The following is a 42126-nucleotide window of genomic DNA, read 5'->3' on the forward strand; positions in this document are numbered from 1 at the left end:
CAAACATTTATATCTCACTCAAACTTCGCACACCTGAAACCCTTACCACAGTATTATTATATCACGGAACCCCAATGATCCCCGCGTAAGCGGGGCGATTTTGGAAAAGGCCACCAGCTGCCGCGCTTGGCGCGGTGGCTGGTGGCTTTCCTTATTGCTTCATCATGGCGTGAACTTCGTTCATAAGTTCCTGCCGTGTATTGTATATGTAATCTATGATTTTATGCACTTCGTCCAGCTTCAAGCCTCTTTCCTCGCCGTCATCCGTGAAGCCAGTAAAAAGGAGGTTGTTGCAAAGTATGGTTTTATATCCGTCCTCATTTAATAGCATGGTGGGAACGGCTCGCCCTTTTAATAAAAGGCTCTGTCACAACAAATGGTTGATTTTTGACGAGAAATAGCGTATAATAATAGTAAGAAACAGTACCACCGAAGGAGGTAATTGGATATGCCTACTATCAAAGACGCATTAGATATTATCGGTAAGTTGACTGTCGCAGAGCAGGAAAGCCTTAAAACAATGCTTTTAAGTCCTGCCTTTGTAAAGTCTTTGAATATTGAAGATTTCGTAGCAAAGGAACGCTTTGCAAATGGTCGTGTATGCCCTCTTTGTGGCTGTATCCATGTGGTTCGCAATGGTCATCGTAAAGATGGCACACAGCGATATGTATGTAAGGATTGTGGCAAGTCCTTCGTGATTGCTACGAACTCCATTGTGTCTGGTACAAGAAAAGACTTGTCCGTGTGGGAGCAGTACATTGATTGTATGATGAATGGCTTATCCATTCGTAAGACTGCTGTTGCTTGTGGGATTCACAGAAACACCGCATTCCTTTGGAGACACAAGATTTTGGATGCACTTCAGAATATGGCAGACGATGTTACCCTTGACGGCATTATTGAGGCTGACGAAACTTTTTTCGCCATCTCGTACAAGGGCAATCATAGCAAGAGTAAGACATTTGCTATGCCACGCAAGGCTCATAAGCGTGGTCATTCTACACATATCAGAGGCTTGTCCCAAGAAAAGGTATGTGTTCCTTGTGCGGTTAATAGGAATGGCTTGTCTATCTCCAAGATTACGAATACTGGTAGAGTTTCTACAAGAGATTTACATCATATTTATGATGGTAGGATTAAGACCAATTCCACTCTTGTTACGGACAAGATGAACTCCTATGTGAGATTTACAAATGCCAATGGCATTGACCTTGTGCAGTTAAAGACTGGCAAAGCCAAGAAAGGCATTTATAATATCCAACATATCAATAGCTACCATAGCCAGCTAAAGAGGTTTATGCGTGGCTTTAACGGTGTTTCTACCAAGTATCTGAACAACTATCTTGTGTGGAATAACCTTGTAAATTACGCCAAAGAAAGCGACATGGAGAAAAGGAACATCTTCTTAACTTTCGTTTTGGCAACATTGAAAACTGCTAAATGCAGAGATTTATCAAACAGACCAGCAGTTCCTCTGGTCGCCTAATTAGAATTTGTGGAGATGATAAGATGGTCAATATAACAGATGTAAAACAGATTCTTCAATTTGCAATAGATGCGGAGATTAAAGTCTTTCTTGATGGTGGCTGGGGTGTAGATGCTCTTCTTGGATATCAGTCAAGAGCCCATAATGATATTGACATTTTTGTAGAAAAGAACGATTATCAGAACTTTATAGAAATAATGAAAGCTAATGGCTTTTATGAGATTAAGATGGAATATACAACATTGAACCATACTGTATGGGAAGATTTGAAAAACAGAATTATTGATTTGCATTGTTTTGAATATACGGACGAAGGTGAAATTCTTTATGATGGGGATTGTTTTCCGGTAGAAACTTTTTCGGGTAAAGGAAGAATTGAGGAAATAGAGGTTTCCTGTATTGAACCATATAGTCAAGTAATGTTCCATCTGGGATACGAGTTTGATGAAAATGATGCACATGATGTGAAGTTATTGTGTGAGACACTTCATATCGAAATTCCAAATGAGTATAGATAACTGCAAATAACAGTTTGTAGGGGAGTTCTGATACTCCCCTATAAAAATGGCTATTTATCAACTGTTTGTTGTGACATAGCCTAATAAAAACTCATCGTCAAACCATACTGTAAAGGTTTTACCATCAATATCAAAGTCTTTGCAGTCTACCAAATCGCACCCGATATATTTATATTTTTCATGCAGGGAATTTTCTTTGTCGATGTTTCTGATTTGCGGGGAAATCTTAAAATTTTCGTGGTCAATTTCGAAAGTAAGTACAATCATTTTTTTCATGGTGTCAGTTCTCCTTTTCTTCCCCCGCCGTCCCTTGACGGCGGGGCTTTCCATTTTGTTTGTTTAGTTATTCATCAACCCTTTTTCCTTGAAGCTGAAAAAGTGGTATCTGCCTAAAATCACATGGTCTAAAACAGGTATATCCATAATTTTTCCACACTTGACCAGTCTTTCCGTCACCGCTTTATCTTCACGGCTCGGCGTTGGGTCGCCCGATGGGTGATTATGCACAAGAATCATACAAGCCGCAGAATATAAAATAGCTTCCTTGAATACCTCTCTAGGATGTACCACGGAAGCAGAAAGGCTTCCAATGGATACGACTGGCGTTGCTATAATGTGATTTTTCGTATTCAATAGCACCAATACAAAATGTTCTCGTGTTTCATCCCTGTATCTAGGCCAAAGGTGATGGGCTACATCTTCGGGGCCGTGAATGGTGTCAATGGGATTCTTTTCCTTGCTCCAACGGCGGGAAAGTTCATTAAGCATCATCAGTTTTTCCGTGCTTTTTTCGCCTACGCCCTTGATGGCCATTGGGGAGGTCATCACCTCCTGCAACGTGTGAGATTGCAGAGCCTTTTCAGGAAGGTTTAAGAGCCTAGCAAGCATTTCTGCATCCGTCTTTGTGGTCATGTCGTAATTTTTCATCGTGAGCACTCCTTTTTAGCTTGAGAGTTCTTTCCGAACCCCCTGCTGCGTTTTTCTTTTTTTTTGATGGCCGGAAGGTATCGCGCCCGGAGGGAACCCGCAAGGCTGCGCAGCACCGCGAAGCGGCTTGGCCTTGCGGGTGGAAGGAGGGTGTGATAGGCTTTGCCCCGGCAAAAAAAAAGAATAGATTAAATTGCTTTTTGCTTTCCTGCAAGGAAAGCTGAAAGCCTCCATGTTTACGCCTCCTGCTCTACGAGGCGTAAACAAAAGTAACTGAGCCTATTCAGCCCCTGGTCTACGGGCTGGATGGGCGATAACGTAACCTTCCCCCGGCTCCGTCCGGCTGCTAACGTAAAGCGCAGGGTCTGCCGCCTGCCCTGCGCTGCCACAGGCCACGAACCCCGAACCCCACGTTAGGGATTGAAGCCCGAAGGGTGGAGACAGCCCTGCTGGCTCCATTCACGAAAGCCCGACCCGAAGGGGAACGCCCAAAAAAGGCAAAAAAAAAGACAGACTCTCAATGAATCTATCTTTATCTTGATTTATGTAATACGTTTTTCAGTAATATCTTTAATCTTCATCAAATTCAGCAGTCAAAGAGTTGGTGTATTCTTTAGTAGCTGAATCATCAGGTTCACCAAAATAAAAACCAACAACACTTAAAGTACGCTTGCCTCCACCAGTCTTTTCCTCCATGATAAAAGTCATATCATCATGTTTAGCATATACAGTATATATCATAATGGCCTCCAGTCATAAATTATGCGCTGCTCCAATCTCAAATTCATCCTCATAAATGCCAGTTTCCAGCAAAGCCTCCAACGCAGTATCAGATTGCCGCCAAAGCGCCAAATAGCCATTACCATAGTAAACAGCATAATTGCCCTTTACTGGATGCCCATTAACCTTAAAATCATCACTACATATAAGAGAATGGAACCTGAACAGCAGAGGATTGAAGTCATCATCATCAACGATGGCCACATAATAGTCTTCTTCCCTATGCTCATTACAGGACTGCATTGAAAGCATAGCCGTGGGTATCATGCTCTTGGTGCCAGCGTTTTCCAAGATAATAAACTTCTGCTTACTGTCCAAACAAAATCTGCGCTTCTGCCTACCAAACCACTGAGAAAGAAAGCACTCCGCAGCCTCGCTATCATAATGGAGAAACCATCCGGCAGCCTTAGTATTGCAGATATTCGGGTCACTATACAAAAGCTCCTTAAACTCCTCCAAGGTATCACAATCATCCCAAAGGTACTTAAAAATTTCTTTATGCTCAATATCATTCAGCAGCCAATACTGGCGATAGCCAATGATTTCCTCACATTCTTCAATGGGTACATTCATAACATTCCTCCGGGCGTTGCCAAAGAACCTTACCATATTTGGCTGCATCCAAACCATGCTCACGAATCGCCGTCAGGTTCGATTCCACTATTTTCATGATGTCTTCACCGAACCATTGACCGCGCAGGTCAAGGTCATAATTCCGGCGCACATCTACTTTGTAGTCCTCATGGGCAATATAAATCGTTGCCTGACCTTCTGCATCCAGCTTGCTATCATCTACAACCACAATGCCTTTTTCTCCGTTGCGGTCAACGACAATATTACCAGTCTGCAGGAGATTATATAGATCCATTTCCACGATGAAACCTCCCACGAATCAAAATCTATACTCAGTATACCATGTTTTATGTCTTAATACAAATATTATACATAAAAATAAAAGAGCGCATTTGCGCTCTCTCCATAATATTGTATCAATAGTCTTAAATGAGTTCCATGCTCTCAATCTGCATTCTGTCTTTGATGCCAAGAACATAGCAGTTTGAAGCCATCAGGTATTCAAAGTCTTGAACGGCCATCCTCAGCTGTTCAAAACATTCCTCTTTTCCATGTTCGCGGCAAAGTTTCTCTATTTCGTTCATAATACGTTGCCACTCCACATATTCCTTGCACTGCATAGCCATCCGGTCAACAGTGTCTACACGCTGCATAACCATACCTTGAAGCGCTTCATGCACAGACATATCAATCATTGATACAATCCTCCAGTAATGTTTATTATATCAACATAGTTATTCGCTACTGCTGTTACATGATTTCTTGTCTCTGCATAGGGAGGAACATCACCGTAATCTTGGATGGAACGAGGCCCGGCATTGTAGGCTGCTATTGCAAAACTGTTTTGCAAATCGCCTGACTGCTGAAACCTTCTTAGCTGGTAGCTGAGATATTCAATGCCGCCTTTGATGTTTTCTTCCAAGATATACGGGTTATAACCCATCTGTTGTGCGGTTTGTGGCATAAGCTGCGCTATGCCAATAGCACCGGCTCCCGAAACTGCATCCATACGAAAATGGCTTTCCTGTTCAAACAGGCTGGCGGCCAGTATTGGATCAACACCATACAGGGAAGCATTTTCCTGTATTAGGCTGGCCACATAATTGCCATATTCACTACCCATACCGCTTTCACTGCCAATATACTGCCCTAATCTAAGGGTAAAGTCATCAGTAGATACGGCTGGGGCATTTCCCTCAATGGAATTAACCTCCCCAGTTTCGGCATCCGTCAAGTTCTGGGGGAAGTTCTGACCTTGCTCATCATCAACAGACAACGAATAATACATGTTGTCAAATTGAGTGTCATCAGGAAGCTCATTTGCATAGGCAATAGCTCCACCTAGCAAATTGACCATCAGACATACTATTATGATTCCTAGTCTCATCATAACGCTCCTTATCATACCATTTATTCATTAGAAAACCATTAAATACTACCATTACTTATATTTTTTATATGATTTTAAGCATATTTTTACCAAAATGTCATTTATATAGGGACTTTATACCCTATATAGGTGACTATCGCTCATATCCTCCATGACTTAAAGACCTATCCTTATACAGATGGTCAGACGAATTTCCAATACGAGCCGTGAGGCTGCCAAGGGAATGAGCCTCCTTCAGGCTGGCAATCTCTTTGATATTGTCCACCAAGGAGGATGCTGCCTGTTCCAGCCCGCTGCGCTGCTGCTCCAGTACGATGTCCTGTGCAGCGTGTTCACGCATCCCGGCCAGCTCATCCTTCATCAGGCGAATCTCATGCAGATTTTCTTCCATAACGGTCTTCCGGGCTTCCAGCACATAGTTTTTATCCATGCGGGCATCCACCATACGTTGGATGCTTGCTTGGGCATGAGGAGTGGAGAGGGTTTGTGTTAATTTTTCCTTCAACGCCTGATGTTGTTGTAGCTGCTCATCCAGCTTTGCCGTCAGACTGGCATTGCTGGGCGCAAGAAGAATTTCCTTACGCAATTTCTCGATTTCTTGCCCAAGTTTGACATACTTTTTATACTGGCCATGCGTGTAAACGCTCTTGGCTGCATTACGGGCAAATTCTTCTTTCATCATAAAGCGATTGAGCTTTTGACTACGATATTCCAAACCACGCTCCTGATAGTTAATTTCTACTATCTTGGAACGAATCAGCTTCATCCGCTCATTCGGATTCTTAACGGTCTTGATTTTTTCAATATCAAGGCCGTTTCGTTCCATACGGTTCCAAAGTTTATTTTTCTCATGCACAAATTTTTCCATTTCAATCAAATTCGTGCGTGAAGAATTTAGAATGAAACTCTGCGCTCTAAGATTGTTGATTCTTTCCTTTCTATCCTCAATACGCTGACGGGCAACTTCAACACGCTGACGGATAGAATCTGCAATCTCCTTGGTAGCCTTTTGGGCTTTTTCGGTAGCAAGGCTCTGTTTCATCTTTTCGATACGTTCCTTCAGGCCGACACTACGTTTTGTATAAGCATCCTGCAAGGATTTTGCTTGCTGCATATATTGTTTTTCTTCCTCCGGCGTAAGCGTTCCAGTCTTGGCCTTTTCGTTCCATTCCGCTTTCAATTCATTGAGGGCTGCCATATCTGCCTTACACTTTGCCACCTGCGTTCTGATACGCTTGCTTTCCTGCTTAGTGTAAATGTCATTGGCCAATTCCTTAATCTTCTGCTCGGAAAGAAGATAGTTCTCTTTCTGCTGGCGGAACTGCTGAAGTTCCTTCGTAGCAGCAGAAAGTTCTGCCTGTGACACCGTAAGCCGTGCAGACAGTTCTTTTTCAATATCCTTGGCGTTTTCTTCGTGCCGTTCAATGACAGGTTCGGACAGAACTTTTTCAGCTACTTCAGCACGAATAGAGCGTTCTTGTGCCTTGATTTCGAGATTTTCCTTCAAGGTCAAAATACGCTCTCTACGATGGATTATAATGTCTTCGGCCAGCTGTTTTTGCTGGCGAGCAAGGAAGTTGTGACGCACTTTCTTGGGTGCTTCTTCAAGATAATATTTCTTGGGATCAATATACTTCGCTGCTTCACGCAGAGAAGTATATGTGAGTTTCGGGCCAAGATGAACCTGTGGCATCCGATCCAGTACAAAAGCCTTATCCTTATCGCCATTTATCAAGGCTTCTGCATACTGAACAGCCAACGATTTTGAAGATACACGATGTTCTAAACCGTGCTCCTCATAGGCACGGTTTACCATCTGCTCCCAGCGAAGCCGGACATTGGAAATTTCCATTTTCCCAGTCAGCTTGCTAAAGCGTGTATCATTCTTTGCGCCCTGCCGTTCAGGTTCTTTTGCGTAGTATTGCTTGAAGAATTTTTCACGGCTACGCTCAATTCCATCTTGTACTTTAGGCGAATACATAATGTGGGCATGGATTTGACGTTGCTCTCGGTCATTGGCGGCTGGCTTGCTATGAATAGCAAACGTGTAGGCATGATTTTCGCCTACTTCCTCATCAATGAACGCCTTGACCAAATTCAAGTTATCTTCATCGGAAAGTTCCTGAGGCAAGGCAAGCTCAAATTCTTCGTAGGTGCGCCCATTGATGCGGGTGAACTCATCAGCTGCATCCCAGTAGTCAAGCTGGTCTTCACCTACAAAAGATGGCATATTGCCCGATTCTTTGTAGACCAGCTGCTCCTTCATTTTGGCGGTGCCATATTTCCCTTCTCGGCAGATATAATTTGCGTGGGGACGGGCAATGCCGACAGTGCCATGTTTGACAGAACAGTGATACGTTGCCATGAGTTCACCTCCTTCATCAGTAAATCATTTACCGTGCGAAGCACGGCCTTTAAGCACGAGTGTCTGAAACCATCTGTTTTAGACACTCATAAGTGCGCCCTCCTCAAAGAGGTGGGACACCACGTTTCTTTTTCCTCCCCCTGATATTATACCACGGCTCCCCCAATCTTGGAAGATACTCTCCGTACTTTCATCATGATCAAAAGCCATTGAGCAGTAGCAGCCTCCATGCCTGGGCATCACAATGTTATCCCGGCCATTACCACAAAAACGACAGATATACCTCATCGACCAGCATATATTAACCATCATTTCCCGCGAAATGCCTTTATAAGCCCCCAAATAAAACCAAGACAGGCAGCTATGGCAACTATCAAAAACAAACCTGTCATAAATAAACTGATTGCTAACCACATAGTACCACCTCAAAAATTGCATAACTCACCCTACTAATCACATTATAGCAGAATAAGATTTTGATATAAATAAACATCCCTAACAAAACTCAAAATTGTTAGGGATGTTTATCACACTTCATCGTCTATCAGAAAAGAACTCTTTCCAATAAGGATTTTCACGGTCAAAGATTTCTTTCTGTTCTTTTGTCAGCTTGTATGGATAATCTTGAAATAAATTGAATATGGTCTTTTTATCAAAGCTAAATTCTCTTACGCCCACTTCATCATCATTATCCACCCACCATATTTTATGATGTGGTTCTTCTTTGTAGAAAGTCTTCTCCTTCAAAATCATCACCTACATATCAGCACAAAATCATTTGAAGAAATTCGGAGGTATTTCCTTTCCTTCATCCAGTAATTTAATAGCCTCTCTAATTTTGGGAACAGTGCTATCTTTGTGCCGTAAATAAATTCTATGCGCTGCTGGCTCAGAACAATCACCTTTTCTTGAAATACTCTTATTCAAGAATGTAATTTCAATATCTGTAATTATTTGAGGTACATCATTAAACTTTTCTTTTTCTTCCTGTGCAAAGGCTTCTTCGTTCTTTTTTATCCACGCCTTTACTTCTTCAGCAGTTCTTGTCTTGCCGTTGATATTCAGTTTTGGCTGACGGGCTTTTTGTTCCTCAGCTTCACCAGCATAATTTCCCTTCAAAGCTGAGAACAGAATTGCACCATAGTTTTTGCCACCGTTAGCCATGCGCTGGAGGGCAATGTCATTGTTTTTCTTGACATATTCAAAGCCCTTGTTGTTCAGGAAGTTTTTCAAAACTATCGGATTGATTTTCTTGTAAAGAAGGTCTGCAATAAATCTTAGCTGGTCTTCGTCATATGACTGCTGCCAATTATCTTCATAGCCAAATCCATGAAGATATTCTCTCAACTTATCTAAAGGCAGGTTTTTGACATCAACCTCACTGGAAACATTTTCTGTACTATGGGATTCTATGCTATCCATACAAACACTTTTCTTTTTCGTATACAGGATAATACCTTTATACGCTCTGCCACTTTTTACAAGCTCGTAAGTCACTAAATATGGCATCTGATCATTCTCAGCAATGGCCTTTATTGATGGGTCTATAACTCTTGATTTCAAGTGTGCAAATAGTGCATATTTACCTTCATCAATTCCAAGTTTCTGCCTAAAATCTTCTATACTCATTTCAGGTCTTTTACCTATTTTTTTATACTGTACGGCCAGTTCATAAATTCTTTTTGTGTAATAGGTTACTGAAACAAGTTCGTTCACACTGAACTGCGTATAAGGCATTCTTCTATGCTTTAAGCCAAGCAAATATGGTGCTAATTCCTCACTTACTCTTAATCTAACAATCCCCTTGGATGGATAATAAACCGCTGAATCAAGCCATGTAGTTTGTACCAGCTTTTCTGTTCCATCAGGTTCACGGCCAGTGAACACAATATCCTTTTTTACCATTTCCAAAGTGAACTCTTTTAGTTCTCTTAAATTTACTTTTACAAAACTACATAGTTCCTTCGTATCAATCTCTATATAGTTCATCTTGTTCTCATTTTCATCCAGCATTGAAAGAACTGCTTCCATGATTTTTGATTCAGGAAGGCTCATGCTATAATTTCCCTCAATGAGTGAATTGGCCTTTGTGATTTGATTTGTTGGATTAAGCGGATGTACGTTCATAAGCGATTTATCGTTGTTATCTAACATAAAAAATCCCCATTTTAATAAATATACTCTGACTAATGTATTAAATATTTAATACATTAGTATTTAATACATAAATAATACACATTTTAATAATCTATGTATTATTACACTGATTTACTTCTAGGTTTTAATTTCATAATACCTGTTTTAATAATTTCTTATTGCACTTGAAAAAAGTTCTGTGTCTTGATATACTTTTCGTAAAGTCCCTACTGGGATAATAATCTTTACAGAAAAGGGTGCCCATCCCATGAGGGCACCTTTTTTATTTTTCGCGTTTCTCCCAAATGCCATCAACTGCCGTTGGATCAATCAAATAGCCGTGCCTTGTCTTCACACACTCCTTGATTTTCCCCTTCTTGCAGTAAAGATACACAGTAGCTCTTGAAGTCTTATAAGCTGCCGCTATATCAGAACATGACACCAGCTTGGAAAAGTCTTGCAAGCATCTAAACTCCATATTCCAATCCTTCCCGACCGATAAGCATTATGCAATCTGCCTTTATGATAATCACCTTTGATTGACATTTCAAAGCCCTCTGAAGCTCTCACAGGCTCACAGAGGGCTTTTTTAGTATTCGCCTATACTTGTCTATACCTTCTGAGCCTAAAATCGCCCTAAACGCTTCACACGCAGCATAAAGGCTATTTCAGGAGTGTAGGACACACCTCTGCTCATCATTTTCTATACTTAGTATACCATGTTTTATGTCTTAATGCAATGTATATGTATTAAAAAACGTATTAAAAAAGCTGGCAGTATTATTATCTGTCAGCGTGTAGTTAAATTTTGATTTATGTATATCACTTTTCAAGGTACATCTTGTTTGATTGTTGTATATCATAATTCAAAGGGGCTGTATTTTGAATTATGTATATCTTTTTTCAAACTTATATAAACTGCTCTCACCCTCAAACTGGTGGAGTTATATTCACCGGGATTCTATAAGCTGATGACCAGTAAATTACACAACTATCACAAATTGGCCTCGGTATGGTTTACCAAAGTGGTAAACCATAAATCAAATCCAAAATGTGATATATCACAAATTGGATTTTTCTGCTTGGCAGCAAGTCCAGTCTAGGCTCAGGTGCTTCAAGGTGTAAATAAAATAGTTCAACCTCTGATTAAAAAATTCATATTCTAGTATTTACTTGTGTATAAATCTGTGGATAAACCTGTGAATTGTTTGTGGATAAACGAAGCCAATTTGTGATAGTTAATTTTTCCTGTCACAAATTAACCGTTTCTCGAAGCCAATTTGTGATAGTTCATGGCCAATTTGTGATAGTTCGAAGCCAATTTGTGATAGTTAAAACTCGGAACCCGCGCCAGGCAAGGGCTGCGAGCCTCAGAAAGCATATTAAAGGTTTTTGCTTGTTATATAAAAGAGCATAAAATACATCAGGTGACAGTTCTTGTCAAGCATAAATTTTACTTTTCTTGAAAAAATTTACTTTTGCAGATTTCTTCTCAGAAAGAGCATAATACCATTTTGCTTTTTTGCTTGCTTGCTTTTATTATTTTTTTCTTCTCTTTTTATTAAATAACTTAGCATTTTCTTAATAAAATATAATACACAAAGCGCATATATAGTATATAATACACCTATTAAGCCGTAATGCTTTAATTAAAGTATTATATACTACACAATATATATAATACATAATTTAATAATCTTATATTACACAACTTAATATTTATATAATAAAAGAGAATGCAAGGTAAGCATCCTCTTTCTTAGTCAATATTCTTCACATTCATGAGTTTCAGGATTATATCTTTTCTCAGGATGATATTCCAGCAACTCATTCAAACTAACGCCCAAACCATCACATAAATTTATAAAGGTACCTAACGTCATCTTCTCCATGTCTTTTTCTTGGTAGACTCTGGCGCAAGTGTTGCGTCCAATATTGGTACATCTTAATACATCTGCTATCTTTATCTTTCTATCGCCCATTATTTCGGACAGGTGTGATTTGGGAATACCTTTTTTTGCTTCCATTGTACTCTCCTCCTGTGATACAGAGTATCTAGCTCCTCTGCAATACTTATTATAAGTTATTCTTGAATCCATGTCTATTTTTTTATGATGTCTTTCAATAAAATTTTAATACTTATAGAATATGTTTTTCAATAATCAAATCTTAATATAATAATACATGAAATCATTTTTATTATAGCTAGTATAAAAATTATACTTTCTCTATTGAAAATGATTCGACCTCGTATTATAATATAGCCTGTAATGATGATTCTAGTTACGAAAGGAGAAGATTATGAACATCATACAGCGCGTTGTAAAAAGAAAGAACAACTTAACCAATGTGTTAATTCCCAGCATGACTACTGGCTTTATGGCTGCGGCTTCCCGTTGCTATGCAGGTATGCCGTGGGAAGGGCCACTGGAAACTATTCAGGAATCTGTAACGGGGCCTGTGGCTACTGGCGTTTGTACCATCATCGTAGTTATCACTGGTATTGCGATTGCTTGCGGTGAGGGTGGCGGTGCAGGTAGACGGCTCTTGCAGGGTATTTGTGGTCTTGCGCTGGCGTTGGGTGTTGCTTCCTTCATAGCTTCTTTCAACGGCTAATAGTCCATCAGAACATAAGCAGCGGCAGTAAATCTGTCGCTGTTTGGCTATTCATGGGAGGTAAGTATGAAACATAAAACAGAATTTGATGATAGACCGTTACCTCATACGGCAGCAATGAAGGAGCCGGAAAATCGGTTCAATGATGCCCGTAGAAGATATGAGGGAACAATGGGGGCTGCTGTGGTAAGAGCAGCCAACTGGAGACTTATGGCATTTGCATCCATAACCCTGTCGGTATTCTTAGGTGGCGGTTTAATCTATGCCAGCTCTCGCCCGGCGGCAGTTCCCTATTATGTAGATGTAGATAAGACTGGTGCTGCTGGCAATGTTACAAAGGCCAGTCAGGATTATGTGGTGCAGGAATCCTCAATAGAGTATTTCCTTGGTCAGACCATCATGAAGTTGCGTATGGTACCCAAAGATGTTGTTCAGTATCGTCATAATGGTGATGATGTGAAGTTCTTCTTGACAAAGAGCGGAGAGAAAAAGCTGGGCGAACTCATGAAGGACGAGCATCCCTTGCAGGACATCAAGGACGGCAAGGCTACGGATGTGGAAATCATTGGGATCACAAAACAGACAGGAAAGAATCTTACCTATCAGGTGCGCTGGAAAGAAAAGGTGTTTGATAAGGTGGATTTAGAATCCGAATATACAATGACGGCCTTTGTTACGGTGAAACTGTCACGCCCGACAACGGAAGATGCTATCCAGCATAATCCCTTCGGAATCTATTTGGATGATATTTCGTGGAGCAAGGAGAGGTAATGATGAATAAGAATAAATACTTGGCTGTGGCTGCCTTGGTGGCAGGTTCGATGTTCTTAGCAGGAGGCGCACCAGCACAGGCAGCCTCCTTGGAATCACTGGGAACTCCTGTGGCTGGGGAGGATGGAACCTCTGATTATATCCAAAATCCTTATGATGCCGCTTCTTTTGGGCTGGAGGTTGAATTTAAGTATGAGCCACATGAAACCTATCAGGTCTATTGTCAGGATGGCTTTATCACAGACATAAAATTTCAGCCGGGAGAGAAAGTGACCTATGTCGGGGCTGGTGATACAACACGCTGGGTGATTGATAGAAGTTCGGCAGGTTCAGGAGCACTCAAAACGGAGCACGTTTATGTAAAGCCCGTAAAGCGTGGCCTTTCCACCAATATCATCATAAACACCAACATGAGAACATATCAGATTCATGCTATATCCGGGCAGAGGTACAATCCAATGGTTTCATGGGTGGTAGAGACAAGTAGGGAACAGCTGAACCGGCAGATTAGGGAGAGGGATATTGAAAATATGATGACGGTGAATGCTATGAACCTGCATTTTGGATATAGAATTTCGGAAAAATCACACTCTTGGTCGCCGGAAATGGCCTTTGATGATGGGCAGAAGACCTATCTGAAGATGAAGCCGGAGATTAAGAGTAGCGTTGCGCCTGTTTTTATGATTGAGGAGCATGGTAAGACCATCTTGGTTAATTATCGTGTAGTTGGTGGCTATTATGTGATTGACCGCATTTTCAAGACGGGCAAGCTCTTGGTAGGCACCAATAAGGTGATGATTAAGCGGGGGAGCGTGTAAGAGAATGTCAATTCTTGATAAATGGAAAGACTACATTCCAGCATCCAGCAAAGGGAAAGAGGAAAAAGAGGAAATCCCGCAGGAGGAACTGCGGGAGAATTTGGAACTGACGGCCAAGCCTGAGGGGACTACCTCTTTCAACCGTAAAAATGTGATGATTGGCTTGGGCGTTGTGGCTCTGATTTTCACAGTGGCCTTTGTTTATGGCATATCTACGGCATCTACGGCGCAAAAGAACAAGCAGCAGGAGAAGTCACAGGTGGAAACCGTAGATACAAGCCCGGAGCATTTGAAAAATGCGCCGGACAGCTACGGGGACAGCAAAACCAAGAAGTATGATCAAAAGCCGGACGGCGAAAAAAAATCCAAGCAAAAGAAACTGAAAAAGCCGGAGGATGATGTGGAATACATTGAGCCGGAACGGCGGCCAGCTCCAGCCTATACGAGGATTCCTGCCAGCAACTATACACCGCGCACAACACCTATGCCAAGAGTAGCTGCACCGAATGCAGGAACAGGGACACAAAGAGGTGGGCTAACGCCGGAACAGAAGATTGCAGCCGAGAAGCAGAAGGAGAAGATGGCAGCTAATCAAAGCCCCATTGGATTCAAACTCAACGAGGAGGATAAGAAATGACAGGTTTTTCCAGTAGGAAGCTGAAATGTGCCGTGATTGCTGGCATGGCTTCTATGGTGCTGATGGGGGGGACAGTATCGGCTAATGAGGCTTACGATGCCAAGATACTGGCTGACCAGCAGAATGTAGCGCAAATGGACACAGATCAAAATAAGCAGCTTTCCAAACAGGCCTTTGCAAGGCAGAAGGTGGACACGGAGACTTTTTCCGGGTACTTCATGCAGGATAAGTTGTCTGATTATCAGGTGTTTGCCGGGACAATCATTCCGGGCATCATGATAACAGGGCTTAACTCTGACCTGCCGGGAAACATCATCGGGCAGGTATCGGAAAATGTCTATGATACCACCACGGGGCAATATCTGCTTATTCCGCAAGGGACGAAAATCATTGGTAAATATGATTCACAGACCACTTTTGGACAGAACAGGGCGCTGGTGGTGTGGAATCGTCTGATTTTCCCTAATGGCAAGTCCATCCTCTTGGGAAACATGGTAGGCGGTGACAGGGAAGGTTATTCAGGCTTCAAGGATAAAGTACAGTCCCATTATGGCCGTGCTTTGTGGTCGGCTGTGATTGGCGGTATAGCTACTGGGGGCGTGGCTGCAGCTACTTCATCAGGGAGCAATGATAACAGCTGGGGAGCCGAAGCGGGGAAAGGTGCTGCCAATAACATTGCTCAGGCAACAAATTCCATCACCCAAAAGAATCTCAATATCCAGCCCACGATTATTATTCGCCCCGGCTACCAGTTCAATATCATAGTGGACAAGGATTTGGTGCTGGAGCCTTATGAGGGTTGACTGTGATGGAGAAAAAAAACATAAAGCGTCTCTTTTTGGCGGTGCTGCTTGGATTCCTGCTTGTCGGGAATTGGGCTGCTACTGAATATTTTGCGGCAAAGCTGGGCTACCAACCACTTCTTGGTAGCCCTATTTTTTCGCTGGGAGAAAGGCCGATATACCTTCCGTGGGATTTTTGGGTGTGGTTCATAAAGTTCTATGAGGATGCGCCTAAGGTCTTTGCTATGGGATTTTCCATCATTGGGATATGCTTCGGTGCTGGCATTGTGATTGTGGCCATGCTTAGGCGTGTATTGATAAAAAAGCCGCTTACCAGCTGCGGGACGGCTCATTGGGCAAGTCGGAAAGATATTGAGGAGGCCAAGCTATTAGATGGTAAGGGCGTTTTCCTTGGGAAAACGGAGGACGGTTATTATTTACGCGACAACGATAATCGTCATGCCTTAGTGGTAGCACCAACGCGAAGCGGTAAGGGCGTTGGCCTTGTGGTGCCCACAGGCTTGTCATGGACAGAATCCATAGTCTTTATAGACATAAAGGGGGAAATATATAGCATCACTTCCGGCTATCGGAAAAATACGCTTCATCAGACGGTTATTAAGTTTGACCCGACAAGTGACGAGGGGAGCGCCGGGTTTAATCCCTTGGATGAAATCCGGCTCTATACCAATGATGAAATCAAGGACACTATAAATATTGTTCATGCCATAGCTAGGCCGGATGGAAGCGACAAGCCCGATCACTGGCGGGATTTGGCTGCTTCTATGATTGAGGGCGTAGTTCTGCATCTAAAGTATATCCAAAATGGGGATGCTTCCTTTGGGGATGTGCTGGGATATGTATTTGGTGAGATACCGATTCGCCAGCGGTTGCAGGATATGGCCGTAACCGTTCACGGGAAAAATGATGAGCAGAGGAAATTCCTGCAGGAGGCGTATGGTGCTGAGGATGGGGTGCATCCGTTTGTTAAGCAGAAAGCCTATACCTTCTTACAGAAGGAGGACAAGGAATTTGCTGGCATCATGTCAACGGTGGAAGAACTGCTGAAGGATTTTTCTGATCCGATTCTTGCCAAAAACACCAGTTTTTCCTCTTTCCATATTCGCGACCTGATGTATGCTCAGCAGCCAATATCTTTGTATCTCATTGTCCCGCCGTCAGATTTGGAGCGTATGGCCAAGTTCTTCAGGCTCATAGTTGTGTTGATATACCAACGGCTCACGGAGCATATGGCATTTGAAGATGGCAGACCTGCCCCGGACTACAATCACAAGCTGCTTCTGCTCTTAGATGAGTTCCCCGCCTTGGGGCGTATTGTGGAATTTGAAAAGTCGCTGGGCTATATTGCAGGTTATGGTCTAAGGGCATTCATCATTATTCAGGGACTTAACCAGCTCTTTGCCCAGCATATGTATGGCCGTAATACCAGCATTATTGATAACTGTCACATTCGCGTATTCCATACGCCGAATGATGACCAAACGCCAGAGTATATGTCCAAGATGATGGGCAAGGAGACGATTGAGGTTAGGAATCGCACCTTCCATAATGACCTTCTCCAGTTTTTAGGTGAGAATAGCTACAATGTGCAGGAGAAGGGCAAGGATTTAATGACGGCAGCTCAGATTTCTGAGCTGGACGGCGAAGCGGAGATTATCTTTGTGGCCGGAAGGGCACCGATTAAGTGCCGGAAAATCCGCTACTTTCAAGATAGCAATTTTATGAAACGATTACAGGCAGAGGTTTCCACGGATTCCCTTTATGAGTTGGAGGAGCGCAAGGCGCGGAAAATGGAAATTTGCGCTGCCTTGGCCGAACTGGATGCGGACAAGACAGAAAAAGCAAGGTATCTGCGGCAGTTAAAGGAAAAGATGGAGGAAATTGCTGAAGCTGAATATATTGCCAAGAGTGAGGCAGCCATAGCAAAATTCAAGGACAAACAGCAGGAGGCTATGAATGCAGAAATTGATGCTGCCTTGGGAATGCAGTTGGCCGGGGATGGTACCAATGAGGAGGTGGCCAAGGATGCCTCTGAAAATGAAGATGATGAGGCAAAGGAGGAGCCAGTAGATGATTCTCCGTTGGATGAAACGGCGCAGCCGGACGGTTTCATGGATATAACATCAGAAACGTTCATGGAAGGTCAGGATGATTTTGAAGTAGATTTTTGAATTAGGTTGATAATTGTTGTGATAACTATTATAATACTTATAGAGATTATTTTGATTCGACCTAGTGTTATAATAATATTAGAAAGGTGGAAACTATGAGCGATACTGACAAGGAACTGAGCCATTTAGAAAAGCTGGAGGCTCGTATGGCCAAGCTGCGAATGCAGATTGCCAAGGAGAAAAAGAAGGAATCGGCCAAGGTTCGCAAAGAGCGAACCCACCGCCTGATCAAAAAGGGTGGTTTGGTCGAAATGGTTTGGGGCGATTCTGTGGATGCTGGCTTGCTGGTGGGGCTTTTGGATTCACGGAAGGAGCTTATACAAAATCCCGAAAGTGGACAGGCACGGGAATTAAAAGCCCGTGGCGATAAGTTGATAGCGGAGCGGGAGCGTGGAAAGGAGGCTCACAAGAAGGATGGAGGCGCAAGAGCAGAATCTGCTGGAAATCCGGCAACAACAAGCACAGCGGGACAAAACGCTGAAAATGCTGCGGACAGCTATGCGAGGATTCATTGATTATTTCGATGACCCGCGAGTGGTGGAAATCATGCTGAACGGCGATAAGTCTTTGTGGATTGAGCGTGTCGGAGAGGGCATGATTGACACCGGGCGAAGAATTGAGCCGGTGGATGCTGAACGCTTTATTTCCATAGTCTCCACGGTTACACAGGATAAAATCAACAAGCAAAAGCCGTACTTGTCCGGCGAACTTCCAATATGGGGGAGCCGTATTCAGGCGGTTATCCCGCCGGGGTCGGTGAATCCAGTTTTCTCCATTCGCCAAAAGGCGAAGGTCATTTTCCCCTTATCGGATTATGTGGCCAAGGGTATCATGACCGAGAAACAGCATAATGTCATTTTAGATACGGTTTGGCAGAGGAAAAATATCTTAGTGGTCGGAGGTACGGGCACAGGTAAGACTACTCTCACTAATGCGATTTTGCAGGAGATAGCCAAGACAAAATCCCGGCTTCTGATACTGGAAGACACGGCAGAGTTGCAGTGTGATTACTCAAATACGATATTCCTGCGCCAGCGTGAAGGGTTCTCCATGCGGCAAATGGTTCGTTCCTGTATGAGACTTCGCCCTGACCGTATCATTGTAGGTGAGGTTACGGATGGGGCAGCCTTAGATTTGCTGAAAGCGTGGAATACTGGTCATCCCGGCGGTATATCGACAATTCATGCCGATAGTGCGGGGGCTGGCCTTATCCGCTTGGAACAGCTTATTCAAGAGGTGCTGCCGAATCCTCCCCGTGCGCTCATCGGTGAGGCGGTGGATGTAATTGTTTATATTGAGAGAACGGCTAAAAGCCGTGTGATAAGGGATGTCTTGGCAGTGGACGGCTGCCGAGGCGGGGAATATGTGACGAGGAAACTTGCTTAATTTGCTTGCTTGCTTTTTTTAGGAGGTGCAATATGGCTGAACGCGCCAAGGGCTTTGTTGTCCCTATTCATCAGTCCCTCACGAAGCCAGTTTTGATGTGTGGTATTCCGAGAGACTTATTTTTGCTTAATGGCACATTTGCAGCATCCTTTGTGATGATGAAGTGCTATCCCTTGATTCTGATAAATGTGTTCCTTCATGTGGTTGCCCTGTCCTTTGCCAAGAAGGACGAGCAATTCTTCGAGGCGTTGAAGCGACATATCAATGACAGAAAGTATTATGAGGTTCGATAGATGATAAATTTACGAGAGTATAGAAAGGATGCCTCCGGCCTAGAAGATTACATTGGCTGGTGTGTCATGATTGAGGATGGTATTATCCTCAATCATGATGGATCACTCCAGCAGTCTTTCCGTTATCGGGGGGCAGATTTGGATTCCTCTACGGAGGATGAGCTGGTGGTATCGGTAGCCCGCCTGAATAACTGTTTACGGCGTATTGGTGGCAACTGGTGCCTCCAAGTAGAGGCAAGACGGGAGCAAAGCAAGCAATATGCAGCGCGGCAGTTCCCGGATGTATGCACAGCCTTGATTGATTCGGAGCGTATGGCAGCCTTTGCCGATTCCGGCAGGTACTATGAAAGCACCTATTATTTCACGCTGCTCTACTTGCCTCCCAAGGATAAGTATGACAAGTTCAATAAGATTTTTATTGATGAGAAGGAAGTAACGGATGCCGAGCATGACCGCATTGAAATGAATCTCAAAAACTTCAAGACGGAAGTGCAGCGGGTCTACCAGTTATTCTGTGAGGTCATGCCGGAGTGCCACGCCTTGGATGCCGAAGAAACCTTGACCTATTTGCATTCCTGCATATCGCCTAAGAAGCACAAGGTCAGAAAATCCAAGATGTTCTGTGAGTACCTGAATCAATATCTTACAGACACGCCATTACATGGCGGGCTTCATCCGAAATTGGGAGATTACCATTTAGGCATTGTATCGGTCAAGGGATTCCCGCAGGAATCCACGCCGGGAATATTAGATGCTTTGAACCGCTTGGATTTTGAATATCGTTGGGTTACACGGTATCTGCCGCTGGATAAGGTGGATGCCCAAAACGAGATAGAAAATTACAGGCGGCAGTGGTTCGCCAGCCGTAAATCCATTTGGACACAGCTGAAAGAGGCCATTACCAAGAGCGAAAGCGCGATGGTGGACACGGATGCGCTGGAAAAATATGATGATGCTCAAATGGCCTTGCAGGAGCTGGGCGCAGATGTGGTCAGCTTCGGCAAGTTCACACAGGTCATCATTGTAATGGATAAGAGCAAGGAAAAGGTTGATACGCGAGTGCGTATGATTGAAAAGACCATCAACGGCAGAGGTTTCACGACAGTACATGAAACAACGAACGCCGTTAATGCGTGGATGAGTTCGGTTCCCTGTATGCCCCGGAACAATATCCGCAAGTATCTTATGAGCAGCCTGAACCTTGCCCATATGTTTCCATTGTCTGCCGTATGGGCAGGGGAAGCATGGAACAAGCACCTGAATACACCACCTCTTATGCGGTGTAAGACCTCCGGGAGCACTCCTTTCCGTTTCAATCTTCATGTGAAGGATGTTGGCCATACAATGGTGGTCGGCCTGACGGGTGCAGGTAAATCGGTTCTTTTGAACACGATTGAAGCGCAGTTTCGCGGGGTGCCGGATGCCCAGGTCTATGTCTTTGATAAAGGTGGTTCATCAAGAGCCTTGACGGCTGGCGTAGGAGGCTCCTTCTATGACTTGGCCAATGAGGACGAAGATAGCCTTTCCTTCCAGCCATTGGCGCACATTGACAGTGAAAATGAGCGAAACTGGGCTATGGAATGGATTTTGCAGATTTTGGCGCAGGAAGGTATGGATAAGATTACCCCTACGGACAAGGCTGAGGTTTGGACGGCACTCAACAAGCTGGCCACCGCGCCGGAGGACGAGCGCACCATGACAGGACTCTGTTTGATGCTTCAGGATGAACGCTTGCGGGATGCCTTAAAGACCTTTACCACGGCTTCGGCATCAAATCCTGAAGGTGGTGCTTATGGCCGGCTGTTCGATAGTGAACATGATTCCCTGACCTATGGGAATTGGCAGGTCTTTGAAATGGAGGAGCTAATGGAAAAGAAGTCGGCCGTTATGCCGACACTACAATATATTTTCCATCGGCTGGAGCAGAATTGCACAGGCAAGCCCACCATTTTGGTGCTGGATGAATGTTGGGTGTTCCTAGACAATCCTATGTTTGAGCAGAAAATCAAAGAATGGCTGAAGGTCATGCGTAAAAATAATGTGTCGGTGGTATTCGCGACACAGAATCTTGAAGATATTGCCCATAGCAAGATTGCCCCGGCCATCATTGAAAGCTGCCGGACAAAGATTTTCCTGCCGAATCCCAGCGCAACAAATCCCAGTAATGACGAGATTTATAAGATGTTCAGCTTGAATACCAAGGAAAGATGGCTTATTGCTACGGCAACACAGCAACGCCAGTATTACTACAAGTCAGACCGCAATAGCCGCCTGTTTGAGCTTGGCTTGGAGCAAATGCCCTTCACACTGTCTTATGTGGCCAGCGCAAGCAAGGAAGATCAAAAGAAGGTGAAGGAACTTTTGGCCACCTATCCGCAGGATGAGTTCAATGAACACTGGATGGAATACAAGGGGATGCCGGAAGTCATTGCTTATATTGAGAATTTGAAAAATGTAAAACATGAATCAGCATGAGGAGGATGATTTTCATGAGTAAGTGGAAAAAAAGTGCAGGGGCAGTTGCCGCAGCTACGGCGTTCTTTTGGGGAAGTGCGGCCTATGTGCCAGCACCAGCTTCAGCAATGGTAGTCTATGACCCAACGAACCATTCAGAGAACTTGGCAAATAAGCTGCAACTCATAAAATCTTATGAAAAGCAGCTGCAGCAGTTCGATGCCCAGCTGAAGCAGCTGGCAAAACTTGATCCATCACAGCTTTCCTCCAGTGTTCGGCAGGTGCAGGAGATGGTTACGGAAATGAACAAGATTCGTACCAGCGTAAACGCTATTGGCACGGATTTCCGCACGGCTATGACGGAGTTTGATAATAACTTTACGGATTATACCAAGTGGAACGGGGCTTCTGCTCAGGCCTATGCTGACCAAGCAGACCGGGTAAATAAAACCGTAGAGAAGGGGATTAAGCAGAGTATTTTGAGCCAAGGACTGGCCTCCCCGGAAGAAATGCAGAAAACCACGGATTCCCTCAGTACCCTCTTGGAGGCTTCACAGAATGCGGAAGGTATTGTAGGCGTGACACAGGCAGCCTCACAGATTGCGGGGCTTCAGGTCAAGGAAATGCAACGGCTGGAGGCTATTGTGGCCGATTCCATGAAAGGGCAGAATCTGTACTTGGAAAAAATGATACAGTCGGATGAGGCCAGCGCACGGGTGGCAGAGGAGTTCTATCAGACGGACGATTTCCATCAGACGGCAAATGCCAGTGTTGAAAGCCATACGGCAGATTTTCAGGATTAAGGGGGAACTACAATGACGCGACTTTTGGAGTTGTTTATGAGATACAAGGCTATTATGGTGCTGATGTTTCTTTTGATTATTGGTGGCGTGGCGTTCTACTTGGGGCAGTCATCGGCTAGTCCAGTAGAGGATGAAGGTTCTCCGAAGGTGCAACAGGAAGAACATATCAGTAAGAATCAGGCAGATAATAAGGCTGATAAATCTTCGGATGAGGCAGCAGCAAAAGCAAATGCCAAAACGGAAGCTGATATTGAGAAGATGGCCAAGCAGCTGGATGAGCACAAAAAGGAGATAGAGGAAGACAATACTAATGGCACAGTGGAGAATGGCACTGTGAAGATGGCACCGCCTAAATTTAGTGCTCCGAAAGACCTGAAGACAAGACAGGCTGATTTCAAGGACTAAGGTGAGACTATGGATTTAGCGGTATTTGACCAAATATGTTATCAGTTTGAGACAATAGCAACAGGCGGGGTGCCGCAGATAAAAGCCTTGGTTATGGCAACTTTTTGGATGTTGGCCACGATTGATGCTTGTATGGCTTTTCTGACTAACTTGGATGATGGTGACCATTTCAAGATCCTAATTCAGAAGTGCTTGAAGATAGGTTTTTGGATGTTTCTGCTCAATAACTGGGGAATGTTCTGCAGCCTCATAAAAAACAGCTTCATTATGGCGGGGAGTGTCATTGGTTCCGGCGGTGGTATGGGGCTTATGCAGCATCCTTCTGTTATTGTGGCGCAGGGAATCACAACACTGGAGCCAATCTTAAAATTTGAGAAGAATTTTACTGGAATGTCGGATGTGCTCTCTAATTTGCCTATGCTATTGGCAGGGGTTATAGCTTATGTGTTTGGGTGCATATCTTATGTGATATTAGGGGTTCAGGTGGTGCTGACCTATGTAGAATTTTACTTAGTATGTGCTCTGTTGACGGTGTTTGTTCCCTTCGGTGTTACCAAGTGGACATCATTTCTTGCAGAAAAGGCCATTGGCGGTGTGATTGCCTACGGTGTAAAATTGATGGTCATGTCCTGCTTAGTGGCCATTATGCCGGATGTGCTAAATTCTTATGCACCACTTATGGCCATGAATCCTGATAATGCCTTGACTGTTATGGTGGCATTGGTGGCGGTATCTGTATTATTAGCGTTCCTAGCTTGGCAGGCTCCAGCCCTGGCCGCTTCAGTTATGACAGGTGGCCCGTCACTCACGGCAGGTAGTGCAGCTGGCTTTGGTGCTGGTGTAGCTTTAGTGGCTGCCGGTGCAACAATGGCAGCAGCTAAAGGCGTATCAGCGGTAGCAGGAATGGCTGGAGCTGGCGGTAGTTCGGCTGGTAAGTCCGGCGCGGCAACGGCAGCTAGTCAGGTGAATAGTAGCAGCACCAACACATCAACATCAAATAATACTTCTTCATCGTCTTCAACGACAGGAGGCGGTGGTCAGTCTTCACCAACATTTAGTAATGGTGGTACTTCAAGCTATGGAGGCGGTAGTTCATCTTCGGGTAGTTCCGCTGCTGGAGGTGGTGGCGCATCTAATGACGGTTCGTCTTCAGGTGGAGGAGCTGCAGCTAGTGGCGGTAATTCTGCTGGAGGTAGTGCGCCAAATGGCAACACAAGCAAGACTGCTCCAGCAGGTGCCGAAGGATATGCTGGAACTGCTGCGGGAGGTTCCGCAGCCAGCAATACCGCTAATTCTTCTGAAATGTCATCAGGTGGAAATACAGGTGATGCCAGTACAGCCGCAGGAGGTTCGTCCAGTGGCTCATCCGGCGGTTCATCGGGAAGTAGTCCGGCAGGTTCACAAAGTAGTTCTGCTTCCAGCGAACAAAGCAAATCGCCTACTTTTTCAGAGGCAATGGGCAAGATGGCTATGGCGAGAAATGCGATTCCGCAGGAAGCAAGCCCGCAAGGTGGTATGTCTGCCCCGATAAGAGATTAAGGGGGTGGATGATATGACACTAAAATGTAATCTGCGAAAGCTCATGTATGAGCATGAGATAGAGACATTTGCTGAAGTGATCCGATTGACGGGAGTCAATCGAAACACCATCAGTAAACTGTATCATGGCCGGAGACTGGACAAGGTTCAGCTGGGGACATATATAAAGGTTTGTGACGGGCTGGCTTGTAATTTGAATGAATTGCTGGTATATGAATAGCAAGATAGCAGGGGAATAAATCTCCTGCTATTTTTATACATTTTTTAATACATATTTTAATAAAAAATCTTGAAATGGTTAATAAATTTTGCTATAATGCTTTTTGTAAAGATTATTATCATATTATTTGGAGGGATTTGTTTATGAATCTTAAAATTGCCAACGACAACGGAAACAGCGAGCATGACCTCATCATTGATGGGAAGCTGGTGCAGCAGCCGAATGTATTTGCAAAAATCATGCGGGTGCCGAACTTGGATGATGTCAACAAAGAGTATGTCCTGAAGAATCTTCATGACAATCTGCTGGTTTCCATTGAAGGTGGTTTGTATTACATCGGCCAGCGGGCTTTGGAATCCGGCCAGCCCTGCCGCGCTATTGAGGTCGGTGTGGACAATAACAAGGTAACGAGTGATATTGTTTACATCAACACGCTGGCACATTCGGCAGCTGCCGCCATTGAGGAGGCTGCTGGCAAGGATTATGACTTGAGCGCACTGGATGAGACGATTACTGCCCATGTGGACATGGCCACGGCTCTCCCGGTGTCCTACTTCAACAAGAAGAACTGTCAGACGTTCAGCGAGAAGTTCACTGGCAAAAAGCACCATGTATGTGTATACATTGGCGATAAGGAAGTAATGGTTGAACTGATTTATGACTTTGTGAAGGTCATTCCTGAAGGTGTAACGGCTTCCTTTGCGCTGAAAGAGAACAATGAACTGTTTGAGGAATATAACAAGCAACATAAGGATGCCCCGCTGGACAAGGCTGATTTTGCAGAGAACAAGGTTCTGCATATCGCTGTGGGCGAAGGTACCACGGAGTTCCCTGTAACTACGGATGTTCATTTCAAGCCGGACTTCATCAGTGGTACCAATAACGGCAATGGCCATGCCATTGATGCCGTGATTGATGATTTCAAAGAGCAGTTCGGCCTGATGAAGCTCACCCGTCAGGAATACTCTGATATTCTTCAGGATGAAGGCCACAAGTACCATGCTACGGCTGTGGAGTTCATTATGCCCGCCTTGGAGAATCAGGCCGAAGAAATCCTGCATAAGGCCAAGCAGGTGATCCAGCAAGCAAACAACGAGATTGATGTGGTTTGCGTGTATGGTGGTGGCTCCATTATGATGCGCGAAGCACTGGAGAAGAAACTGAAGGACTTCTGTGACCGTGCCATGATTAAGCTCCTGTATATGCCGAAGAAGTACGCAGTTACATTGGAAGTAAGCGGCCTGAACGTGTTCCTTAATAGCAAGGTCTTTGCCGCTCTCAAAGAAGCATCGGCAGCAAATAACTAAAGGAGGGACGGCGTGGAGCTGCCTCCACGCCCTAAAATATGGCATTTATAACAAAGTCGTTTCGCTTTGACGATTCGCACCCTGTACTGAAGGATTTCGTGGCCAAGCAGTCCAACTTCAGCAAGGCTATGAAGTATTTGGTATTTGACTATTGTAGCAAGCATCCTGAGATTGAGGACTTGGCGGTTAAATATCAGGTGGTATCGGATGCAGCGGTTCTTGACCGTATGCGTGCGATGACACAGACAGATTCCGCACAGGAAGCCCAGCCGGAGGCAAAAGCAGAGGAAAAGACCGAAGCTGCTCCAGCACCACAAAAGAAGAAAACATCCAAGAAGGATAAAAAGAAGTCTTCGGATGTTAATCTTGATGATTATAGCGAGTATATGTAATTAGCTTTTAGAAATCTTAGTGGAGAAACTGTATAGTTTCTTCTCTAAGATTTGTGTTTTGTTATTGAGGATGGTATTTAATGAAAATATTTGTAGGATTTGTAGAAGCAATTTTTATGTTTTTGGTAGCTGAAAAAATGTTTGACATATTTCGTTTTACATATTTTCCGTTTAGTCCTGAACCGTTCTTTTTACCAAATCTAATGGAAAATTTATTTATTGGCTTGATGTTTGTTTCTCTTATTCCAGCAGTAATTGCCCATAAAAAAGGTAGGAATTTTAACATATGGTGGATTTATGGATGGGCGTTTTTCCTTATAGCTATTATTCATGCTATATTGTTAAAACCGAACGATGATGCAAAATTGAAATCAGGTAAATATAAGACTTGCCCTCAATGTGCAGAAGTAATAAAAGAAGAAGCTATTGTATGTAAGCATTGTGGTTATCGTTATGATACCTTAGCTGATATTGTAGAATAATCTTGATGAGTATAGCGAATATATGTAATATAGACCCTGCCTTAAAGGTAAGGGGGTTACACAATTTGAATATCAGATAGTACATAGATAAAGCAAGTAATAAAAACAGGGGTAGGCTGTTGGCCTACCCCTGTTTTTATCTAAATGCCGTCCCTAATAGCAGTTCAGGGATGGCTTTCTTATGATATTACCAAAAAAGGGGAGGCGACAGCCTCCCCTTTTTTTAGTATTCGCATTCATCATCGTATTCATCGTCATCAAAATATATTATATGGCCAAAACCACCCCATACAGCTCCTTTGGAGGCCATACCCATTTTTTCACCTCGGATTTTATCTTCAATAACTTTTTTTATAGATAAATCTTCCTTAGTGTTGGTTAAAACGCTAAATAACCAATTCCTATATGTATCTACGATAATATCAGATTGTTCAATTAAAGAATTTTTGAAATCTGCGTAGGGAATTAACTTTTCTACCGACACATAAAGATATTTGTATTTAGCTGCTTCATCCCATACCCAAAGTTCATACCTATCCATATATCTATCTTCACAAAATTCCATAAAAAATTCAATTTTATCATCCACTGATATTATTTCAATACTTCGTTTTCTATTATGTGATTTCTTTTCAAATATTCTATATGCTTCATCTTCGAGAATTTCACCAATGGACATATCAAAATACTCTGCCAAGGAAACTATATTATCAATTCCGGGCATTTTTGAACCGTGTTCCCAGTTCTGAACTGCTTTTGTTGACACACCAACATATTCAGCAATTTGTTCTTGTGTTTTATCATGAAATTTGCGTAATTCGGATAATCTCTTTCCAAAAGAAACGCAGTCAAATTTATATTTATTGTTCATAATTCTTCCTCCTCTTTTTATTATATTATAGATTTTCAGTCATGAGAAGGAACCGGCGGTTCCGCAAAATAGGTAAATTTTCTTGATAATAACCGCTAATAGTATTATAATACGAGGTAAGAGCATTTTTATTATACTAAGTATTAAAATAATCGTTATCGGGGTGATAAATTGAAGGTAATCATAGCAGAAAAGCCCAGCTTGGCTCGAACTGTGGTACAGGCATTGTCGGGCAAAGAGAAATTTGACCGCAAACAAGGGTATTTTGAAGGTCAGGAGACGATTGTCACTTATGCTTATGGCCATTTGTTCCAGCTGCGCGACATGGGCGAATATACAGGGGAAACGGCTTGGAAGCTGGAAGGGCTGCCGTTTATCCCGGAAAAATTCAAGTTCCGGCTCAAAACATCAAAGGATAAGGCCAAGGATGACAGTGTGAAGCAGCAGTATGAAACTATTCGGGAGCTTATTGGCCGGGATGATGTGGATGCGGTGGTGAACTGCGGGGATAGTGACCGTGAGGGGCAGGTTATAGGGGATTTGATTATTCATAATGCCCTTGGCCAGCTGAAACAGAAAAAGGCGGTTTATCGTCTTTGGCTGCCGGAGCAGACAGAAGACACGATACGCCATGCCGTCAAGACCATGAAACTGGATGAGGAATATCAGAATCTTTTCCATGAGGGCTTGGCTAGAACATACATGGACTGGCTCTTGGGGATCAATCTGACACGGTTCCTTTCGGTGAAGCTGAATCACTTTATGCCCGTGGGCAGGGTGCTTATTCCCATTGTGAAGATTATCTATGACCGGGACATGGAGATAAGAAACTTCAAGCCAGAGAAATACTTTGTCTTAGAGAGTAACGCAGAAACCAACGGTGAAGCGGTAAAGCTGACCTTCAAAGAAAAGTATGCAAGCAAGGCAGATTGCCAGTCTATGCAGGAATATCTGAATGGTCAAAAGGCTACCGTTATAAAGGTAGAGCAAAAAGACATCATAAAAAGAGCAAGCAAGTTATTTTCCCTAAGTACCTTGCAAAGCCGTCTAAGTAAGCTGCATAAGATGACATTGGCTGACAGTCTGAAAATCATTCAGGGGCTTTATGAGAAGGGCTTTGTTACCTATCCCCGCACCAACTCAGAGTATCTAAGTGAAGCGGAGAAGGGCAAGGTAGAAGCCATTATTGCCAAGTTGAACGGGGAGCAGCCCTATTTGGCCATGAAGGACAGCAAGGGAATTTTTGATGATTCCAAGATAGAGAGCCATAGTGCCCTTATCATTACCAATAAATTCCCAAAAGCGGATGAGCTTGGCGCGGATGAGCAGCTTGTCTATGACACCATCAAGAATAGATTTATCTGCAATTTCCTTATAGAGGACACGGTAATGTCCCGGACTGGCATGGAGATTGCTGTGGGGAAGGAAAACTTTGAATTAAAAGGGGATGCTGTGAAGCAGCCCGGATTCCTGACGTATGAACCATTGACCAAGAAAGAAAGCATTCTGCCTAATCTCAATGAGGGGGATGAGGTGGCGGTGGACTTCCGGCCCGTAGAGAAGGAGACAACGCCACCTGCAAAGTTTGATATATCCATGCTATCGAACTATCTAAAAAATCCTTTCCGTGATGAGCTAAAGGAGGCAGACGGTGAGGCCGGGGAGGCCGAAGACGATGCTGCCGAATATCGAGCTATGCTTGCAGGTGTGGAAATCGGCACGGAGGCCACAAGAACCGGCATCATTGAGAATGCGAAACACGCCAGCTATATATCAGAGAAGAACACAAAGCTGTCCATTGAACCAATGGGAGAAAAGCTGATAGAATCCCTTGATAAGCTGCATATTAACCTCTACAAGGAAAAGACCGTGGAATTTTCCAAGCTACTGAAGCAGGTTTTCCATGGCGATACGGAGGTTCAGGAGTGTGTGGACTTTACGGCCAAGGAACTGCGCTCCATCGTGGACGGCGGGGCAGCCGTCACGCTGGAGCAGATTGCGCCAGCAGAAAAAGAGGTCATTGGCAAATGCCCGCGCTGCGGGAAGAATATCTATGAGAGTACCAAGGCTTTTTACTGTTCAGGCTTCAAGGCTGAACCAAAATGCAACTTTACCATGTGGAAGAAGGATAAGTTTTGGGAAAGTCGGGGGAAGAAACTCACCAAGGCTATGGCCATAAAGATGCTTCAGGGTGTCAAGGTGAAGGTCAAGGGCTTGAAGAAGAAAAGCGGTGATGGTACCTATGATGCCTATATTTCGATGGTGGACACAGGAAAATGGGTCAATTATGAAATGACCTTTGAAAAATAGGGGGCAGGAAAATGAGTTTTTTGAAACGCTGGCTTACACCATATCAGACTTGCACGCCGGAGACGGCTAAGAAGATTCGGCAAAGTGTGATGCCTTTTTCGGAGATAGGGGAACACTTGGAGCATAGGGAAGAAGCAAAAGCAGCCTATCACCGTTTAGGGGAGGGCGATAAGTTGCTGATACTGTTATTTGTGCTAAATTCTATTATGCTGGTGGCTACGGCGATATATGCGCCGACAGTCACCTATACATGGTTTTATAAGGGATGGCAGGGCGTTCAGTTTGCCTTTATGGTATATCTTGCTTACCATCTAAGCCATAGGAGGCGGTAAGATGCGCGGCCTGAGAATTTTTTGCTTGCTTGCTTTCCTTTTGAATTTTGGGGCTTCCGCTGCGCTGGCAGAGGATTTGCCTGTTACCTCCAACTTTGGATGGCGAGTGCATCCCATAAGCGGAGAGTATAAATTTCATTCAGGGGTAGACCTGGGCTATCCCTACGGCACCGGGATTCTTGCCTTATTTGATGGCGTGGTGGTGGATGCCGGAAATTTCGGTGACGGATATGGAAATCAAGTGCTTATCTATGAGCAAGCGGATGATACCTTTACCCGTTACGCCCATTGCAGTGAAGTTTACGTTTCTGCAGGGGAAGCAGTACAGGCAGGTCAAATGATCGCAGCCGTAGGCAGCACGGGAAACGCGACCGGGCCACACCTGCATTTAGAATACATAGTCCCCGGCGAAGGGGGCTATCAGTACGCTGATCCGTTGGCGTTGTTTTGAAAAGATATAAAAATAGGCTTGGGCAACAATCCCAAGCCTATTTTTATATCTTTTCACCTATGGTGGAATATTGCTGGCTTTCATCGGCCAACTTCGCCCATCCTTCTGAATCTTGGAAGGAATCAATGCGCTGTTGTGCTTCGTAAGGGGTGGAATAAGATTCCCGGAATACTTCATCCTCCCTGCCACGGGGGGATGTGTAGATGGTGGTTTCTTGTACTGGGGAAACACTGCAAACATGGAAGTTATGGCCATCGGTGGAATCATTGTAGAAAATAACCCGCTTATCCTTAAACTCCACCTGCAGACGGTCTGCATCCAGCAGCTCGAAGCGACACTTTCGCTTTCTTTCCACTGTTAAGACGGAGCGGACTTCCTTGGTGGCCAGCTTCAGGAGATTATCCCGTGGCCATGTTTGCCCCATGAACTTATCTTGTAGAAAATCCTCTATGCGTTGCCGGGGCTTCCAAAGGCGTTCGGCTCCTTCGCGTGTAATAAACCAGCCCACGGCGGTTTCTACCGCTTCATCTTCAGTGAGGCGGTGGTTTATACAGGCGGTAAATACGTTGGTGGTGGCTATCTCAAATTGCTCTGATACTTCAGCAGTGGATAGCAATTTGCTAACATCTTGGATGCTGGTAATTTCCATTATGCTTTTTCTCCATTCTGCGCTTTCTCCAGTTCAACCGTCAGATAATCCAGCATATCCTGTAATTCTGCTATTTCCTTGTCCTTGCTTTTTATGGTCTGCTGCTGTTCCAATATCATGCTAACCAGTTTTTGGTTTTCAGTCTTTAGCTGCTCAATATTCCCTACATCCGTCTGAACGGAGTCAAGAGCATCGCTGTAAGTGGTGAATACATCCAAAAGCTGGTGATGTAGCTCATCGCAAGTAGTGGCAAGGCGTTCACTGGCTTTCTGCAGATCAATGAATTTCTTTGCTTGCTTGCTTCCTCTGTATTTATCAATAAGGGTTCTGAACATATCAGCGCGGGTCATGTGGTTTTTTTCCGTCATTTCTAAAAAGGCGGCTTTTAATTCTTCGCCTACACGCAAAGCGATTACGTCCTTTGTTCGTTCCATGCTATCATTCCCTTCTTGGTGGACTGTTTATGTTAGTATACCATGTTTTATGTTTTAATACAAACAGTATATAATTATATATAAAAATAGACCATGCTCTAAATTTACATTAGCGTATGGTCATAGAATAAAGCAAGTCCTTTATAAAAAAATCATTATTTGATATAATATAAATAAAATCTAAGATGATATTTTACAAAAAGGGGGGATATGATGAAAATAGGATATGTTCGTGTTTCGACCTTGGAGCAACATGAGGAACGGCAAAAGGTGGAGCTGACAGAAAAAGCACACGTTGAAAAAATCTTCCTTGATAAGCTATCCGGCAAAGATACTGACCGTCCCCAGCTTCAGGCAATGCTGGAGTTTGCCCGTGAGGGCGATACTGTATATGTATCAGAGTTCTCTCGGCTGGCGCGTAGTACAAAGGATTTACTGGACATTGTGCAACAGCTGAAGGAAAAGCAGGTGCAGGTCATATCATTAAAGGAGAGCTTCGATACATCAACACCTGCCGGAGAGTTGGCAATGACCATGTTTGCTGCTATTGCTACCTTTGAGCGTAAGATCATGCTTGAACGGCAACGGGAAGGGATAGCATTGGCCAAGGCACAGGGAAAGTACAGGGGACGCAGAGAAGCCAAGAAGCCAGCAAATTGGCAGGAATTGGTTGCAAAGTATCAATGCAGGGAAATTGCTTCCGTCAGTGAACTTGTTAGAATATGCGGTTGTTCTAGGCCAACTATATATAAATGGTTAAAAAGTTCAGGCGTTTTTATAAAGGAGAAACCTGAATTTTTGAAAAGATAAATTATATACTATTAAATATATCTGCAAACAAATTCTTAAATATTTTGTCTTGTTTTATTGATTCTAAGACATATCCTACATTGGGGAGTGATTTATCGCTCATTATATAGTTATCCTGTTGAAGTACTTCTGTTTTGGGGTCAGTTTTGATATTGCCAGTTTCAACTTCTAAGTTTAGACAAGCCTTATTGAGATTGTCCTTGTTACATTTTATTCCTCTATGTGCAATATGCTTTAATCTCCAAAAATTATCATGGGTAATTCCCCCCATAACCTTATAGAATATTCTCTTATTGTCCCAAATTTCCTTTGTTGAAGAATATCCCATGTCATTTTCATCCATTTCAGGTGATATACCCACCTTTACTAGCACATGTAAATCTATTTTTATAGGGCTACCATCATTATTGCGATACCTAAAATTACCATTTTCATCAAATCTTTTTGTTTCAATCATAAAGAAATCTGCATTAGATTTTATTGACTTTACACTGATGATTATATCATCAACCCGTAAATCTAATATATCCCATTGCCCTTTAGGAGATACACTAAAATCCGGTTCAGGTATGTCCGCATTTGGATACATTTCCTTTAGCTCATTCCACAATCCAACTTCACCTAGTTTTCCACGAAAATCATCACGAAATATTTCCCATGTTTCTCTTTTCATGATCATATTTTCATTGTGGTTTCCAATCATATCCCTTGCAAACATATAACATTTCCATACTTGACCATATTTGAATCCTGGCATACCATCAGCCACCTTATAGATAATATATATTAGAGTATAAATATATATTATATCATAAAAAATATATGAAAGCAAAATACGACTAATATAAAAAGGCTCCTGCTATTAGCGGGAGCCTTTTTATATTAGCCGTTATTCTTTTGAGAATCTAACGCTTTTACCATTGCCTCTGCAATTCTATGAATTACTGGGACACATACAGAGTTACCAGCTTGTTTATACAATCTAGTATCGCTTTGGTTTGGTAATTTGAAAGTTTTGGAGTCAAAACCCTGTGTGTTAAAACATTCTCTTGGGGTCATTTTACGAATACCTTGAGCTGTTTTTACAATGCAGACATTATGGCCACCTTCACCTTGATTAGCCGTTAAGGTTGGAACAACGCCACTTTTATTTTGTCTAACATACTTTCTTCGCCACTGATAGATAGCTGGATGTTCTAAGTCTTCATCTTTCATGGCTTCTTTCAACTGTTGGTAAATATCCCCTTTATATTTTCCCTCAGTGTAATAGTATTTATCAGGAACTTTATTGTCAAAGTCAATAACATCTTTTACACTTTTTTCGAGTTTGATAGGTTCAGGCCACTCGAAATTATGCAAGGCTTTTTCATCACGAAAAGCAACTATATATATGCGCTCTCTATTTTGAGCCATATTACCATAGTGCATTGCATTTAACACCCGAGAATCAGCATGATAACCTAATTGTTTTAATTTATCGGATATAACTCTAAATGTATTTCCATTATCATGACCAACTAAGTTTTTTACATTCTCAAACAGGGCAGCCACAGGCTTTTTATGTTTTAACATTCTTGCTAATTGAAAAAAAAGCTCTCCACGGCCTTTTTCATCATCAAACCCTTGTCGTAAGCCAGCAACAGAAAAAGCCTGACATGGAAAACCGCCAATAATAATGTCCGTGTTAGGTACATCTTTGTCACTAACTTCGTTTATGTCTCGCACATCGACTTTCAGCGGAAAATTCAATTCAAAAGTTTCTGCTGCATATGGATCAAACTCATTTGCATAAACGGTCTTGCATTTGCCAGTTTGCTCAAAACCTAGGTCGATTCCTCCTACACCAGCGAAAAAAGAAGCTATTGTATACATTTCATCACTCCATATAAGAATTTTTGTTCTCTTATTATATCAAACATTGCGGCGCGCCGCAATGTTTACATAATATTTTACTTACAATAAATTACAAGGGGCAACTGTAAACAAGTCGCCCCTTGTAATTTATTGTTCATCGTCTTCTATATAAACAAATTTTATAAAAACATCAGATGAACCTATTTTTTTATACATTCTAATTCCGTTTATGTGAACTCTCTCTAAGGCATTCATTGTTAATGGTTCGTATTCTTTTAATTGAAATACACCTCTTAACAACCATTGTCCAAGTATTGCTTGGTTTATTGTGGACTCAATACCTTTTCCGTCATCTTGCGTAATAAACGCCTCAATTTTAGTGTTAGACGGTTCAAAGACCAAATTAAATTTTCTTTGCTCTGGTTCTAATGCTAATTTATGAGTTCCCTCTCTTAATAAACCTGCATTTGGTGCAAAGAAATTAGGATGACTTTTATGAAATTCTTTAGCATTTGGAATTGGAATATATACTTCTGTAATAGGACGATATAACATTTTTAATACATCTTTTTGAAATTCAATATTACCAATTACCTTTAGCTTTTCATGTAAATCTTTTCTTAATAATTCCTTTTGATACTTTTCAGCATTTTTAGATGCCTTTTCCAGTAAAAATACTGTTAGACCAGATATTATTTCATTAAGTTTTGTGTGCTCAATTTCACCTTGATATATATCTTTTAATTTTTGAATCCTTTTTTCTCTATAATTGTTTTTAGTCTGCATCTTTGAACCAACACCATAGAAACCATTAAACCCGGAATATGGTTCTACATCTATTTTCCAAGTATATGATTCTGTTACTTTATCTAATGCAGGCTCTTTTTGCTTATCAGTTATATTTTTTTGGGGTGCGTCTTCATTGCCATATACTAAATTTGCAATGTTAGAGAAAATTTCATAAGCATCTTCTGCATATTTTACATCCCATTTCTCTTTAATAATATTATGATTATCAAAGTTCATGAGTAATTGTGTATCTGCAACGGTGAATCTATAAATATGTTTTTTATCAGTAAAATCGAAATTGGCAGGTGTTTTTACAGAAGTGCATCCCAATATTTCAATATTGTCCACATCTATTTCATTATACGATGTCTCTCCTACGAATATTTGTGGTACCTGTCCTTTAGCAGATGGCATCAAAACATGGTATATAGATTCAACATTTTCTTCTTCTGTTACTGTAAAACCTTTTAGATTTTCTTTAGATGATTTAATTCTTGTGTTGCGTAAGTTAGATATTTCTACTGCTAAATCTTTATATAACTGGTTGTTTAGTTTATCAATTTCCTCTTTACTTCTTTTGGTACCATCTTCTTTAACCGAATTATTAAACATTGTATTGAATAATTCTGACCAAGTATTATGAAATGCCTTGAATTGAGCTATTTTTTGATGGCCAGAATTTATACCAAATGTTTTGATTCCAATAAGATATTTAGAAATAGTACCATCTTGATTTTCTTTTTTTATAGCTGCATCATAAGAGGTGTTTCCAATATCTTCTGCTGATGCATTAAACACTTTTTGAAATATTGTTTCCTGATATTTTGAGTTTATAATGGGATTAGGTTTTTCTGTTGTTTCATCAGCATCAGATTTTTGGGCAAAAACCTCTGTTAAACTTGCAAATGCAAGTATCATTTTTTTATATTCTTGTTTTTCTTCGATAGGAAGTGCCGTCCACATTCTCAAAATCCTCCATAAAAAAGCATATTTCTTTTATATTAGAGTAAAATTAAAAAAACGTCAATAAACAAGTATTGAAAAATGTATAACATAAATCATATTGTATTTTGTTTTGATTTATGTTATACTTAATTCATAGATTGAAAACAGTATTACATAAATCATAAAATTGGAGGTAAGGACAATGAGCAGAGGTGGAGCACGGAAAGGCGCAGGAAGGAAAAAATCTGCGATAGAAAAGAAAATGTGTACGTTTCGCCTTACAGAAGACGAACGGGCTTTTATGAAGGATGCCTTGGCCAAATACCGCAAATGTGAAGCAATGCAACCAAAGCCAGCTCCAGCTCCTAATGTGTCTGAATCGCCACGGCATGAAGCCACTACCATCGTATATCAAGGATATAGCGGTGCTGGTCTGCTGGCACACCTTGAAGAACTATATAGTCAGGAATATGGTTGGCTACAGGAATACAAGAAATACCTAAAAAGTGACTACTATGATAAACACACCTTGGATGAAATCAATCTGCAACGTGAATTGATCCGTTTGCAGATTGTGGCCTTGTTGCCACATCTGAACCACTTCAATTTTGATTATGATGTGAAGCTGGCTTGCTCTCCCAAGGGAAAAGCCTACATAAGTGCATCCAAAATCCCCGACATAGATAAAGATATAGAGATAAAAGCATGGCAGGAGCCGGACGGGCTGGATTACCAAGAAGAAAATTTGAGGCTGGCCAAAATGTACCGGGAATTGAATACTGAACGGGAGAAGGTCAGGGAGCTGGAGCGGAAGCAAAATGATTGGTAACATCAGCCCCGCGTAAGCGGGGCGAATTTTGAAAACTTTATTGTATTTGATTTGTGTCTTACATATTTCAAAAGGCGATGCCGTAGGGCATCGCCTTTCCTTTATCCTGCTACAATCTCATTCATATAATCTATGGCTTTCTGTGCTGCATTCGCTCCATTTATGAGCCAGTCGGGATTTTCCTTGATGGCTGCGCTCCAGCCTTGCAGGTAGGCCGCTGTGTTGTCATCCTCGGAAGTAATGCCAAACTGACGGCAGAGGAGAGCCGCGCCGAACTCGGCCACAATTTCCTCTTTTGAGTAGCTGACCCGCGCGGTGTCCTCCTCGCTGGCCTTTCTGCCCATTTCCTTGGCCGTGCTATGCACCAATTCATGGAAGCAAGTAGCCACATAAGCCTCTGTGTTTTTGAACTCCTCGCGGGGTGGTACCTGAACAAGGTGCCGGCTGGGAATATAGTAGGCACTACCTTTCCCCGGCTTGGTGGTGCTTTCATGCTCCATCGTGACCCCTGTCTTTTCTGCAAAGGCTTTTATAAAGGCCTCGGCCTCCTCCAGCGGTTGATTATCGCGGGTAATAACCTGCCGTTTACGCTCCAGCCCCTCGGTCTGTGCCATGACCTCGAATACATTGTAGAATTTCAAGAAAGCATAGCAATCATCAGGATTGTCCCCTTCTTCTGCAGGGCGTTTCTCGGCCTTGTTCCAGCGGTTCCAGTAGATGATAGGCAGGGATTTTGCTCCCTTCTTGATTTTGCCCCCCAACTCTTGGCACTGGTTAAAAGTGACATATTCGCTCGTTTCTCCAGTTCCCAAGAAAGACAGGATTAACATATTGATGCCTCGATACTCTTTCATCGTCTTGGCATTGACTGGCATTAACACGTTATTGAGAAGCCCGCTGTCCCACGGCAAACGCTGGCTCGTTGCCATCTTTTCAGTGACCATCTTGATGAGTTCTGCTTTAATATCCTTCTTCATGTTGATTTCCTCCCTTAGGGGTGTTTTTCGTTACCCCCATGATGAATTTTTCTTTTTTTTGATGGCCGAAAGGTATCGCGCCCGGGAGGAATCCGCAAGGCTACATAGTACCGCGCAGCGGCTTGGCCTTGCGGAAGGAAGGAGGGGGTGATAGGCTTGTCCCGGCAAAAAAAAGAATAGATTAAATGCTTTTGGCTTTCCTGAAGGGAAAGCTTCCATGCGTTAGGGATTGAAGCCCGGAAGGGTGGAGACGGCTCTGCTGGCTCCATTCACGAAAGCCCGACCCGAAGGGGAACGCCCTCCCCCCCGAAAAAAATAAAAGGAATGCCCCGTTATAATAGCGAATTTATCATGGTGAGTATTTTTCTAGGAGGTCAGAGAATGACGAAAATAACAGCGATTGGTCAAAAATGGGGACACAGAACAACGGTGGAGGTTTCAAGGGAAAGAAAAGGGCAGGAAATCAAAATCCTATTCAATGGAAAAGAGGAACCTTGCTTGCTATCAGAACTTGAAACAGCCTTGGATATGGCTCCACTTATGGCCAACTGTTATCAACCTCCCAAGGACAGTATGCTGGCCTATTATAATGCCTTATCTGCTTGCTTCTTTGAAAAAATGGAAAATATTGAGGTAAAGGGACGAATTGAGCAAATTCCAACGTACAAAGAAGCAGCCGTATACTAAAAAAATCAGTTTATCTCAAAACGGCCTTTCAGAATGCCCTGTAAGGCTCGTATTTTGAGTAGTACATATAAATATATACCTCATGAATAAATATAGCTCCAACGCCATCTAAATGCGAATAAAGAGGTATGGCAAAAAAACGAATAAAAATCATCAATTTATGTCGAAAAGTAGCAGGAAAAATGGTAACATTATAGAATAATAGCAGTATTAAAATTTGAAATACAATATGGAGGTTTTTAGTATGGCAAGAAAAGCAAATTATGAGGAAAAAATCGCAACGATTGAAGCAAAAATCGAAAAGAAGAAAGAGGAAATCAAGTCTCTTAAAGATGAGTTAGCAGCACTCCAAAGCAAAAAGGCTCAAAATGACTACCAAGAGCTTTTGGATTACATGAAGAATAATAATCTGTCTGCTGGCGATGTCCTCAGCAAAATCAGATAAAAAAGAGGAGGAGCGTGTAAACGCTCCTCCTTCATTATTGCTGGATGCTTCCCCTATATCGCTCTAGGGCTTCTTCAGCAGTGAATTTATCAAAAGCCTGATTCAAGGTATCAAGCAGGTTCATGGCCTCCTCCTGCGGAGAGTGGGCCGCTCGCATAGAAATAATAAGATAAGCAAGCACAATATCCTTGAATCTGCCTGTATCGAATAGCATACAGCTATTTTTTTCAGCTGCATCCTGCGCGGTTAATGGCTTGACTTCAGATAAGGCCGTCAGGGCTTCTTCTAAAGTCTTTTTGATATTATCCGGGGAGCGGTCGGGGTACCTGCGGGAGAATGTCTCCAGCAGAGTAGAGAGTTCTTTTAATTGCAGCTCATTCATGTAGCAAATTCCTTTCCTTGTAGCATAACCACAGTACAACAGTTTACAGCTTTTAAGCCGCTTGCTCATCGCCCCAAGCCAATGCTTGCAAAGCCTTGAGCAATGTGCTTGAATTTATGCTACTTTGGGCTTTGGACACCAAAGTGGCGAAAAATACTTCCTTGTGGATCTGCTGGCTTAGCGCGTGCCGCAACTCTTGCGGGCTCTTGTCCCGGTAGGTGTTCAGCCGCTCGTCCTCATACGGCAGGATCTTCATGAGAGCGTGCCCGGAATTCGTTAGGTTCAGCAGATGCTCAATCGCAGTCTTTGTGCGAACTTTGTAGCTGCCGAGCTCCCAGAACATCTTCTGCTCGTAGTAGTTCGTCTCAATGCCCCAGCGGAGCTTGTAGAGCTTGAGCGGGTAAATCGCCATATGCTTGGAGCTGGTGTTGCGGAGCCCTTTGTTCTCCTGCCAAGCAATGCTCATGTGCAGCGCCATCGGATCTATGGTGCTGAAAAAGAGACGGTACGAGCCACTCTTGCTCAGCGTCACATAGGCATGGACGGTATGGTCGCCAAAGATGCGCGTTTTCACCAGACGGTGAGCAACAAAATAGTTGTCCATCCGGCAAAGGTAATTCGTGAGATCATTGGCAATCTCGTCCAGCATCAAGCGTTTACCGTACTTTGGTGGACGGCCGCGACGGCCTGCCGTCGAATCCGGCAACTCGAACATGGCCGTATCGTGGCGTGCATTGCAGGTCACATTGAGATTCGGATAGCTGAGAGCATGTGCGAGCAACTCGCGCTTGGCGTACCAGCTATCGAAGAGCAGGATGACCTGGCGTTTTTCAAGGATTGGCATGACTTCATCGAGAAGCTGGCAGGCAAGTGTCAGCTTCGAGGCTTCGCCGTTGCTCATGACGTAGCCAATCGGCACCGCGATATAACGGATCTGCTGCTTGCCTGCGGTCTCATGGAGGACCGGCACGCTCATCGTCAGGCTGACGAAGGCATGCCCATTGAAATAGGACTTGCCATCGTGTTTGGCGTGGTCGTACAGGATGCCTACACCGTCGAAGTGCTTGCCCCACTTGGCAATGGACGTGTCGTCCACGCTGAGCAGGATAGGCTCCTGCCGCAGTGCCTCTGGCACTATGGCAAGCGCCTGCAGCGCCAAGGCCTGGCGAATGGATGCATCCGTGACGAGGCCGTTGCCAAGGGCGCGGTAATAGCTGTTGAGCGATGCGTCCGTCTGCTTCGATAGGAACTGCCGGAACAGGCAGCGCACCGACGGCGCCGACTCCAGAGCCAGTTGAGCAATGAGTAACCACGCCAGCAGATGGCGCGTCCGTCTCGTCGCAGATGGGAACAAGGAAGAAAAAGTCGTCAGGAGTCTGTTAACTGTCGGCTGACTGGTGTATAATTGAGACATCACGTAGCACCTCTCGTGTTTGGTTTGTGGTGAAGTGACTGCATCTTTGATTGTATGAAGTGATGTATTAGTAATGGCAATAAGAGTGCTAATTGCTGATGATCACGCTCTATTGAGCCAATACGACCCGTTGAATTTGGCGGGTCGTTCAACAGATAGTAGGAGGTTATTATGAAGAAATTTTGTTTTTTGTTTTTGATAATCTGTGGCTTGATGGTTTTCTGCCTTCAGGATTGTCAAGCGCGGCAGAAATTAAATCTTGCTGATCTGGAAAATAAATATAACGCCGTGATTGGTGTTTACGCCGTTGACATGGAGAATGGAAAAAAAATTTGCTACAAACCTGATACGCGTTTTTCCTACTGCTCGACACACAAAGTTTTTACGGCTGCAGAATTGCTAAGACAAAAAAATACCTCCGATTTGAATGAAATTCGTAAGTTTTCGGCGGAAGATATTTTGTCCTACGCGCCAATCACCAAAGACCATGTTGCTGATGGCATGACGCTGGCGGAAATTTGTTCGGCATCGCTCAGGTGGAGTGACAACACGGCGGCAAATTTAATTTTGCAGGAGATCGGCGGCGTGGAAAATTTCAAGGTGGCACTTAAAAATATTGGCGACAAAACTACCAAACCTGCGCGAAATGAACCTGAACTTAATCTTTTCAATCCA

General features: G+C 43.1%; 49 protein-coding genes. 28 read left to right on the plus strand and 21 right to left on the minus strand.

Going from position 1 to position 42126, the window contains the following annotated elements; translation table 11 throughout:
* Nucleotides 1-100: 100 nt before the first annotated feature.
* The 3 genes from FZ040_RS12345 (at nucleotide 101) to lnu(C) (ending at nucleotide 2004) form a co-directional block, all read left to right on the plus strand.
* A complete protein-coding gene (locus tag FZ040_RS12345; protein ID WP_149172273.1) occupies nucleotides 101-325 on the plus strand; it encodes a hypothetical protein in 225 nt (74 codons plus the stop codon).
* A 123-nt stretch (nucleotides 326-448) separates the two neighbouring features.
* Entirely contained in the window at nucleotides 449-1486 is a 1038-nt protein-coding gene (locus tag FZ040_RS12350) for an IS1595-like element ISSag10 family transposase (protein WP_002837184.1), read from the plus strand.
* A gap of 23 nt (nucleotides 1487-1509) precedes the next feature.
* Nucleotides 1510-2004 (plus strand): lincosamide nucleotidyltransferase Lnu(C), encoded by a 495-nt coding sequence (gene lnu(C) / locus FZ040_RS12355; protein WP_019543803.1) that lies wholly within the window; start codon nucleotides 1510-1512, stop codon nucleotides 2002-2004.
* 57 nt (nucleotides 2005-2061) lie between these two features.
* On the opposite strand, the gene FZ040_RS12360 is transcribed toward lnu(C), so the two are convergent.
* From FZ040_RS12360 to FZ040_RS12410, 12 genes are all read right to left on the minus strand, one after another.
* The gene (locus FZ040_RS12360) at nucleotides 2062-2280 is read right to left on the minus strand and encodes a hypothetical protein (RefSeq protein ID WP_149172274.1); all 219 of its coding nucleotides are present in this window, start codon (nucleotides 2278-2280) and stop codon (nucleotides 2062-2064) included.
* A 63-nt stretch (nucleotides 2281-2343) separates the two neighbouring features.
* Complete coding sequence (locus tag FZ040_RS12365) at nucleotides 2344-2931, minus strand: JAB domain-containing protein (RefSeq protein WP_149172275.1); 588 nt, start codon at nucleotides 2929-2931, stop codon at nucleotides 2344-2346.
* Between the two features lie 15 nt (nucleotides 2932-2946).
* Nucleotides 2947-3165, minus strand: a complete 219-nt coding sequence (locus tag FZ040_RS12370; RefSeq protein WP_149172276.1) for a hypothetical protein — start codon at nucleotides 3163-3165, stop codon at nucleotides 2947-2949.
* Nucleotides 3166-3501: 336 nt separating this feature from the next.
* Nucleotides 3502-3672, minus strand: a complete 171-nt coding sequence (locus FZ040_RS14030; protein ID WP_187620337.1) for a hypothetical protein — start codon at nucleotides 3670-3672, stop codon at nucleotides 3502-3504.
* 12 nt (nucleotides 3673-3684) lie between these two features.
* A complete protein-coding gene (locus FZ040_RS12375; protein WP_149172277.1) occupies nucleotides 3685-4284 on the minus strand; it encodes a hypothetical protein in 600 nt (199 codons plus the stop codon).
* Nucleotides 4268-4585 (minus strand): hypothetical protein, encoded by a 318-nt coding sequence (locus FZ040_RS12380; RefSeq protein ID WP_149172278.1) that lies wholly within the window; start codon nucleotides 4583-4585, stop codon nucleotides 4268-4270. The genes FZ040_RS12375 and FZ040_RS12380 overlap by 17 nt, the downstream gene beginning before the upstream one ends.
* 124 nt (nucleotides 4586-4709) lie before the next feature.
* Complete coding sequence (locus tag FZ040_RS12385; protein ID WP_149172279.1) at nucleotides 4710-4979, minus strand: hypothetical protein; 270 nt, start codon at nucleotides 4977-4979, stop codon at nucleotides 4710-4712.
* The gene (locus FZ040_RS12390) at nucleotides 4976-5674 is read right to left on the minus strand and encodes a lytic transglycosylase domain-containing protein (RefSeq protein WP_187620338.1); all 699 of its coding nucleotides are present in this window, start codon (nucleotides 5672-5674) and stop codon (nucleotides 4976-4978) included. The genes FZ040_RS12385 and FZ040_RS12390 overlap by 4 nt, the downstream gene beginning before the upstream one ends.
* Before the next feature lie 133 nt (nucleotides 5675-5807).
* Nucleotides 5808-8039 (minus strand): MobA/MobL family protein, encoded by a 2232-nt coding sequence (locus FZ040_RS12395; protein WP_149172281.1) that lies wholly within the window; start codon nucleotides 8037-8039, stop codon nucleotides 5808-5810.
* A gap of 534 nt (nucleotides 8040-8573) precedes the next feature.
* Nucleotides 8574-8786, minus strand: coding sequence for a DUF7675 family protein (locus FZ040_RS12400; protein WP_222930968.1), 213 nt, complete (start codon nucleotides 8784-8786; stop codon nucleotides 8574-8576).
* A 27-nt stretch (nucleotides 8787-8813) separates the two neighbouring features.
* The gene (locus tag FZ040_RS12405; RefSeq protein WP_149172282.1) at nucleotides 8814-10193 is read right to left on the minus strand and encodes a replication initiation protein; all 1380 of its coding nucleotides are present in this window, start codon (nucleotides 10191-10193) and stop codon (nucleotides 8814-8816) included.
* A 1745-nt stretch (nucleotides 10194-11938) separates the two neighbouring features.
* Nucleotides 11939-12202, minus strand: a complete 264-nt coding sequence (locus FZ040_RS12410) for a helix-turn-helix domain-containing protein (protein WP_173440356.1) — start codon at nucleotides 12200-12202, stop codon at nucleotides 11939-11941.
* Between the two features lie 274 nt (nucleotides 12203-12476).
* On the opposite strand from FZ040_RS12410, the gene FZ040_RS12415 reads away from it, so the two are divergent.
* From FZ040_RS12415 to FZ040_RS12495, 17 genes are all read left to right on the plus strand, one after another.
* Nucleotides 12477-12791 carry a TrbC/VirB2 family type IV secretion system protein gene (locus FZ040_RS12415; protein ID WP_149172284.1) on the plus strand — a complete coding sequence of 105 codons (315 nt, stop codon included), beginning with the start codon at nucleotides 12477-12479 and terminating at the stop codon, nucleotides 12789-12791.
* A gap of 66 nt (nucleotides 12792-12857) precedes the next feature.
* On the plus strand, nucleotides 12858-13562 hold the full coding sequence (gene trbF / locus FZ040_RS12420) for a conjugal transfer protein TrbF (protein WP_149172285.1): 705 nt from the start codon (nucleotides 12858-12860) through the stop codon (nucleotides 13560-13562).
* Between the two features lie 2 nt (nucleotides 13563-13564).
* Nucleotides 13565-14380 (plus strand): TrbG/VirB9 family P-type conjugative transfer protein, encoded by an 816-nt coding sequence (locus FZ040_RS12425; RefSeq protein WP_187620339.1) that lies wholly within the window; start codon nucleotides 13565-13567, stop codon nucleotides 14378-14380.
* A 4-nt stretch (nucleotides 14381-14384) separates the two neighbouring features.
* A complete protein-coding gene (locus FZ040_RS12430) occupies nucleotides 14385-15017 on the plus strand; it encodes a hypothetical protein (protein WP_149172287.1) in 633 nt (210 codons plus the stop codon).
* Complete coding sequence (locus FZ040_RS12435; protein ID WP_149172288.1) at nucleotides 15014-15820, plus strand: TraB/TrbI/VirB10 family type IV secretion system protein; 807 nt, start codon at nucleotides 15014-15016, stop codon at nucleotides 15818-15820. The genes FZ040_RS12430 and FZ040_RS12435 overlap by 4 nt, the downstream gene beginning before the upstream one ends.
* A gap of 5 nt (nucleotides 15821-15825) precedes the next feature.
* Nucleotides 15826-17991 (plus strand): type IV secretory system conjugative DNA transfer family protein, encoded by a 2166-nt coding sequence (locus FZ040_RS12440; RefSeq protein WP_255448887.1) that lies wholly within the window; start codon nucleotides 15826-15828, stop codon nucleotides 17989-17991.
* 95 nt (nucleotides 17992-18086) lie between these two features.
* Nucleotides 18087-18506, plus strand: a complete 420-nt coding sequence (locus FZ040_RS12445; protein ID WP_149172290.1) for a conjugal transfer protein TraD — start codon at nucleotides 18087-18089, stop codon at nucleotides 18504-18506.
* Entirely contained in the window at nucleotides 18406-19377 is a 972-nt protein-coding gene (gene trbB, locus FZ040_RS12450; RefSeq protein ID WP_149172291.1) for a P-type conjugative transfer ATPase TrbB, read from the plus strand. Before FZ040_RS12445 ends, trbB begins: the two co-directional genes overlap by 101 nt.
* Before the next feature lie 32 nt (nucleotides 19378-19409).
* Nucleotides 19410-19670: a VirB3 family type IV secretion system protein gene (locus FZ040_RS12455; protein ID WP_149172292.1), complete on the plus strand. Its 261-nt coding sequence runs from the start codon at nucleotides 19410-19412 to the stop codon at nucleotides 19668-19670.
* Nucleotides 19671-22145: a conjugal transfer protein TrbE gene (trbE, locus tag FZ040_RS12460; protein WP_149172293.1), complete on the plus strand. Its 2475-nt coding sequence runs from the start codon at nucleotides 19671-19673 to the stop codon at nucleotides 22143-22145.
* Nucleotides 22146-22159: 14 nt separating this feature from the next.
* Nucleotides 22160-22927: a TrbJ/VirB5 family protein gene (locus FZ040_RS12465; RefSeq protein WP_149172294.1), complete on the plus strand. Its 768-nt coding sequence runs from the start codon at nucleotides 22160-22162 to the stop codon at nucleotides 22925-22927.
* Nucleotides 22928-22939: 12 nt separating this feature from the next.
* The gene (locus FZ040_RS12470) at nucleotides 22940-23332 is read left to right on the plus strand and encodes a hypothetical protein (protein ID WP_149172295.1); all 393 of its coding nucleotides are present in this window, start codon (nucleotides 22940-22942) and stop codon (nucleotides 23330-23332) included.
* Between the two features lie 9 nt (nucleotides 23333-23341).
* Nucleotides 23342-24871, plus strand: coding sequence for a P-type conjugative transfer protein TrbL (gene trbL / locus FZ040_RS12475; RefSeq protein WP_149172296.1), 1530 nt, complete (start codon nucleotides 23342-23344; stop codon nucleotides 24869-24871).
* 13 nt (nucleotides 24872-24884) lie between these two features.
* Nucleotides 24885-25091: a helix-turn-helix domain-containing protein gene (locus FZ040_RS12480; protein WP_149172297.1), complete on the plus strand. Its 207-nt coding sequence runs from the start codon at nucleotides 24885-24887 to the stop codon at nucleotides 25089-25091.
* 143 nt (nucleotides 25092-25234) lie between these two features.
* A complete protein-coding gene (locus tag FZ040_RS12485) occupies nucleotides 25235-26398 on the plus strand; it encodes a ParM/StbA family protein (protein WP_149172298.1) in 1164 nt (387 codons plus the stop codon).
* A 38-nt stretch (nucleotides 26399-26436) separates the two neighbouring features.
* Nucleotides 26437-26790: a hypothetical protein gene (locus tag FZ040_RS12490; RefSeq protein WP_149172299.1), complete on the plus strand. Its 354-nt coding sequence runs from the start codon at nucleotides 26437-26439 to the stop codon at nucleotides 26788-26790.
* 80 nt (nucleotides 26791-26870) lie between these two features.
* Entirely contained in the window at nucleotides 26871-27272 is a 402-nt protein-coding gene (locus FZ040_RS12495; protein WP_149172300.1) for a zinc ribbon domain-containing protein, read from the plus strand.
* A gap of 223 nt (nucleotides 27273-27495) precedes the next feature.
* Here the strand turns inward: FZ040_RS12495 and FZ040_RS12500 are convergent, their stop codons facing one another.
* Nucleotides 27496-28143, minus strand: a complete 648-nt coding sequence (locus FZ040_RS12500) for a helix-turn-helix domain-containing protein (protein ID WP_149172301.1) — start codon at nucleotides 28141-28143, stop codon at nucleotides 27496-27498.
* Between the two features lie 171 nt (nucleotides 28144-28314).
* Between FZ040_RS12500 and FZ040_RS12505 the strand changes: the two genes are divergently transcribed.
* The 3 genes from FZ040_RS12505 to FZ040_RS12515 are packed head-to-tail and all read left to right on the plus strand — an operon-like array spanning nucleotide 28315 to nucleotide 31236.
* Nucleotides 28315-30453 (plus strand): DNA topoisomerase, encoded by a 2139-nt coding sequence (locus tag FZ040_RS12505; RefSeq protein ID WP_149172302.1) that lies wholly within the window; start codon nucleotides 28315-28317, stop codon nucleotides 30451-30453.
* Between the two features lie 11 nt (nucleotides 30454-30464).
* The gene (locus FZ040_RS12510; protein WP_149172303.1) at nucleotides 30465-30785 is read left to right on the plus strand and encodes a hypothetical protein; all 321 of its coding nucleotides are present in this window, start codon (nucleotides 30465-30467) and stop codon (nucleotides 30783-30785) included.
* Between the two features lies 1 nt (nucleotide 30786).
* Nucleotides 30787-31236, plus strand: coding sequence for a M23 family metallopeptidase (locus FZ040_RS12515; protein ID WP_149172304.1), 450 nt, complete (start codon nucleotides 30787-30789; stop codon nucleotides 31234-31236).
* Between the two features lie 43 nt (nucleotides 31237-31279).
* Here FZ040_RS12515 and FZ040_RS12520 read toward each other — a convergent pair whose 3' ends face one another.
* Both FZ040_RS12520 and FZ040_RS12525 read right to left on the minus strand, forming a co-directional pair.
* Nucleotides 31280-31885 (minus strand): hypothetical protein, encoded by a 606-nt coding sequence (locus FZ040_RS12520; RefSeq protein ID WP_149172305.1) that lies wholly within the window; start codon nucleotides 31883-31885, stop codon nucleotides 31280-31282.
* Nucleotides 31885-32319 carry a hypothetical protein gene (locus FZ040_RS12525; RefSeq protein WP_149172306.1) on the minus strand — a complete coding sequence of 145 codons (435 nt, stop codon included), beginning with the start codon at nucleotides 32317-32319 and terminating at the stop codon, nucleotides 31885-31887. Before FZ040_RS12525 ends, FZ040_RS12520 begins: the two co-directional genes overlap by 1 nt.
* Before the next feature lie 210 nt (nucleotides 32320-32529).
* Here FZ040_RS12525 and FZ040_RS12530 point away from each other — a divergent pair, with 210 nt between their 5' ends.
* The gene (locus FZ040_RS12530) at nucleotides 32530-33129 is read left to right on the plus strand and encodes a recombinase family protein (RefSeq protein WP_255448886.1); all 600 of its coding nucleotides are present in this window, start codon (nucleotides 32530-32532) and stop codon (nucleotides 33127-33129) included.
* Nucleotide 33130: 1 nt separating this feature from the next.
* Here the strand turns inward: FZ040_RS12530 and FZ040_RS12535 are convergent, their stop codons facing one another.
* The 3 genes from FZ040_RS12535 to FZ040_RS12545 form a co-directional block, all read right to left on the minus strand.
* Nucleotides 33131-33886 (minus strand): hypothetical protein, encoded by a 756-nt coding sequence (locus tag FZ040_RS12535; RefSeq protein ID WP_149172307.1) that lies wholly within the window; start codon nucleotides 33884-33886, stop codon nucleotides 33131-33133.
* 125 nt (nucleotides 33887-34011) lie between these two features.
* Nucleotides 34012-35001, minus strand: a complete 990-nt coding sequence (locus FZ040_RS12540; RefSeq protein ID WP_149172308.1) for a DNA cytosine methyltransferase — start codon at nucleotides 34999-35001, stop codon at nucleotides 34012-34014.
* Between the two features lie 129 nt (nucleotides 35002-35130).
* Nucleotides 35131-36735 (minus strand): hypothetical protein, encoded by a 1605-nt coding sequence (locus tag FZ040_RS12545; RefSeq protein ID WP_149172309.1) that lies wholly within the window; start codon nucleotides 36733-36735, stop codon nucleotides 35131-35133.
* Nucleotides 36736-36919: 184 nt separating this feature from the next.
* Between FZ040_RS12545 and FZ040_RS12550 the strand changes: the two genes are divergently transcribed.
* Nucleotides 36920-37546 (plus strand): hypothetical protein, encoded by a 627-nt coding sequence (locus FZ040_RS12550; RefSeq protein WP_149172310.1) that lies wholly within the window; start codon nucleotides 36920-36922, stop codon nucleotides 37544-37546.
* Between the two features lie 101 nt (nucleotides 37547-37647).
* Here the strand turns inward: FZ040_RS12550 and FZ040_RS12555 are convergent, their stop codons facing one another.
* Entirely contained in the window at nucleotides 37648-38523 is an 876-nt protein-coding gene (locus FZ040_RS12555; RefSeq protein ID WP_149172311.1) for an ArdC family protein, read from the minus strand.
* Nucleotides 38524-38904: 381 nt separating this feature from the next.
* Between FZ040_RS12555 and FZ040_RS12560 the strand changes: the two genes are divergently transcribed.
* Together FZ040_RS12560 and FZ040_RS12565 are read left to right on the plus strand one after the other, a co-directional pair.
* The gene (locus FZ040_RS12560) at nucleotides 38905-39210 is read left to right on the plus strand and encodes a hypothetical protein (RefSeq protein WP_149172312.1); all 306 of its coding nucleotides are present in this window, start codon (nucleotides 38905-38907) and stop codon (nucleotides 39208-39210) included.
* Between the two features lie 244 nt (nucleotides 39211-39454).
* Nucleotides 39455-39655 carry a protein kinase gene (locus tag FZ040_RS12565; protein ID WP_149172313.1) on the plus strand — a complete coding sequence of 67 codons (201 nt, stop codon included), beginning with the start codon at nucleotides 39455-39457 and terminating at the stop codon, nucleotides 39653-39655.
* A 34-nt stretch (nucleotides 39656-39689) separates the two neighbouring features.
* Here the strand turns inward: FZ040_RS12565 and FZ040_RS14035 are convergent, their stop codons facing one another.
* Both FZ040_RS14035 and FZ040_RS12575 read right to left on the minus strand, forming a co-directional pair.
* Nucleotides 39690-40037: a hypothetical protein gene (locus FZ040_RS14035; protein ID WP_187620340.1), complete on the minus strand. Its 348-nt coding sequence runs from the start codon at nucleotides 40035-40037 to the stop codon at nucleotides 39690-39692.
* Between the two features lie 52 nt (nucleotides 40038-40089).
* Nucleotides 40090-41451 (minus strand): IS701 family transposase, encoded by a 1362-nt coding sequence (locus FZ040_RS12575; RefSeq protein ID WP_006555382.1) that lies wholly within the window; start codon nucleotides 41449-41451, stop codon nucleotides 40090-40092.
* A gap of 171 nt (nucleotides 41452-41622) precedes the next feature.
* Here FZ040_RS12575 and FZ040_RS12580 point away from each other — a divergent pair.
* On the plus strand, nucleotides 41623-42126 hold a 504-nt coding region (locus FZ040_RS12580; protein ID WP_149172314.1), incomplete at its 3' end, for a serine hydrolase.

Source organism: Pseudoselenomonas ruminis (assembly GCF_008271295.1).
In the GTDB taxonomy this organism is placed as follows: Bacteria; Bacillota; Negativicutes; order Selenomonadales; family Selenomonadaceae; genus Selenomonas_A; species Selenomonas_A ruminis.

Bases quoted from the DNA above. Each gene is read 5' to 3' on its own strand.
- FZ040_RS12350 (WP_002837184.1), top strand. From the start codon at position 449: ATGCCTACTATCAAAGACGCATTAGATATTATCGGTAAGTTGACTGTC.
- FZ040_RS12360 (WP_149172274.1), bottom strand. From the start codon at position 2,280: ATGAAAAAAATGATTGTACTTACTTTCGAAATTGACCACGAAAATTTT.
- FZ040_RS12365 (WP_149172275.1), bottom strand. From the start codon at position 2,931: ATGAAAAATTACGACATGACCACAAAGACGGATGCAGAAATGCTTGCT.
- FZ040_RS12370 (WP_149172276.1), bottom strand. From the start codon at position 3,165: ATGGAGGCTTTCAGCTTTCCTTGCAGGAAAGCAAAAAGCAATTTAATC.
- FZ040_RS14030 (WP_187620337.1), bottom strand. From the start codon at position 3,672: ATGATATATACTGTATATGCTAAACATGATGATATGACTTTTATCATG.
- FZ040_RS12375 (WP_149172277.1), bottom strand. From the start codon at position 4,284: ATGAATGTACCCATTGAAGAATGTGAGGAAATCATTGGCTATCGCCAG.
- FZ040_RS12385 (WP_149172279.1), bottom strand. From the start codon at position 4,979: ATGATTGATATGTCTGTGCATGAAGCGCTTCAAGGTATGGTTATGCAG.
- FZ040_RS12390 (WP_187620338.1), bottom strand. From the start codon at position 5,674: ATGATGAGACTAGGAATCATAATAGTATGTCTGATGGTCAATTTGCTA.
- FZ040_RS12395 (WP_149172281.1), bottom strand. From the start codon at position 8,039: ATGGCAACGTATCACTGTTCTGTCAAACATGGCACTGTCGGCATTGCC.
- FZ040_RS12405 (WP_149172282.1), bottom strand. From the start codon at position 10,193: ATGTTAGATAACAACGATAAATCGCTTATGAACGTACATCCGCTTAAT.
- FZ040_RS12410 (WP_173440356.1), bottom strand. From the start codon at position 12,202: ATGGAAGCAAAAAAAGGTATTCCCAAATCACACCTGTCCGAAATAATG.
- FZ040_RS12415 (WP_149172284.1), top strand. From the start codon at position 12,477: ATGAACATCATACAGCGCGTTGTAAAAAGAAAGAACAACTTAACCAAT.
- trbF (WP_149172285.1), top strand. From the start codon at position 12,858: ATGAAACATAAAACAGAATTTGATGATAGACCGTTACCTCATACGGCA.
- FZ040_RS12425 (WP_187620339.1), top strand. From the start codon at position 13,565: ATGAATAAGAATAAATACTTGGCTGTGGCTGCCTTGGTGGCAGGTTCG.
- FZ040_RS12430 (WP_149172287.1), top strand. From the start codon at position 14,385: ATGTCAATTCTTGATAAATGGAAAGACTACATTCCAGCATCCAGCAAA.
- FZ040_RS12435 (WP_149172288.1), top strand. From the start codon at position 15,014: ATGACAGGTTTTTCCAGTAGGAAGCTGAAATGTGCCGTGATTGCTGGC.
- FZ040_RS12440 (WP_255448887.1), top strand. From the start codon at position 15,826: ATGGAGAAAAAAAACATAAAGCGTCTCTTTTTGGCGGTGCTGCTTGGA.
- FZ040_RS12445 (WP_149172290.1), top strand. From the start codon at position 18,087: ATGAGCGATACTGACAAGGAACTGAGCCATTTAGAAAAGCTGGAGGCT.
- trbB (WP_149172291.1), top strand. From the start codon at position 18,406: ATGGAGGCGCAAGAGCAGAATCTGCTGGAAATCCGGCAACAACAAGCA.
- FZ040_RS12455 (WP_149172292.1), top strand. From the start codon at position 19,410: ATGGCTGAACGCGCCAAGGGCTTTGTTGTCCCTATTCATCAGTCCCTC.
- trbE (WP_149172293.1), top strand. From the start codon at position 19,671: ATGATAAATTTACGAGAGTATAGAAAGGATGCCTCCGGCCTAGAAGAT.
- FZ040_RS12465 (WP_149172294.1), top strand. From the start codon at position 22,160: ATGAGTAAGTGGAAAAAAAGTGCAGGGGCAGTTGCCGCAGCTACGGCG.
- FZ040_RS12470 (WP_149172295.1), top strand. From the start codon at position 22,940: ATGACGCGACTTTTGGAGTTGTTTATGAGATACAAGGCTATTATGGTG.
- trbL (WP_149172296.1), top strand. From the start codon at position 23,342: ATGGATTTAGCGGTATTTGACCAAATATGTTATCAGTTTGAGACAATA.
- FZ040_RS12480 (WP_149172297.1), top strand. From the start codon at position 24,885: ATGACACTAAAATGTAATCTGCGAAAGCTCATGTATGAGCATGAGATA.
- FZ040_RS12485 (WP_149172298.1), top strand. From the start codon at position 25,235: ATGAATCTTAAAATTGCCAACGACAACGGAAACAGCGAGCATGACCTC.
- FZ040_RS12490 (WP_149172299.1), top strand. From the start codon at position 26,437: ATGGCATTTATAACAAAGTCGTTTCGCTTTGACGATTCGCACCCTGTA.
- FZ040_RS12495 (WP_149172300.1), top strand. From the start codon at position 26,871: ATGAAAATATTTGTAGGATTTGTAGAAGCAATTTTTATGTTTTTGGTA.
- FZ040_RS12500 (WP_149172301.1), bottom strand. From the start codon at position 28,143: ATGAACAATAAATATAAATTTGACTGCGTTTCTTTTGGAAAGAGATTA.
- FZ040_RS12510 (WP_149172303.1), top strand. From the start codon at position 30,465: ATGAGTTTTTTGAAACGCTGGCTTACACCATATCAGACTTGCACGCCG.
- FZ040_RS12515 (WP_149172304.1), top strand. From the start codon at position 30,787: ATGCGCGGCCTGAGAATTTTTTGCTTGCTTGCTTTCCTTTTGAATTTT.
- FZ040_RS12520 (WP_149172305.1), bottom strand. From the start codon at position 31,885: ATGGAAATTACCAGCATCCAAGATGTTAGCAAATTGCTATCCACTGCT.
- FZ040_RS12525 (WP_149172306.1), bottom strand. From the start codon at position 32,319: ATGGAACGAACAAAGGACGTAATCGCTTTGCGTGTAGGCGAAGAATTA.
- FZ040_RS12530 (WP_255448886.1), top strand. From the start codon at position 32,530: ATGATGAAAATAGGATATGTTCGTGTTTCGACCTTGGAGCAACATGAG.
- FZ040_RS12535 (WP_149172307.1), bottom strand. From the start codon at position 33,886: ATGCCAGGATTCAAATATGGTCAAGTATGGAAATGTTATATGTTTGCA.
- FZ040_RS12540 (WP_149172308.1), bottom strand. From the start codon at position 35,001: ATGTATACAATAGCTTCTTTTTTCGCTGGTGTAGGAGGAATCGACCTA.
- FZ040_RS12545 (WP_149172309.1), bottom strand. From the start codon at position 36,735: ATGTGGACGGCACTTCCTATCGAAGAAAAACAAGAATATAAAAAAATG.
- FZ040_RS12550 (WP_149172310.1), top strand. From the start codon at position 36,920: ATGAGCAGAGGTGGAGCACGGAAAGGCGCAGGAAGGAAAAAATCTGCG.
- FZ040_RS12555 (WP_149172311.1), bottom strand. From the start codon at position 38,523: ATGAAGAAGGATATTAAAGCAGAACTCATCAAGATGGTCACTGAAAAG.
- FZ040_RS12560 (WP_149172312.1), top strand. From the start codon at position 38,905: ATGACGAAAATAACAGCGATTGGTCAAAAATGGGGACACAGAACAACG.
- FZ040_RS12565 (WP_149172313.1), top strand. From the start codon at position 39,455: ATGGCAAGAAAAGCAAATTATGAGGAAAAAATCGCAACGATTGAAGCA.
- FZ040_RS14035 (WP_187620340.1), bottom strand. From the start codon at position 40,037: ATGAATGAGCTGCAATTAAAAGAACTCTCTACTCTGCTGGAGACATTC.
- FZ040_RS12575 (WP_006555382.1), bottom strand. From the start codon at position 41,451: ATGTCTCAATTATACACCAGTCAGCCGACAGTTAACAGACTCCTGACG.